The organism is Bradyrhizobium sp. (genome assembly GCF_047605465.1).
Classification (GTDB): domain Bacteria; phylum Pseudomonadota; class Alphaproteobacteria; order Rhizobiales; family Xanthobacteraceae; genus Bradyrhizobium.
The window spans coordinates 1-57671 of the sequence record NZ_JASGFS010000021.1 but is presented as its reverse complement, the minus strand read 5'-3'; the positions used below and the strand labels follow the sequence as shown (position 1 = coordinate 57671).

Here is a 57671-nt window from a genome sequence, read left to right as displayed (position 1 = left end):
GGTAGACGTCGGCCGCCGTCCGCGAGAACAGTGCCGTCTTCTCCGCTTCGCTCAGGGGCGCTGCGATGCGCTTGAAGGCGTTGAAGATCACCTGGTAGCTGCACTGGCCCTTGTCGGGCGGGAAATTGCTCTCGAACATCGCGCGCCTTGCGCCGAACGTCTCGATGCAGGTCTCGACATAGGGCCGCCAGGCCGCAGCGAGCTCCTCGGAAGATGGCGGCCTCTCGCGCAGATGGAAGTCGTAGCCGAGCAGGCACATCGCCAGCCCGCCGAGCTTCACCACCACGTTCTCGCATGTCGCGATCTCGCGTATGGACGCGCGCCATTGCGCGAACACTTCGTCGCTACGCCCGGCGAAGCGGCCGACCCCGGCCGGGCCGCCGCAATGGTCGAGCACGATCCGGGTGTGGGGAAAGGCGCGCGCGAGTTCGGTCAGCTCGCCGATCTGCGGGTGGAACAGCCAGGCATCGAAGCTCAGGCCGAGCGGCGCGAGACAGGCAAAGCCCTTGCGGAAGGCCGGGTCCTTCAGCAATCCCTTCGGCCGGTTCGCGTACATGCCCGCGACCTTGGGGTCTTCGTCCCAGGCCGAGGAATGCCGGATGCCGCGGAAGCGGCCGTTGCCGGCGGCGATCTCCGCCTCCAGCACCGGCTTCGCCGCGTCGCCGAGCAGCAGATTGGCGTGGCTGACGATGCCGGCGCAGATCGCGGCATTGCCGTAGGCACCGCTCGCGCTCATCGCGGCGACGCCATTGGCGAACTCGACTTCGCCGACGGGCCGCAACGCCTCCGGCCCGTGCGCCCGGTACATCGAGCGGCAATCGACATAGACGGTGGCGATGACGTTGTGGCCGGTGGCGATGTCGGCGGCCATCTCCTCGATCAGATAACGCTGGCTGCGATTCCAGAGATGGTGGTGGGGATCGACGATCGGCCGGGCCGGATCGATGATCTCCTCATGATGAAGCGCGAGCCAGTCCTCGCGCGGATCGACAAACAGCCCGCTCGCATTGGCGGGCAATCCGCTGGCAGCCATCGGCGTTTCGCTCCCTGATGTGTCTTGTTCGGGGAGCCTAGCATCTCGTCGGCAACTGGCTAGCGCGCGCCGCGCAACCCACGCATTTCACCGCGGACGAACCGGCGCCATCGTCAATTCCTCTGGCGCGTGGCCCTGACCTCGACCGCACGCCGCCAATCGGTCGCGCGCGCCGGCTTGCTCTCGCCGAGCCAGTGAAAGGAATCCGCGGTGATTTCCGTAAAGCTCCAGCGTGTCAGTTCGCCGGAATCCGTTGTGCCTTCCTGCACGATGTCGGCCCCATGGGCGCGTCCGATCTGCTGGCGGAACACGCCGCGGCCGGGATCGAACCATGAAATCCGCCACGCGGACATGGCGGGATCGTAGACCCGCAGCGTCGTGCCGTACCAGTTGCCGGTGATCGGAAAAGCGGGGCGGCCTTCGGCGCGCGGGATGATCCAGACGTCCTGCACGGCGCGGCCTTCCAGCACCCAGCCGAAATGGATCTCGCCGCGCGTATAGTGCCTCGCTCCATCCGGTGCGTAAGCGGTGATCTCGGCGTCCCAATCGCCGACGAATCGGCCGTAGAGCTGCAGCGCCGCCGCGTGCTCGGGGTTGGGACCATCCGCGTGCAGCAGCCTCGCAAATTCACTCATGCCGATCTCCTGGTTGCCGGACAGATCAGCACGAACGAACGGATGCTCGCTTGGAGAAAATTGCGCCTCAGACGCCGTCGAGAATGATCACCGTCGGCGTCGCCGGCAGCGCATCGCGCGACATCCGGAGCGAGCGCTCGGTGCGCCGGTCGATCTCGAACTGCTGGCCGATGCGTCGCATGAATTCGTCGAGCGGGGTGGCGAAGCGGTGCATCGGCAGCACCACGGACGCGCGCAGCCGCTTGGTGATCTCGGAGATGCCGTCGAGCGACATCGTGTAGGTGCCGTCGATCGGCACCATCACGATGTCGAGCCGCCCGATCTGGGCGAAATGGCTGTCGTCGAGCTTGTGGTGGAGGTGGCCGAGATGGCCGATGCAGAGGCCGGCGACCTCGAAGATGAAGATCGAGTTGCCGTCGCGGATCATGTCGGCGCCGGCATCGTCGCCGTAATAGCGGCGGATGTCGGTGGTGACGTTGCGGATGAAGGTGTCGCCGATGCGCTCGGAGACCAGCGCCGGCTTGCCGTCCTCGCCCCAGCCGTGCAGCACATGGGGAATGCGCTTGTCGGGAGCCAGTGTGTAATGGGTGCTGTGGGCCCGGTTCATGGTGACGACGTCGGGCAGCCGGCCGACCTGATAGGCGCCGCTATAGTCGGTGGCGATGCGCACGCCGCCGGGCGTGTCGATGAAATAGGTGGAGTGGCCGGCATAGGTGATCTCGACCTCGGCCGCGCCGGCGGCCTGCCGGAACGCAACCGGCATCGCGCGGGGGGGCGCGTTCGCCATCGCCAGGCATTCGCTGCGCTGGGGCTGCTGGGCGAGGGCAGGCGAAAGGCACGCGCCGAACAGGGCCAGAGCCGCCGAAACAAGTCGCCACATGAATCCGTCCCCGATGACGTCGGGGAAGTCTAACGTGCAATGCAGCGCATCGCCAACAGATCGCGATCAACAGCGCGTCAGTGTCGCACCCGTCACGCCCTGCGCGGGCTGAACTTCCAGGTGATGGCGACGAGGCCCGCGGTGATCAGCCCGCTGACGAGGCCGGCGATGGGCAAGGCGAGCAGCAGCGCTGCGCTGGCGGCCCAGCCGATCGATGAAAACGCTTCGGCAAAGGTCGCGAGCCGCGAGGAGGTCTGGCGGCGGCGGAACTGGCTGCGCCGGGCTTGGACCCGGAACCAGAGCTGGATCGCGGTGGCGCAGGCCGCGCTGGTGAGGACGGCGCCTGCCGTGATCGCGGCTTGATAGGCCGAGGCGAATGTCAGCACCGCGACCAGCGGTCCGAAGATGACGGCGATTGCGATCAGCACCACCTCGATCTTGGCGCGGATGACGCTGGAAGGCGAGAGCGGCGCGGTCGCGACCATGTCGGGCGCGTCCTCGCCCGAGATCGTCAGCCAGGCGAGGCCGCCCGCGAGCTGTCCTGCCGCCATCACGACCACCGGCGTGATCAGCGTCAGCGCCGCCGAGCTGTCGGCGAAGCTGCGCCAGAGCAGCAGCGCCGGCGGCACCAGATAGAGCAGCTGCATCAGGGTCTGTGAGATCAGCCAGGGGTCGCGCCAGAGCAGCATGAATTCCTTGCGCCGCAGCGCCTGCTGGCGCGATCCGCCACGGAAGGGACGTTCCTTCGCAATCCGCCGTCCCGTCTTGCCATGGGCGGCGGCATCGATCGCAGTGTCGGCGAAACGGTTGGAGAAGATCGCCATGACGCTTCCGAGCAGCACAAGCCCGCCGGCGAGCAGCAGCAACAGGGCTTCGCTGTCGCCCATGGTCGCCCGCGCAGGCCACCACCAGATGCTGTCGATGCCGGGCGCGTAGGCGGCCGCCGCATCGGAGGTCAGGATGGTGAAGCGGGACAGCGTGCCATAGGAGATGATCGCGGCGACCTGAAGCGCGATCACGAAGCCCGCGCCGATGATCGCGGCCAGGATCTGGGCCACGAAGCGCGTCCGCGCGGGCCCGATCAGCCGGAACAGGAGGATGGTCACCGCGATCGCGATCGCCGCGGCGGACAGGCCCATCGCGATCACCACGCCGAAGGCCGCGAGCCACCGCGCGCCGCCGCCGATCACCAGCACGTCGACGAAGGGCGTCGAGAACAGCAGCGCCATCACCGTGACGGTGAGCGCGATCGAGGCGATGCGGACCGAGAACAGATTGGCCAGCGTCGCGGGCGAGGACATGATCAGGTCGAGATCGGCGCGGGCGTAGAACACCCGCGTCACCGATTCGATCGCCTGCGACAGCATCAGCGTCCAGGCCAGCAGTATCGTCGCCGAGATCACGATCAGCGAGGATTTGTCGAGCGGAAGCTGCAGGTCCGCGAAGCGGCCGATCACGGCCCAGGCCGGCAGATGCAGGAGCGCGGCGAAGAAGGTGAGGCCGATGACGGCGGCGCGCGTGCGCTTGCGCCGTCCGCCCGTGATCATGGCGAACCATTCGCGCCAGGCGAGCCTCAGCTCGTGACGGGCAAACCAGGAGAGCGCCGTCGCGCTGCTCATGCGGCGGCCTGCAGCGTCACCAGCGCGATGAAGAGATCCTCGAGGCTGGTGTCGGCATGGCCGTTCTGCTGGCGCAGCTCGGCGAGCGTGCCTTCGGCGACGAGGCGGCCCGATGCGATCACGCCGATCCGATCGGCCATGCGCTCGGCGACCTCGAGGATATGCGTGGTCATGATGATGGTGCAGCCGGCCTGAACGCGCTCGCTCAGGAGGCCCTTCACATGCCGGGCGGAAACGGCATCGAGTCCCGTCAGCGGCTCGTCGAGGATGATGAGGCGGGGATCGTGCACCAGCGCGCCGGCGAGCGCCACTTTCTGCCGCATGCCCTTGGAGAAGCCCTCGCAGCGTTCGTGCCGGTGCGGCCCGAGCCCGAGCGAGCTCAGGAGATCCTGCGCGACCGGCTCCGAGACCGAGGGTGCGATGCCCCACAGTCCGGCGACGAATTCGAGATATTCGAGCGGCGTGAGCTTGTCATAGATCATCGGCTCGTCGGACACCCACGCCATCACCTGCTTGGCGGCGATGGGGTTCTGCAGCGCATCGATGCCGAAGATCGAGACCGCGCCGGCATCGGGCCGCAACAGGCCGGCGACCATGCGCAAGGTGGTGGTCTTGCCGGCGCCGTTGGGGCCGACCAGGGCGTAGAATTCGCCGGCGTGAATCGTGAGATCGAGGCTGTCGACCGCCGGGCGGTCGAAATGCTTCGTTAACCCTCGGACTTCGAGCGCCGACTTGTCCGGCTTCATGACGGCCACACCATCCGGTTTCACATGCGCGCGACCATGACCCGAAGATGTTTCGGCACCGTGAATCGCGTTGCCGCAAATGCGGTCACCTCAGAGATGATGGCGCCGCGGCCGTCCGTGAAGGGGGACCTAGGTTCCCCCGCTGGAAATACCTGAATTCACCGGCGCCAGCTCGTCCTCGCGGCATCGCCAGCCGTCGGCGGCTTTCACGAAAGCGAAGGTGCGCTGGATGCGGAGCCGGCGCGTGACGTTGAACGCCTCGCGGGCGTTGGGCTTGGCCTCGGCGACCGGCTGCGAGCGGCCGAGCTGCAGGTTCCAGCAGGCGCCCGTGCAGGTCGAGGCGACTTTGCTGCAGGCGGTGAAGGGCGCCAGCACGACCATCTCGATCTCGCCGGTGACCTGTGCATCGTGCTCGCCGACCTGGCTGTCGATCGCCGAGACGCGGTTGATGCGGATGAAATTGCCGCAGGAATTGGCCGCGTGAATCCGCGCGGCGCAGAAATCGACGGCGTCGGTGTCGGGGGACCTGGCCGCGACCTGGCGGCCGAACACCTTCTTCGGATCACCCTTGGCGGCGGCGATCTCCGCGGTCCGGCGTTTCAGGTAGTCGGACAGACAATCCTCCGCGGGCGAGAGCTCCTGGAGCGGCACGTTCTCCTTGCCGACCAGATTGCATTTCCGGTCGCGCTCCCGCGTCCAGCGGCCGTATTCGGCGAAGGCAAAGCGCGCCGCGGTCTGGTCCAGCTTGTTGATGAGGCCGAGGACCTCGGCGTTCAGCTCGGTCTCGGCGAGCGCCAGCGAAGGGTCTGCGCAGATCAGCGCGCCGGCCGCGGTGTTGGCCGCGAGACAGTCGAAATCCGGATCGCGCAGCATCGCGGCGCGCTCCTCGGTGACCTTGAGGAGGCAGGCCTTGATCCGGTCGGCATCGTCGTAGCGGACCGCGGCCTGGCCGATGATGCCGCAGCCGAGGCTGCGTTGCCGGATCCAGATCGCGTTCTCCTCGATCGCAGGCAGGCGATCGGGCAGGCGGGCGAGCCGGGCCTCGATCGCGGAGCTCAGCTTTTCCGCGGCAGCGGCGAGCTCGGCGTCACCGCAGAACATCTGATTGGCGGGATCGCGGTTCTGCTGGCAATTGTTCTTGGCGAACAGCGGCAGCTTGTCGGCGATGGAGCGGTCGGAACTGCCGGATTGCGCGAAACCCGGCGTCGCCGGCAATGCAAGCAGCGCCAGCACAGTCAGCACGATGAATCGCATTCCGCTCGTCCCCCAGCATGGTGGGGGCCATGCTAGCGTCCCGGATCGCGGCGCGAAATGGGTTTGTGGCGGAATGATTCGGCGAAACGCCGGGAGATGGTCAGCGCGCCTCGGCGTTGGCGGTGATCAGCGACACCTGCCGGCCGGCCGATCCCGATGCCTGCACGGGCTCGTCGACATATCGCATCACGGCGGACGGATAGAGTACGAACAGCGGCTGGTAGGTCCGCGCATCCTCGTCTTCGACCATCGCCATGCGGCGGTTGTCGAGCATCAGCCAATGGCCGTCGAGACGGGCGGCAACGACGGCATGGTCTGCGCCGGCACGGATGTCGCGGACCACGACGACACGAAGGTCGTCGGCCGCGACGCCCGCGAGGCGAAGCGCGGCGAGCTTGGCGATGGCATAGTCCTCGCAGTCGCCGGCGCCGCGCTGGAAGGTCGCGAGCGGCGTACTCCAGACGTCGTCGGCGCCGTCATTCGCGGCCCTGATGGCGAGGTTGATGGCGCGATTGGTTTCGCCCAGCCGCGCGCGGCCGTCGCGGGTGCGGGCCTGGTCCACGATGGCGAGCAGCTTCAGGGCGGCGGGCGAAGCGCAATTGTCGCGGTCGCCGTCGCACAGCGCGAGCTGCACCATGTCGCCGTCGAGCTTGTCCTTCAGCGCGAACCATTTCTGGTGCAGGTTGCCGGTGGAGATGGCGAAGGCGAAAACGCCGAACGGCTCGGCCGATTTCCGCACCAACGCTGCCGAGCCTGGCGACAGCAGCGTGCCGGCCCGAAGATCGGCGGCCGATCCGAGCAGCATCGATCCGCACAGAACAAGGACTGTCCACCAGGCACGCCTGTGAGCAGCGGTCTCCATCTGACATCCCCTTCCGGCTTCGCCAGATCGCCTTGATCTGCGCGCGCCGGGCTTTGTTGCTTTCGTGGAGATGGTGCGAGACGGGCGGTTTGGGTCTGCTTAACGCGCCGGGCTGGGGCTGCCAAAACCGCCGAACAGGCTGAAACGGCGCTCGCTTGGGTCCTTAAAATTTTAGGAATGGCGTGGCCGGAGAGCCACGCACGCCGTGAAATCGAACGATTTGCAGGCGGAAGTTGTGGAGGTTCCGAATCCGTCCCTATGGCTAACGACCCGCTTTTTCACGGGTTCTGTTAGTTGGGTCACAGATTTTGTCCCTTTTTTGCCCCAGGATGCGGTGGGGCACTGCGATAGGAAGGTGACCTGAATATCCGCCGCTGAATTTATACAGCGGATTACAATGGATAGTCTGAAATGGGCGCAGTTGATCGTAGCTATACTTGCAAACGTTCGAAAGATTACTTCGATTTGTCTGCCCGCGAGAGGCCCCGCCTCTGGACCCATAGCCTCGTCACGCGAAATCACACAAGCAATAGACTGTTTCGCTAAGGACTTGGTAATGGTATGCAAGCTTAGGCGCTCGATACTTATTTAAATATTAACCCTTTTACGGTGCCCGGTTGAATTACGCTGGCAAATTTGACGCCGCGATTTCCTTGGATGGCGAGAGTTCCCGCTCGCCCGCCTATGTCCATGTGGATTCCTTTTCCGCCAAGTCCCACGGACACGTGCCGGCCGGCGCGTTCGTGGTTCCCGATCCCAACCTGATCTTTCACGGCGAGTTCAAGCGCGCCGGCGTCGATCTCGTGCTGTCGCACGATGATCGCGAGTTCGTGGTTCACGACTATTTCAAGGGCGAGAAGCGGGCGGCGCTCGCATCGCCCGATGGCGCGCATCTCACCGGCGACATCGTCAACGCGCTCACGGGTCACGTCCAGTACGCGCAGGCTGCGCCCGGCGCCGCCGCCGCGCAGGTCATCGGTCACGTCACCAAGCTCTCGGGCAGCGCGACCGCGGTCCGCAACGGCGTCTCGATCGTCCTGAACAACGGCGACAATGTCGAGAAGGGCGACGCCGTCTCGACCGGCGCGGACTCCACGCTCGGCATCACCTTCATCGACGGCACGGTGTTCGGCCTGTCGTCGAACGCGCGGATGGTGCTGAACGAGATGGTGTACGACCCCAACGGGTCGAGCAATTCCTCGCTGCTCAGCCTGGTCGCGGGCACCATCACCTTCGTCGCCGGCGAGACCGCCAAGCACGGCGACATGAAGATCGACACGCCCGTCGCCACCATGGGCATCCGCGGCACGGCGGTGCTGACCCAGATCAACTTCGTCATTCCCTCCGGCGGCGGCGATCCGCAGCCGCAGGCCAATTTCCAGGTGCTGGTCGAGCCCGACGGCACCACCGGCTCCTACATCCTGTTCGACAAGACGACGCTGCTGCCGATCGCGACGGTCAATCAGGCCGGCCAGATGATCCAGATCAGCGGCGGCAACGTCTCGGTCACCAATGCGTTGCTGTCGCCGGACGTGCAGAAGCTGATCACCGACGTGTTCACGCTGAAGTTCACGGACACCAACACCAACACCAAGCTGACCACGAACTTCACCGACACGATCACGCAGACCAGCGACGGAATCCTGATCAAGACCCAGAGCGGGGCCACCGCGACCGCGGTGTTCACCAACCTCGTTCAGCCGGGTTCGCAGAACGCCAACCAGCTTCCCGGGGCCGCGAACCGGTTTCCGGGCGCGCCCCAGTCTCGAAGCCTCGATCTCAATGGCAATGTGAAGACGGCGTTCGCGCTGACCGAGCTCACGGGCCATACCGGCGATACCAGTGATTACGATACGATCTCGGGCCGGATCACCTTCGTTGACCAGAACTTGGGCGACCGGCCGACGGCGTCCGTGAATCTCGCCGATGCGCCGAACTACGTCTACAAGAACGCCAGCCAGCAGGACGTCACCAGCTCACTCAACGCTCTTCAGAAGCAGGACATCGCGGCGGCGCAGATCAAGATCACCGTCGTCCCCGACGCCAGCAACGCCAACAACGGCTCGGCGGTCTGGACCTACTCCGTCCTGGACCACACCTTCGACTTCCTCGCCGAGGGCGAAACTCTGACGCTGACCTACGTGATCCGCGTCGACAACAATTTCGCGGTCAGCCCCGAGACGGCCTTCATCCCGATCACGATCACGATCACGGGCACGAACGACAAGCCGGTCATCACCACCAGCGTTCCGACCATCATCTTCTCCGGCGGCACCAGCGTGCCGGGTGGTCCGCTCACCAGCGAGGTGCCGACCTCGGGCAAGCTGACCTTCACCGATGTCGATCTCACCGACACGCACACGGTCTCGGTGAAGCTCACCAGCGCGAGCCTTCCGGACGGCACCGTGCCGCCGGGCCCGCTCGCGGTGTTCCAGAATGCGATGTCCGTCGCGATCGCGAGCGGTGCGGACAGCACCGGGAGCGGCACCGGCACCATCAACTGGTCGCTGGCCGATCTGCCCGTCTATCTCGCCGACTTCATCCCGAAGGGCGAAGTGCTGACGCTCATCTACACGGTGACGGTCAAGGACTCGCAGGGCGCGACCGCGCAGCAGACCATCACCGTCACGATCACGGGCACCGATGCTCCGGCGGTGGTGTGGATCGCGACCAACGCGACCGGCGCTCCGGCCGGCGGCTTCTGGAAGGACGCGGCGAACTGGGAAACCGGCACCGTTCCGACCATCAGTGACGACGTCATCGTCATCACCGACCAGCTGCACGGGCTGACGCCGTCCTATCCGGTGACGATCGATGCGCCGGCCTACGCCAATTCGGTGACGATGAACGATTTCGGCGGCCCTCCGCCGGAAGTGATCAACAAGAGTTCGCTGACGATCGCCGGGGCGCTCAACATGAGCGCGGACTCGATTTTCACGAACACGACGCTCGGCACGATCTCGATCGGCGGCAAGGCCGAGATCCTCGACACGAGCGTGCTGACCAACGCCGGCTATCTGACGCTCGCGGGCGGCGGCGATTTCGCCAGCGGGGCCAAGATCACCAATTCCGGCACGATCGAGCTGTCCGGCGGCACGCTGACGACGGCTGCCGTGATTCACAATACCGGCGGTACGCTGAAGGCCGATACCGGCACGCTGCTGATCGTCAATGCCGCGACGGTCGATGGCGGCACGGTCACCATCGCGGGTACGCTGGAGCTCGATGGCACCAGCCTCGTCGAGAACGGCACGCTGACCAATTCGGGTACGGTCAACGTCAAGGGAGCGGTGGAGTTCGCCAACGAGACCATCACCAACGCGGCCACCGGTACGATCGAGATTTTCACCGACGGCGCGCTGACGCTCGACAACGGCTCCTCGGTCGCCAACACCGGCAATCTCATCGTCGATGCCGGTGCGGCGCTGAACCTCGACGACGCCACGATCAGCGGCGGCACCATCAAGGGCGGCGGCACGATCGACGTGACCGGTGCCAGCAAGATCGACGGCGGTGCCACGCTCAGCGTTGCCGCGGTCACGGTGGATGCCGAACTGACACTGGACGGCATCACCGTGTCCGGCAGCGTCATCACCGACAATTCCGGCATCGCGCTCGACAACACCGTCAAGCTGACGGGCGGCGCCAAGATCCAGGGCGCCTCGGCCACCGCCAAGGGCGCGATCACCAACAACGGCACGCTGGAGATCGCCGGCGCCGCGACGCTGCTCGACGACGTCCTCACCAACACCGGTCACACCGTCACGATCGACGACGGCCGGACGCTGACGCTGTCCGGCACCGAGATCACCGGCGGCACGATCAACAATTACAGCAGCACGCTGGGCGGCACGATCGACGTCACCGGCGACAGCACGATCGACGGCAATGCGACGCTGAACAAGGGCGCCGTCACGGTCGAAAACGGTGTCACGCTGACGCTCGATGATGCCACCGTGTCCGGCTCGGCGATCACCAATGGCGGAACCGTCACGGTCGATGCGAGCAGGAAGCTGACATTGGCCGGCGCCAGCCTGACCGGCGGCACGCTGAAAGTATCCGGCACGCTCGATTCCTCCGGCACCACCACCATTACCAATGCCAACATCCGGAACAGCTATTTGATCGAGGCGATCGGTGGCGTGCTGGCGCTGGTGGCGACCACCACCTCGACCGCCACCGTGACGAATGAAGGCACGCTCCAGGCCAACGGTGGCGAACTCGACATCAACGGTCAGGCCGTCACCAACACCGGCACACTGGCCGCGATCGGCGACGGCACGCTGAAGCTGATCTCGATGACGGTGGACAACACCGGCGGTACGGTTTCCGTCGACGCCGGCTCGACGCTGGACCTCGTCGGCGCGACCATCGACGGCGGCACCGTGACGATTGCCGGAACGCTGGAATCGACCGGCGTCAGCGCCATCAACAACGGCGACATCACCAACACCGGCACGATCACAGTCACCAGCGGCACGCTGACGATCGACCCGGCCGTGCTCCACACCCTGACCAATCACAAGCTGATCCAGGCCAGCGGCGGCGAACTCGACGTTACCGGCGACCTGATCGTCAACACCGCCGATCTCAAGGCCGTCAACGGCGGCACGCTGAAGCTCACGACCGTCGTCGTCAATAATGCCGGCGGGACGATCACGGTCGATGGCACGTCGAAACTCTATCTCGCGGGCGTCACGGTCAACGGCGGCAGCCTGAACAATTCGGGCAATCTGTACGGCGTCACCGGCTCCACGATCTCGGCTGCCGTCACCAACAGCGGCACCATCGAGGTGCAGGGCGGCACGCTGAACCTGTCCGGCGGCCTCAGCGGCACCGGCTCGCTGATCATCGACGACGGCGCGACCCTCGAACTCGCGGGAGCAACCGCTCAGACCATTACGTTCGCCGGTGGCATCGATACGCTCCAGCTCGACAAGGTCACCGGGCAGAGCTTCACGGGCACCATCGCGGGCCAGTCCTCGACGGGCGGCACGTTCACGATCACCGGCGCGGCCGACATCACGACGTCGAGCGGCGATGCGCTGGACTTCACGGCATCGGGCGGTACATCCGCCAAGCCCGCCGATATCATCCTCACGCCGACGGGAATGCTGACGGGAGCGGCCAACGGCATTGCCGTCACCCAGAACGGCACCGGCGATGTCTCGCTGACCGCGACCGGCAACGTCACGGGTCTCGCCGGTCATGGCATCTGGCTGCGCGACAGCGCCACCGGCTCCGGCGATCTCACCGTCGACAACGTCACCGGCAAGGCAACCGGCACCGGTGCGAATTCGGTTGGCGTGCTCGTCGAGAATCTCAACAGCGCCAACGACGGCGACATCTCGATCACCCAGCTCGGCGGTGCCGTGGGCGGCGCCTACGGCATCGATGCGAACACCCTCGGCGACGGCGACATCACCATCGATGCCGGCGGCGCCATCACGGGAAGCTCGATCTACGGCATCAGGGCGCGCAGCTACGGCACCGGCAGCGAAACGGTCACGACCGAGGCCGGCAGTGTCATCACGTCGGGCAGCTCCGGCATCGTCGCGGTCAATCGCGCGACCTCTCTCGACGCGTCTGATGGCAGCACCATCACCATCAATGCGTCCGGGACGATCAATTCCGGCAGCAGCCCGAACCAGAGCGGCAATGCGCCGGCGGGCATCGAGGTCGGCTACACCGGCTCCAAGAACGGCACCACGGCCAATACCGGTGTGACCGGCACGGTCGTCGTCAACAACCAGGCCGACATCACCGCGGCGGCGGGTTACGGCATCCACGCCTATAATTACGGGAACGGCGACGTCACGGTGAGCGACGGCGCCGCCACCACGATCGTCGCAGCCGAGGACGGCATCAGGGCGCAGGCGCTCAGCGGCGGGACCGGCGATGTCAGCGTGACGCTCGGCGCCAATGCGTCGGTGACGGGCACGAACGGCTACGGCATCATCGCCTACAGCATCGACAAGGGTGACGTCAGCGTCACCATGGCGAAGGGCGACAGCATCACCTCGGGCAGCTCCGGCATCGTTGCCGTCAATTACGCGACCGCGATCGCGGCCGATGTCGACAGCACGATTTCCGTCGAGGCCCACGGCACGATCCACTCGGGCACGACCCTCAACAATGACGGCACCACGCCGGGCGCGATCATCGTCGGCTACAAGCCCGGCGGCAACTCCTCCGCTTCGAGCGCCGTCAATGGCAACGTCACCGTCACGAGCGATGCGACGATCACCGCGGATGCGGGTTACGGCATCGATGCCTTCACCTGGGGCGTCGGCGACGTCACGATCACGACCGGTGAACTGTCGTCGATCACGGCTTCGGGGACGGCGATCGGCGCCTTCAACCACGGCGGTGGCGATGTCAGTGTCACCAACGAAGGCTCCGCGACCGGCGCGGTCGGCCTCGCCGCGTTCGCGACGGGCGCGGGCGATGTCACCATCGTCAACGACGGCGATCTCACCGGCACCAGCCTCAACGGCATCGTCGTCAGCCAGAACGGCACGGGCGCGACCGGCTCCACGCACATCACCAACACCGGATCGGTCGTCGGCGCCGACGGCCACGCCGCGATCCTCATCCTGGAGAACGCGACCGGCACCGCAACCGTCGACAATTCCGGGACCGTCGGGCTTGCTGATCCCGCGACCGTGACCTCGACGACCTATGCCATCTTCGAGCTCGGTGGCGCCATCACGATCAACAACAGCGGCGACATCAACGGCAATATCGCGGTCGGCACCGCCACTTTCAACAACGAGGCCGACGGCACCTGGACCGTGGCCGGCACCAGCGTGTTCGGCAACCTGTCCACGATCGTCAACGACGGCGTCATCGATCTGCTCGACGGCGCCTCGGTGCTCGGGACCGGGCTGGGCATCGACAACGCCAATGCGATCAATTCCTGGGGCACCGCCTCGATCTCGGGCACCATCGTCAATACCGGTGCGATCGAGGTCCATAGCGGGACCCTCACGCTGTTCGGTTCGCTGTCGGGCTCGGGCTCGGTCACGATCGATTCCGGTGCGACGCTGGAGGTCGACGCCACGGTGTCGCAGACGATCACCTTCGGCAGCGGCGGAGGCGCCGAACTCCAGATCGACACGTCGAGCTTCGGCGGGTCGATCGCGGGCTTCGCCGCGACCGACAAGATCGATCTGTCGACCATCAAGTATGACGGCGGCACCACGGCGACGTATGACGCGGCGACCGGCAACCTCGTCGTGAGCGACGCCTACGGCCACAGCATCACGCTCAAGCTCATCGGCGACTACAGCAACGCGCATTTCGCCGGCAGCAGCGACGGCCATGGCGGCACGCTCATCACCTACAACGCGGTGGACGACGCGCCGGCCTTCGTCGCGGCCGAGGCCTCGCCGAGCGTCAACTTCTCGGAGCTTGCGGCCACGACCGGCTCCTCCACGCTCGACCCCGCGTCGGGCGGGACCGGCACCATCCATTTCACCGACATCGACCTGACCGACCGGCCGACGGCGAGTATCACCGCCCAGACCGTGACCTGGCTCGACACCGATCAGACCACCCATCTGACGCTGACGCCGGACGAGACCGCCGCGCTCGAGCATGCCCTGACGCTGCAGCAGGCGGGCAACACGAACAACGGCGCGATCGGCTGGACCTACTCGATCGCCGACGGTTCGCTGGACTTCCTCGGCCAAGGCCAGACCGCAAAGGTCGTGTCCACGATCACGCTCAATGACGGCCATGGCGGGACCGACACGGCCCAGGTGACCGTGACGATCGCGGGCGCGAACGACGCGCCGGTGATCAGCGCCAAGAGTGGCGACAGTACCGGTGCCAACCTGACCGAGACGAATGCGGGGCTGACCGCGACGGGCTCCTTGACCGTGTCTGACGCCGATGCCACCGACCACGTCACGGTGGCGCTCGACCATGTCTCCGTCTATCTCGACGGCGTGCTGCAGACCGACGGCGTCGACGGTCTGACCAATGCGCAACTGCTGAACTATCTGGCCGTGCAGTCGGGCGACATCTTGAACGGCACCGCCACGCACGCCCAGTTCACCTGGAATTTCAATTCAGGCAGCCAGGCGTTCGATTTCCTCGCCCTCGGCGAGACGCTGTCGCTGCAATACACCATCGTTCCCAGCGACGGCCACACGCCGACCGGCACCGGCAATGGCACCGTGACCATCAACATCGCCGGCACCAACGACGCGCCGACGCTCGACGATGCGACGCTGGCTTCGGTCGCCAGCAATCAGAGCGATCCGAGCGGCAGCAAGATCAGCACGCTCTTCGCCAACGGCTTCCACGACGTCGATGACGGCGCGAGCCTGAAGGCCATCGTGGTGACGTCCGATGCGGCGACGGCCGCGCAGGGCGTCTGGCAATACGAGGTCGGCGGCCAGTGGGTCGACATCGCATCGGTCAGCGATACGCATGGACTCGTGCTGAGCCCCGATACGCTGATTCGGTTCGTCGCGGCCGACGGCTATACCGGTACGCCCGGTTCGCTCGGCGTCCATGCCCTCGACAACACCTATACCGGCGCGGTGACGGCGACCACGCCGGTCACGATCGATCTCACCAGCACGGGCACCGGCGGAACGACCCCGGTCTCGGCCGATACCGCCACGATCAGCACGGACGTCACCGCGCCCGTCGGCGGACCGGTCATCAGCACCGCGAGCGTCCACCTCCTGCACGACAGCCAGACCCACACCGACGCGATCTTCGGTCTTCATCTCTTCGACACCGATTCCGGCGCGTCGACGGACAGCTTTACGGTGACGGCGACGACCGCGCATGCGTCGGAAACCAGTGCGGCGCTGGCCCTGACGTCGGGTTCGCTGGACGATGTCGAGGCGGCGCTGGAGAGCGGCGTCACCTACCATCCCGGCCAGACGCCGCCGGCCACCGACCAGATCACGCTGACCGTGAAGGACACCACCACCGGCCTCTACGACACCGTGAATTTCATCTTCAGCGATACCGGAGGCACCGGCCTCACCTTGCAGGGTACGGGCGGCAAGGACGTCATCTTCGCGACCCAAACGGGCGATACGCTGATCGGCGGCGGTGGCCAGGATCAGTTCGTGTTCGCACCGGGCACGTCGGGCGGCAATGCCCAGCACACCATCAACGATTTCGAGACCGGCCTCGACAAGATCGACCTGCGGCAGTTCTCGGATGTCAGCTCCCTGAACGATCTCGTCATCACCCAGGAAGCCGGCGGCACGCTGGTCACCTGGCAGCAGCACATCGGTCAGTCCGGCAACGGACCGGTCAGGGAGCACGAATCGCTGCTGCTGAAGAACGTGCTCGCCGCAAACCTCCACGCGAGCGATTTCATCTTCGGCAACCACCTCGCGTGATGTCGGCCGGGCCCGACGTCGCCGGGCCCGGATCTTGACCGCGGCAAAAAATCCTCCATCCAGCGCAGCCAGGGAATAGCCAATCGCGAGCGGACGTTCCATGATCGGAGCGCGGCGTGACGCAAGGCAGGAAGTTCGACCGGATGAGGCGTCTGAAGATCTTGCAGCGATGGTTCGCGCGGAAGTTCGGTTTCGCGCGGCTGATGTGCCTTGTGCTGCTGATCGGCTTTGCCGGGATTCGCCTGTGGGATCCGCCGCCGATCCAGGAATTGCGCCTGCGCACCTTCGACATGTTCCAGCTGATCGATCCGCGGCAGAAGGCGGCGCGGCCGGTGACCATCGTCGACATCGACGATAAGAGTCTCGCCAAGCTCGGCCAGTGGCCGTGGCCGCGCACACGCATCGCGGACATGATCATCAACCTCACCAACAATGGCGCGGTCGCGATCGGCTTCGACGTGGTGTTCTCGGAGGCCGACCGGCTCAATCCGGACCTCGTCGCGAGTCAGATGCGCTATCTCGACGACGCCACCCGCGCCAAGCTGCGCGAATTGCCGACCAACGACCAGATCCTCTCGGAAGCGATCAAGCGCTCGCGCGTGGTGCTGGGCGAGACCGGCCAGCGCGCGATCTCGGCCGAGATCGACAAGTCGCTTCCCTTCACGGGTGTCGCCACGATCGGCGAGGAGGGCGCGGAGGACTTCCTGTTCGAATTCCCCGGCCTGCTGCGCAACGTGCCCGAGATCGAGAAGGTGGCGGCCGGCCGCGGCCTGTTCACGATCAGGACCGAGCGTGACGGTCTGATTCGCCGCGTGCCGATGATCATGCGCGCGCAGGGCAACATCATGCCCTCGCTCAGCCTCGAGATCCTGCGGGTGGTGACGGGCACGCCGACATTGCTGGTCCGCACCGACAAGACCGGCGTACGGGCGGTGCGCCTCAAGGGCGTCGAGATCCCGACCGACAAGAACGGCCAGGTCTGGGTGCACTATGCCCGCCAGGATCCCTCGATCTACGTCTCGGCCGCCGACGTTCTCGACAACACGGTTTCGCCGAGCAAGATCGCGGGCAAGCTGGTGCTGATCGGCACCTCCGCGGTGGGGCTGAACGACATCAAGACCACGCCGGTGTCCTCGACCATGCCCGGTGTCGAGATCCATGCCCAGGTGCTGGAGAGCGTGCTGAGCGGCGCGGTCATCTCGCTGCCGAACTACGCGCTCGGCATCGAACTGATCGCGGCGCTGGTGATCGGCCTGCTCGTCATCATCTTCACGCCGAATCTGGGGCCGGTGCGGCTGGTGCTCGCGGGTGCGATGTTCGCCGCGATCCTGATCGGCGTGTCCTGGTTCTTCTATTCGCAGTACCGCTACCTCATCGACTTCACCTATCCGCTGCTGTCGACCACCGCGATCTACCTGACGCTGATCTTCGCCAGCTTCGTGCGCGAGCAGCGGCAGCGGGTGCAGATCCGCGGCATGTTCGCGCAATACATGTCGCCGGTGCTGGTCGAGCAGCTCGCGCTCGCGCCGGAGAAGCTCGTGCTCGGCGGCGAGGAGCGCGAGATGACGATCATGTTCTCCGACGTGCGCGGCTTCACCACCATCTCGGAGACCTACAAGCACGATCCGCAGGGCCTGACCGCGCTGATGAACCGTTTCCTGACGCCGCTGACCAACGTGATCATCGAGCAGAAGGGCTACATCGACAAATACATGGGCGACGCCATCATGGCGTTCTGGAATGCGCCGCTGGACGACGCCGAGCACGAGATCAACGCCTGCGAGGCCGCGATCCGGATGCTCGAGCAGATCGACGTGGTCAACAAGGAGCGCGAGCAGGAGGCGGCCGAGGGCGGCCATGTCTACATTCCCCTCAATGTCGGCATCGGCCTCAACACCGGCGCCGGCGTGGTCGGCAACATGGGATCCGACCGCAAGTTCAACTATTCGGTGCTGGGCGACAGCGTGAACCTGGCCTCGCGGCTGGAAGGACAGTCGAAGGAATACGGCTTTCCTGTCATCGTGGGCTCGCGCACCGCGCTCGCCGCCAAGGACAGGTTCGCGATCCTCGAACTCGACTTCATCATGGTGAAGGGCAAGACCGAGCCCGAGGTGATCTACGCCGTCGCCGGCCGCCAGGACGTGATGCATTCGGGCGCCTTCCAGCGCCTGCGCAACATCACCATCGAGATGCTCGGCTGCTACCGCAGCCGCGACTGGCAGGGCGCATTGGACGCGATCGAGCGCGGCCGCAAGAGCGAGGACGCCGACGCCCTCGACAAGCTGTTCAAGCTCTACGAGGCCCGGATCAAGAATTTCCAGATCGATCCCCCGCCGGAAGGCTGGACCGGAGCCTACGCGCTGCTGACGAAGTAGCCGGCGGCTACGTGTGCTCGTGTCACGGTCCGTGTCAACGACGGTGCCGCATGCGCCGCTGTCCCGCGTCTCCTCAATGACGGGTATCGTTTGCAACGCCGTTGCCACAACAACGGTGTCGTCCCGGCGCATGCCGGGACCTATACCGGCAGGGAGAAGTTGCAGCGCGCGTCCGCCAATCACGAGTCTTCGCCAAACCGGATTCGGTGGTTATGGGTCCCGGCCTGCGCCGGGACGACGGCGGAGAGCTTGGCACGCGTGTGTGCGTCGCAACGGTAGCGAGGGGCTTGGCGCGTACGTGCGCACGCAACGACGGCAGAGGTTTTGGCGCGCGGATGTGTCTCGCTATCCGTCAACGACGACGGAGATGCTGGCGCGCCCCCTCACTCCACCCCGATCGTCGTCAGATCCTGGAACCAGTGCTGGGCCTGGACGAACTGCTTGATCTTCGGTGACAGCGCGTGCGGGTTGGTGTCGTGCACGACCCAGACCAGCACGGCGTCGTCGACGATCAGCGCATGCGCCTGTGCCATCAGGTCGTCTTGCCTCGCGGTATCGAAGGTCTGCTTGGCTTCGTTGATCAGTGCGTCGACCTTCGGGTTCTTGTAGCCGCCCCAGTTGACGCCGACCGGCGCGATCTGGTCGGAGGCGAAGAAGCGGATGATGGCGTAGAGCGGGTCCGAGGTGACATAGGCGATGTTGTTGGCGGTGATGCCGGCATTCATCTCGTCGGCCGCGCCCTTGCGCCAATGCGTATACAGTGTCTCCAGCTCGACCACCTTGAAGTCGACGTCGACGCCGATCTCCTTGAAGCTCTGCTGCAGGAATTCGTTCATCGGCAGCGACAGCATCTGCCCGGTGCCGCCCTGCGCGATGATGAAGGTGGCCTTCAGCGGCTTGTCCTTCGAGTAGCCGGCTTCCGCGACCAGCTTCTTTGCCGCGGCGGGATCGTATTTGATGTCGAAGGCGGGCTTGCCGAACCACGGGCTCGACGGATCGACCTGGCCCTTGGCGGGCTTGGCAAGGCCGTTCATCAGGCCGACCACCGCATCGCGGTCGATCGCGAGGTTCAGCGCCTTGCGCAGGCGGATGTCGGTCCAGGGCGAGCCCGGCAGCACGCTCAGATGATAATTCCAGACATGCGGCGTGATGTTGTCGACGATCTTCATGCCGGCCGCCTTGAGCTGCGGCACGGCGTCGGGCGCGGGCGTCTCGATCAGATCGACCTGGCCCGCGAGCAGCGCGTTGGTGCGCGTCAACGCTTCCGGCATCGGCACCAGCACGATCTTGTCGACCTTCGGAATGCGCTTCGGATTCCAGTAGTCCGGATTCTTCGTGAGCTCGGCCAGCTCGCGCGGCACCAGCTTCGTCAGCTTGAACGGACCGGTGCCGGAAGGCTGGCTCGCGAACTTGTCCCAATCCCTGCCGAGCTTCTCGTATTGCGCGGGGCTGGAGACCAGGAACCACAGCATCTGATAGGGAAAGAAGGAATCGACCGTCTTGGTGGTGATCTCCACGGTGAATTCGTCGATCTTGGCGTAGCTCGCGACGGACGGCAGGCGGGTCTTCACCTGCGCGCTCTGCCGCTTGTCGAATTGCGGTGCCTTGTCGTTGAGCACCTTGTCGAGATTCCAGATCACCGCGTCGGCGTCGAACGTGCTGCCGTCGTGAAACGTCACGCCCTTGCGCAGGCTGAAGCGCCATTTGGTCTTGTCGTTGTCGTCGACCTTCCATTCGGTGGCGAGCCCCGGCACCAGCTTGCCCGGCCGGTCGGCGACGTCCATCTCCCAGGCGACCAGCGGGTCGTAGATCGTGTAGGCGGTGAACTGATAGGCCCCGGCGCCGCGATCGGGCTGGCCGGTCGTCAGCGGAATATCCGCCATCGATATGCCGTACCGCACCATTGTCTCCGCGTGCGCCGAGATCGCGGAATACGCCAGCGCAAGTGCAGCAAAACAAGCCGATAGTCGAATGCGCATCGCCCGAAGCTCCCAGGAAGAGACCGGGAGCAAACTTGCAAGCTTGATGCCAGAATAGGCAGCGCGACACTTTTGCTCGCGGGCGGTCACAGGACTTGTCGTCGAAGACGCAATTTGCAGAATAAGTTTTCACACTGGCACAGCCATTGCATACGATTGCATCAAAATTAATCAACGAAGGCCGGAGAAGGATTGAGGTGATGCTGATCAAGACCAACACGACCCGCGCGGCGCTGATCGCGCTGCTGGCGCTCGGTGCGGCGGCCGCATGGCCGCGCGTGGCGAATGCCGAAACCGTGCTGCGCATCGGCATGACCGCGGCCGATATTCCGCGCACGCTTGGTCAGCCCGACCAGGGCTTCGAGGGCAACCGCTTCACCGGCGTCACCATGTATGATGCGCTGACCGGATGGGACCTGTCGTCCGCCGAGAAAGCGAGCGTGGTGATCCCGGGCCTCGCGACCGAATGGAAGGTCGACGACGCCGACAAGACGAAATGGGTGTTCAAGCTGCGTCCCGGCGTCACCTTCCACGATGGCTCGCCGTTCAATGCCGATGCGGTGGTGTGGAACGTCGAGAAGGTCCTGAAGCAGGACGCGCCGCAGTTCGACGCCAGCCAGGTCGGCGTCACCGCCTCGCGCATGCCGACGCTGGTCTCCGCGAAGAAGATCGACGACATGACGGTGGAGCTCACCACCAAGGAGCCCGACAGCTTCCTGCCCATCAACCTCACCAATCTGTTCATGGCGAGCCCGGCGAAGTGGCAGTCGTTCTACGACAAGGCGGAAGGCGCGGACGCCAAGGCGAAGGCGCAGGCGGCATGGACCGCGTTCGCCAAGGACGCGTCCGGCACCGGCCCGTGGAAGATGTCGAGCTTCACCCCGCGCGAGCGGCTCGAACTCGTCAAGAACGCGAGCTATTGGGACAAGGCGCGCGTGCCCAAGGTCGACAAGATGGTGCTGCTGCCGATGCCGGAAGCGAACGCGCGCACCGCAGCGCTGCTGTCCGGACAGGTCGACTGGGTCGAGGCGCCGGCGCCCGACGCGCTGCCCGAGCTCAAGCAGCGCGGGTTCAAGCTCTATGCCAACGAGCAGCCGCATGTCTGGCCGTGGCAGTTCTCGCGCATCGAGGGGTCGCCCTGGAACGACATCCGCGTGCGCAAGGCGGCGAATCTCTGCATCGATCGCGAGGGCCTCAGGGACGGCCTGCTCGCGGGGCTGATGGTGCCCGCGACCGGCACGTTCGAGCCCGGACATCCCTGGCGCGGCAATCCGTCGTTCCAGATCAAGTACGACAAGCCGGCCGCGCAGAAGCTGATGCAGGAGGCGGGCTTCGGTCCCGGCAAGAAGCTGACGGTGAAGATCCAGACCTCGGCGTCAGGCTCGGGCCAGATGCTGCCGCTGCCGATGAACGAATATCTGCAGCAGGCACTCGCGGAATGCTATTTCGATGTGCAGCTCGACGTCATCGAGTGGAATACGCTGTTCACCAACTGGCGCCGCGGCGCCAAGGATCCCAGCGCCAACGGCTCGAACGCGACCAACGTCACCTATGCGGCGATGGACCCGTTCTTCGCGCTGGTGCGCTTCCTGCAATCGGGCATGGCGCCGCCGGTCTCGAACAATTGGGGCTTCATCAACAATCCCAAGTTCGACGAGCTGGTGAAGAAGGCGCGGCAGACCTTCGAGCCCGCCGCGCGTGACGCCGCGCTCGCCGAACTGCATGCGGCCTCCGTCGACGACGCGGCCTTCCTCTACGTCGCCCACGACGTCGGCCCGCGCGCCATGAGCCCGAAGGTCACCGGCGTCATCCAGCCGAAGAGCTGGTTCATCGACTTCTCGCCGATCTCGATCACGCCGTAATCCAGCGGCGCGCCGCTGCACCCTCTCCCCTCGCGGGAGAGGGTGGCTTCGCGAAGCGAAGCCGGGTGAGGGGTCTCTCTCCGCGAATGCGGACCTCTCGTCCGATGCAATTGCATCCGCGGACAGAGACCCCTCATCCGCCACCTTCTCCCACAAGGGAGAAGGAAGAAGAGAGACAACGTGCTCGCCTATATCGCCAGACGCATCGTCTATGTCGTCCCGATCGTCATCAGCGTCGCGCTGGTGTGCTTCCTGCTCGTTCACATCACGCCGGGCGATCCGCTGGTGGCGGTGCTGCCGGCAGACGCGTCGCAGGAGCTCGCGGCACAGCTTCGCGCCGCCTACGGCTTCGACCGGCCGCTGCCGGTGCAGTTCGGCCTGTGGCTGCTGCGCGCGCTGCATGGCGATCTCGGAAATTCCATCGCGACCGGACGTCCCGTGCTCGCGGAGGTCATGCGTGCGGTGGGCAACACCGTGACGCTGGCGATCGCCGCCGCGATCATCGGCTTCACCATGGGCATTCTGCTCGGCCTGATCGCCGGCTATTTCCGCGAGACCTGGATCGACAAGCTAGCGACCTCCTTCGCGATCGCCGGCGTGTCCGTGCCGCACTACTGGCTCGGCATGCTGCTCGTCATCATATTCTCGGTCGAGCTGAACTGGCTGCCTGCGGTCGGCGCCGGTCCCGGCGGCTCCAGCGCCTGGGCGTGGGATTGGGCGCATCTGAGATATCTCGTGCTGCCGGCGATCACGACGTCGGTGATTCCGATGGGTATCGTCACCCGCACCGTGCGCGCGCTGACCGGCGATATCCTGAGCCAGGATTTCGTCGAGGCCCTGCGCGCGAAAGGCCTGCGCGAGACCGGCGTGTTCCGCCACGTCGTCAGGAACGCCGCGCCCACTGCGCTCGCGGTGATGGGCCTGCAGCTCGGATACATGCTCGGCGGCTCGATCCTGATCGAGACCGTGTTCTCCTGGCCGGGCTCGGGCTTCCTGCTCAATTCGGCGATCTTCCAGCGCGACCTGCCGCTGCTGCAGGGCACGATCCTGGTGCTGGCGCTGTTCTTCGTCTTCCTCAACCTGCTGGTCGACATCGCGCAGGCCGCGATCGACCCGCGCATCAAGCGGGGCTAGCGGGATGAGCCCAGCTGTTGCCAGGCAGATCGTGTGCTTTCTCCCCCGCCGGCGGGGGAGGGGCGGGGAGAGGGTGTCTCCAAAAGCGAGAACCCCCAGGAGCAGAGAGGCCTCACCCGTCGCTTTGCGCCGACCTCTCCCGCGAGCGGGCGAGGTGCACCGCCGGCGTGGCTTGCATCGATTGCAACAAAATCCATGGGAGGCCTGCCGATGAGCGAGCTTCCCTTGTCCGTCCCCACCGACGCCGCGCTGCAGGCCGCGCCCGCGGCCAGGGCGCGCGGCTACTGGGCGACCGTCGGGCGCCGCATCATGCGCGACAAGGTCAGCATGGTCTGCGCGCTGGTGCTGGTCTTGATCTTGCTCTCGGCGATCCTCGCGCCCTGGCTCGGCCTGGAAGATCCCTACAAGGGCTCGATGATCCGCCGCCTGCGCCACATCGGCACCCCAGGCTATCCGCTCGGCACCGACGAGCTCGGCCGCGACATGCTGGCGCGGCTGGTCTATGGCGGGCGGCTCTCGCTCGTCATCGGCATCCTGCCCGTGATCCTCGGCTTCTGCATCGGCACGTCGCTCGGCCTCGTCGCCGGCTATGTCGGCGGCCGGCTCAACACCGCCATCATGCGCACGGTCGACGTGTTCTACGCCTTCCCGTCCGTGCTGCTGGCGATCGCGATCTCCGGGGCGCTCGGCGCCGGCATCGTCAACTCCATCGTGTCGCTGACGGTCGTGTTCGTGCCGCAGATCACGCGCGTGGCGGAAAGCGTCACCACCGGCGTGCGCAACATGGACTTCGTCGAGGCCGCGCGCGCCTCGGGCGCGGGTGCCTTCACCATCATGCGCGTGCACATCCTCGGCAACGTGCTGGGCGCGATCTTCGTCTACGCCACCAGCCTGATCTCGGTCTCGATGATCCTCGCCGCCGGTCTCTCCTTCCTCGGCCTCGGCACCAAGCCGCCGGAGCCGGAATGGGGCCTGATGCTGAACACGCTGCGGACCGCGATCTACGTCAATCCCTGGGTCGCGGCGTTGCCCGGCGCCATGATCTTCGCGGTCTCGATCTGCTTCAACCTTCTCTCGGACGGCCTGCGCAGTGCCATGGACATCAGGAACTGAGATGGTGATGCACATGCTCGCAGGCGCGTCAGAGAAGATCGTCGAGGCCATATGCGACTGCTCTTCCCCGGTGGGGAGAGGTGGGAGGCCTCAGCCATGAGCGAGAGCGCTTCCGTCGAAATGCTGGAGCCCGTCGAAGACCGTGGCGGCGTCGCGCAGCCGCTGTTGCGGGTCAACGGCCTGACCAAGCATTTTCCCGTCCGTGGCGGCCCGTTCGCCGCCAAGCGCACCGTGCGGGCGGTGGACAATGTCTCCTTCTCCGTCGCCAAGGGCGAGACGGTCGGCATCGTCGGCGAGTCCGGCTGCGGCAAGTCCACGACCGCGCGGCTTCTGATGCACCTGATGCCGCGCGATACCGGCGACATCATCTACGACGGCATGACCGTCGGCCAGTCCCTGAGCCTCCGCGAATTGCGCCGCGGCATGCAGATGGTGTTCCAGGATTCCTACGCCTCGCTCAACCCGCGCCTCACGATCGAGGAATCGATCGCCTTCGGTCCCAAGGTGCATGGCATGGCCGACCGCACCGCACGTGCGCTCGCGCGGGAGCTGCTCGGCAAGGTGGGCCTGCGTCCCGAAAACTTCGCCAACCGCTATCCGCACGAGATTTCCGGCGGCCAGCGCCAGCGCGTCAACATCGCGCGGGCGCTGGCGCTGTCGCCGCGGCTGGTGATCCTCGACGAGGCCGTGTCCGCGCTCGACAAGTCGGTGGAAGCGCAGGTGCTCAACCTGCTCGCGGACCTCAAGCGGGAATTCGGCCTGACTTATCTCTTCATCAGCCACGACCTCAACGTCGTGCGCTACATCAGCGATCGCGTGCTGGTGATGTATCTCGGCGAGGTCGTCGAGCTCGGGCCGGTCGACCGGGTCTGGGACGCGCCTGCTCATCCCTATACGCGCGCGCTGCTGGCGGCGATGCCGTCCTCGGATCCGGACAGGCGCACCCAGACGCCGCCGATCACGGGGGATCCGCCCAATCCGATCGATCCGCCCCCCGGGTGCCGCTTCCACACCCGTTGCCCGTTTGCGGAGCCGCTCTGCGCAAATGCGACACCAAAGCTCACCGCGCTCGATAAGATGGGCCACGAGGCCGCGTGCTACATGGCAATTCCGGGTTCAGGCCATAGTCGCGCGCCCAGAGAGGACATCGCATGACGAGACCGACACCCAAGGAGATCAAACCCGTCGCGCAAATCGCCGGCGTCCCCGTCGACGACGAGATCGCGACGCGCATCTCCAACGCCATCGGCCCTGCCTTCGAGGGCTTCGCGGCCATCGCCGGCACCCTGCCGTTCGACCTCGAACCGGCGCTCTACGTGCTCGCGCAGACCCAGAAGGTGTCGAAATGAGCACCGAACCGGCCCTGATGACGCTCACCGAGGTCGCGCGTGCGATCGCGATGAAGCAGGTGTCTTCGCATGAGGTGACGCGCGCGTTGCTGCATCGCATCGCGCAGTGGCAGCCCCATCTCAACGCCTTCATGTCGATCGAGGCCGAGGCCGCGCTGAAGGCGGCCGACGCCGCCGACGCGGCGTTCGCCGGCGGCGAGGTTCGTCGTCCGCTGCACGGCGTGCCGCTCGCGCACAAGGACATGTATTACGATGCCGGCAAGGTCGCGACCTGCGGCTCCCTGATCCGCCGCGATTTCGTTCCGACCGTCACGTCCACCGCCCTGCAGCGGTTGAAGGACGCCGGCCAGGTTCGTCTCGGGACGCTGCATCTGGCCGAATTCGCCTATGGCCCGACCGGGCACAACGCCCATTACGGTCCGGTCCGCAATCCCTGGAACGTCGCGCACATCACCGGTGGTTCGTCCTCGGGCTCCGGCTCGGCCGTTGCCGCGCGGCTGACCTATGCCGCGCTGGGCTCGGATACCGGCGGCTCGATCCGCATGCCCGCGCATTTCTGCGGCGTCACCGGGTTGAAGACCACCGTGGGCCGCGTCAGCCGTGCCGGCGCGATGCCGTTGTCGCAATCGCTCGACACGGTCGGCCCGCTCGCCCGCACCGCCGAGGACTGCGCGCTGCTGCTGGCACTGATGGCCGGACACGATCCCGAGGATTCCACGACGAGCCACGCGCCGGTGTCCGACTACGTTGCGGCGACCAAAGGCTCGCTGAAGGGCCTCAAGATCGGTGTGCCCGCGTCCTTCTATGTCGACGATCTCGACAGCGAGGTCGCGCGCGTGCTGGACGAGACCATCGCGGTGCTCAAGCGCGAGGGCGCCGACATCGTCACGGTCGAACTGCCGGACCAGCGGCAATTGTCTTCGGCGAGCCAGATCGTGCTCGCGGCCGAGGCCGCCGCCTTCCACAAGCGCTGGATGATCGAGCGGCCGCAGGATTACGGCGCGCAGGTGCTGATGCGGCTCCAGAACGGCCTCGCCGTTCCCGCCATCACCTATCTGGAGGCGATGCGCTGGCGCGGACCGGCACTCGCCGCGCACAATGCCGCCACCGCCGGTGTCGATGCGGTGATCGCGCCGGCCTCGCCGGTGCCGGCACCGACGATCGAGGAAAGCGACGTCGGGGGCGGACCGAATGCGCCGGCGCTGTTGCAGCGGCTGACGCTGTTCACTCGCCCGGTGAACTATCTCGGCCTGCCGTCGCTGACAGTGCCGTCCGGCTTCACCAAGGGCGGCCTGCCGATCGGCATGCAACTGTTCGGCCGATCCTTCGATGAAGCGACATTGCTCACCATCGGCGCCGCATTCCAGCGCGTGACCGATTATCACGACCGGGTGCCGAAGCTGCCGTCATGACAAAACTCGTCGATATCTCAGGCCTCAACATCCGCTTCACCGGCGAGCGCACGGTCTATGCCGTGAACGATCTCAATCTCTCGCTCGGCGATGGCGAGGTGCTGGGCCTGCTCGGCGAGTCCGGCTCGGGCAAGAGCGTGACGCTGCGTGCGCTGATGCGGCTGCTGCCGAGGAAGCGCACGCAGATTTCGGGCACGGTCAACGTCATGGGCCGCGACGTGCTCGCCATGACCGACGAACAACTGTCGTCGTTCCGCGGCCAGACCGTTTCGATGATCTTCCAGGAGCCCGCGCTCGCGCTCGATCCGGTCTACACCATCGGTGCGCAGATCGCCGAGAGCGTGGTGCGTCACGAGGGCAAGAGCCACGCGGAGGGCAGGGCACGCGCGCTCGACATGCTCGAGGTCGTCCGCATTCCCTCGGCCAGGCGGCGGCTGGATGCCTATCCGCACGAGATGTCCGGCGGCATGCGCCAGCGCGCGATGATCGCGCTCGCGCTCGCCTGCCGGCCGAAGATCCTGCTCGCGGACGAGCCGACCACCGCGCTCGATGCCACCGTGCAGATCCAGATCCTGCTGCTGCTGCGTGAATTGCAGCGCGAGTTCGGCATGTCCGTCATCTTCGTCACCCACGACATCGGCGTCGCCATCGAGATCTGCGATCGCGTGGCCGTGATGTATGCCGGCCAGATCGTGGAGCAGGGGGCCTTGCGCGATATCGTCCGCTCGCCGGTACACCCGTATGCGAAGGGCCTGCTCGCCTCCACCATCCATGGCGCAAAGCGCGGGGCTCGCCTCGAGACCATCCCCGGTACGCCGCCGTCGCTGGCGGAACGGCCCCACAACTGCTCCTTCGCCCCCCGCTGCGCGGTGGCCCAGCCGCGCTGCCTGGAGCAATTGCCGCCCAACGTGAACGTCGGGTCCGGCCGCGCGGCCAGGTGCGTGCTGGCGGAGCCGGCGGCGGCGTCCGTCTGATCCATCGATTCGGCCCGCGCGAGCGGTGCTCCCTGGCGCTGCCCTCGCGTTGCAGGCCATCGCATATGACGGGCCGAGCAGCGCCGAACCTGTTTGGCCCGCATGATTCGAGACGCCCGCCAGGCGGGCTCCTCACCATGAGGATCGGCTATTTCGCCGCACTCATCCTGAGAGGCCGCCGCAGGCGGCCGTCTCGAAGACGGCCACAAGTGCTTGCCGCCACGAACTCTCCGACAGTCCATAGCCACGAGGCAGCTCCCGGACCCTCACCCTGAGGAGCGCGACACGCGCGTCTCGAAGGGTTAAGGCCCTGCCGGTGGCCTCGCCCTTCGAGACGCGCGCTTCAAGCGCGCTCCTCAGGGTGAGGGTCTGCCTTGGGGAGGGGGAGGCATTCCCGTCCTCGGATGAGATTGCCGGTTTGACCCCGCCGATGCGAGTCGAGCCGACTCCCCACCCCCGCTGCGCTCCTTCCCCCTTGCGAGGGCGAGGGGGCGCGCCGGGCGAGATCCGAATTCGTGGCCGTCGCTCTCTCCTGAGCGTTCGGAGTGCGGCAGCAAGCCGCCCCGCGCCGGAATGCGCGCTCCCGAAAGATTCCCCTGCGACATCACTGGATTGTCACAGTTCACCGGCCATCGGCCTTCGGACCCGTTCCTACTGTGCATGGGGTTGTTTTCGACATTTTTGTCCGGGCAGGCGCAACCCCCGGGCGGGGAACAGCATTCACACCCCATTCATCACGGTTCCCGTTCCATTGGGCATTCACGCGAGAGGGACGTCACTTATGTACATTTCCAACGAAGGCTTGCTCGTCATCCTGTTCGTCGGCCTGATCGCCGGCTGGCTGGCCGGCAAGGTGGTGCGCGGAACCGGGTTCGGCATCATCGGCGACATCGTGGTCGGCATCGCGGGCGCGCTGGTGGCAAGCTTCCTGTCCGAAGCTCGGCATTCGCATCGGCACCGGCCTGGTGTCGGAAATCGTCTATTCCGCCATCGGCGCGGTGATCCTGCTGCTGGTGGTCCGGCTGGTCCGCGGCGGCGGCCGGATTTAGTCCCGCCCCGGTTCAATCCGAACAAAGGGCCTCTCCTCGGCTGGGGAGAGGCCCTTTGCCTGCAAGAAAAAGCCGCAAGGCTGTGGAATTCCGGACTTGCGCCCGGGACCGGCCTGGGTAGATGTGGCCTTCGGAGGCTTGGGGCCTTGGGGGTCCTGGATCAACTCGTCTGCGTCGGGGGAACGCGATGTTAATCCAGGTCGAGTACCCCTGAATGACCTTGGCGTCAGGGGTTTCTGAAACCAGGGGTTTCGTCCCTCATCGAAAGAGATCAGACTGATGGCAGCCCTTCCCGGCGTCCGCCGTTCAGAGCTCGGTGATGCGTTGCGCGCCTGTCGCGCGGCGTTCATCGGCGTGGGCCTGATGAGCTGCATGATCAACCTGCTCTATCTGACCGGGTCGATCTTCATGCTCGAGGTCTACGACCGGGTGCTGCCGAGCCGCAGCGTTCCGACGCTGGTCGGCCTGATCATCCTGGCGAGCTTCCTCTACATGGCCCAGGGCGTGCTGGACATGATCCGCAACCGCATCCTGGGACGGGTCGGCACCGCGCTCGACGAGGCCCTGAACAAGCGCGTGTTCGACACCATCGTGCGCCTGCCGCTGCTGGTCGGCAGCCGCAACGAGGGATTGCAGCCGCTCCGCGACCTCGACAACGTGCGCTCCTTCCTCGGCGGCATGGGACCGAGCGCGTTCTTCGACCTGCCGTGGCTGCCGTTCTACCTCGCCATCTGTTTCGCCTTCCACGTCATGATCGGCGTCACCGCGCTGGTCGGCGCCATCATCCTCGTGGGGCTGACGCTCGTCACCGAATTCATGTCCCGCCAGCCGGCCCGCGAGGCGATGGGCCTTGCCGCCCAGCGCAACGATCTCGCCGCCGCCAGCCGTCGCAACGCCGAAGTCATGGTGTCGATGGGAATGGCGGGCCGGATGAACCAGCGCTGGAGCGAGGCCAACGAAAAATATCTCCTCGGCAATCAGCGCGCCAGCGACGTCGCCGGCGGCCTTGGCGCCGTTGCCAAGGTGCTGCGCATGATGCTGCAATCGGCCGTGCTCGCGGTCGGTGCCTATCTCGTCATCCACCAGGAAGCGACCGCCGGCATCATCATCGCCGGATCGATCCTGTCCGCCCGTGCGCTCGCGCCGGTCGATCTCGCCATCGCGCACTGGAAATCCTTCGTCGCCGCGCGCCAGAGCTGGCATCGCCTCACCCGGCTGCTCGAACAGATGCCGGCTCAGGCCATGCCGACGCAGTTGCAGCCGCCCACGAGCCGCCTCTCGGTCGAAGGCATCGCCATGGTGCCGCCGGGCGATCAGCGCCTCATCGTGCAGGACGTGACATTCGCGCTCACCGCGGGCAACGGCCTCGGCGTGATCGGGCCGAGCGGATCCGGCAAGTCGTCGCTGATCCGCGCCCTCGTCGGCGTCTGGCAGCCGGTGCGCGGCAAGGTGCGCCTCGACGGCGCGGCGCTCGACCAATGGTCGTCCGACATGCTCGGACGTTATATCGGCTATCTGCCGCAGGACGTCGAGCTGTTCGGCGGCACCATCGCGCAGAACATCAGCCGGTTCGATCCCGAGGCGACGTCCGACGGCATCATCTCCGCGGCCAAGGAAGCCGGCGTGCACGAGATGATCATCAAGATGCGCGAGGGCTACAACACCCAGGTCGGCGAGCAGGGCGCGGCCCTCTCGGCGGGGCAGGCGCAGCGCGTGGCGCTGGCGCGCGCGCTCTACGGCAATCCGTTCCTGATCGTGCTCGACGAGCCCAATTCCAACCTCGACACCGAAGGCGACGAGGCGCTGACCCGCGCGATCCGCGCCGCGCGGGAGCGTGGAGCCATCGTCATCGTGGTCGCCCACCGGCCGATCGGCGTCGAGGCGGTCGACCAGGTCCTCGTGCTGCGCGATGGCCGCATGCAGGCTTTCGGACCGAAGGAGCAGGTGCTCGCCCAGGTGCTCCAGCCGCGCGTCGCGCCGCCCGCACCGATCAAGATCGTCAGTGAAGGCGGAGTGGCCAAACCATGAGCACGATGGCGATCGGCGGCACGAAGCCGGCCGGCAAGCAGACGGTGCAGCAATCGATCCGGTTTCACCTGATCCTGGGGCTTGGGATCATGCTGGTCCTGGTCGTCGGGCTCGGCGGCTGGGCATCGACGGTGCTGATCTCGGGGGCGCTGATCGCGCCGGGCCAGATCGTGGTCGAATCCAACGTCAAGAAGGTGCAGCATCCGACCGGCGGCGTGGTCGGCGAGCTGCGCGCCCGCGACGGCGACGTGGTCAAGGCGGGCGACATCGTGGTGCGGCTCGACGACACCATCACCAAGGCCAACCTCGCCATCGTCACCAAGAATCTCGACGCGGCGCAGGCGCGCGCCGCGCGCTTGCAGGCCGAGCAGCGCGGCCTCGACAGGATCGATTTCCCGCAGGCCCTGCTCGAGCGCATCGCCGATCCCGACGTCAAGACGCTGATCGCGAGCGAAAGCAAGCTGTTCGACGTCCGCGTCAACGGCCGCGCCGGCCAGAAGGCGCAGCTCCGCGAGCGCATTCAGCAGCTCAACGAGGAGATCGAGGGTCTCGCCGCGCAGGAGAAGGCCAAGGACAAGGAAATCAGCCTGGTGCAGCAGGAGCTCACCGGCGTGCGCGATCTCTATGACAAGCACCTCGTGCAGATCTCGCGCCTGACCACGCTCGAACGCGACAGCGCCCGCCTCAACGGCGAACGCGCGCAATACATCGCCTCGCGCGCGCAGGCCAAGGGCAAGATCACCGAGACCGAGCTTCAGATCATCCAGGTCGACAAGGACATGGTGAGCGAGGTCTCCAAGGACCTGCGCGAGACCAACGACAAGATCGGCGAGCTGATCGAACGCAAGGTCACGGCCGAGGACCAGCTCCGCCGCGTCGACATCCGCGCGCCGCAGGACGGCATGGTGCTGCAATCGACCGTGCACACGGTCGGCGGTGTCGTCACCGCCGGCGACACGCTCATGCTGATCGTGCCGCAGGCCGACGACCTCCAGGTCGAGGCCAAGGTGAATCCGGTCGACATCGACAAGCTGCAGGTCGGCCAGAAGACGCTGCTGCGCCTTTCGGCCTTCAACCAGCGCACCACGCCGGAGCTCAACGGCGTCGTCAGCCGCGTCTCGCCCGATGTCACCACCGACCAGCGCACCGGGCAGAGCTATTACACGATCCGCGTCTCGATGCCGCCGGAAGAGGTTGCCCGTCTCGGCGACAGCAAGCTGATCCCCGGCATGCCGGTCGAAGCCTTCGTTCAGACCGGCGATCGCACCATGCTGTCCTACCTCATGAAGCCGCTGCACGATCAGCTGATGCGGGCCTTCCGGGAGAAGTGACGCGCGACCGCGCGTCATCCCGTTTCGTCATTGCGGCGCCGCGCTTGCAATGACGGCTCGGCTGCCGGTTGCTATAGTGCGATTGCAAACAGCGAGTTGGCGCCGACAATGCAATCCATTCAATCCCCGCCGTCCATCGCCGCGCAATCCTTCACCGACGCGGCAGCGGCGGTTGCCCGCCTCGAAGAGATCTACGAACGCAACACGGAATTCCTCCGCGACCGCTTCGAGGCCTACGTCAAGGGCGAGCCGATCACGACGCGGGCGCGGGCCTATTATCCGTTCGTCCGCATCACCACGGCGACGCATGCTCGGCTGGATTCGCGCCTGTCCTACGGCTTCGTGGCCGGGCCCGGCGTGCACGAGACCAGCGTGACGCGGCCGGATCTGTTCCGGGCTTACCTCACCGAGCAGATCGGGCTCCTGATCCAGAACCATGGCGTGCCGGTCGAGGTCGGCGAATCCGCCGAGCCGATCCCGATCCATTTCGCTTATCGCCGCGACATCAACATCGAGGCCGCGATCACCACCAGCGAGAATTCGCCGGTCACGCGATCGCTGCGCGACGTGTTCGACGTGCCCGATCTCGCCACCATGGACGATGCAATCGCCGACGGGACGTTCGAGCTGGCGCCCGGGGCGCCGGAGCCGCTGGCGCTGTTTCGCGCCGCCCGCGTCGATTACTCGCTGCGCCGGCTCTACCACTACACCGGCACGGACCCGGAGCATTTCCAGAACTTCGTGATCTTCACGAACTACCAATTCTATGTCGATGCATTCGCGCAGCTCTGCCAGCAGCGCCTGCAATCCGGCGAAGACGGTCTCGAGGCCTTCGTCTCGCCCGGCAACGTCATCACGCGCAATGCCGGTCTCGGCGGCGGCACGGCCGGCGTCCCGCCGGTGCGCGCCCCGCAGATGCCGGCCTTCCATCTGGTCGCGCCCGGCTATCGCGGCATCACCCTGATCAACATCGGCCCGTCGAATGCACGCAATGTCACCGATCACGTCGCGGTGCTGCGTCCGCACGCCTGGCTCATGCTCGGCCATTGCGCGGGCCTGCGGAATACGCAACGGCTCGGCGACTACGTGCTCGCTCACGGCTATGTCCGTGAGGACCACGCGCTCGATCGCGAACTCCCGTTGTGGGTGCCGATCCCGGCGCTGGCCGAGATGCAGGTCGCGCTGGAGGAGGCGGTCGGCGACGTCACGGGGCTCGAAGGTTTCGAGCTCAAGCGCCTGATGCGTACGGGAACGGTCGCGAGCGTGGACAACCGTAACTGGGAAATTTCCGGACCCGACGTGATCCGCCGCCTGTCGCAATCCCGCGCCGTTGCGCTCGACATGGAATCGGCGGCGATCGCCGCCAACGGCTACCGTTTCCGTGTCCCTTACGGCACCTTGCTGTGCGTCTCCGACAAGCCGCTGCACGGCGAGATCAAGCTTGCGGGCATGGCAAGCGAATTCTATCGCCGCCGCGTCGGCCAGCATCTGGAGATCGGCCTGAAGGCCCTGGAGCGCCTCAAGCAGCAGGAATCGGAGCGGCTGCATTCGCGCAAGCTCCGTAGTTTCGCCGAAGTCGCCTTCCAATAAGGCGACGCCCCGGGCCTCTTTGCTGCTGACAATCGCGGCGATTTTCAGCATTGTCTGGGGAAGGCCCACCGGACTTTTCGTTGATGCCGCTCACGCGCGACAAGATCATCGGGCATGACCTCGAAAGGCTGGCCTTTCGATTCACCATGATGTGCGACGGCGAACCCGTGCAGTGCCAGATCAGCGACGCCGCGATGGACGAGCTGGCGGGCATGCAGGGCACCGAGAGCAGCGCGCGACAGGCGCAGTTCATGTCGCTGCGCGAGACCATCGAACGGGTCGCGTCGGACCTCTACGACGAGGCGCCGCGCTTCAAGGGCTATGTGGTGCGAATCTTCATGCGGCATTTGAAGAGGTAGGCAACGCGCCAATAGCGGAGCCGCGCCTCACCCTCCGATGTCGGTGCCCGGCTCGACCGGGCGATCCGGCATTTTAGAGGCGGTTGTGATCGCATCGATGGGCCACGGCGTACCGGATGCCCCACCCTCGCGAGGCATGACGGTTATTGTCCCGCCACGCCATCCCGTCTCACTTGAGCGTCTGAATGTCCGGTGCGGATCACTGCTCCAGCTTTTTCAGCAACAGCTTCAGCGCCGTTGCCGCGAACACCTGCATGTTGGCGAAGCGGTCGTTGCTTCCCGTCTCCAGCGTCATCACCTCGGCCGCGGGGCCCGTCACGGCCATGCAGCTATGGCCGGCCGCATCGCCGTAGCGGTTGCCGGTGGGGCCGGCCGCGCCGGTTTCGGACAGGCCCCAGTCGCAGTTGAAGCGGCTGTGCATCTGCTCGGCGAGGAGTTTCGCGTAAGGCTCCGACGAGGATCGGAAGCCTTTCATTCCCTCGTCCGAAATATCCATCAGCGCGCGCCTCGCATCGCGGGTGTAGACCACCGCGCCGCCGAGGAAATAGGCCGAGGCGCCGGGCACCGCGAGCAGGCTGGCCGAGATCAGGCCGCCGGTCGAAGATTCCGCGACCGCGATGGTCTGTTTGCGCGCGATCAGTCTGGCCGCGACCTGTTCCGCAATCCCGACGAGTTCTCTCATCCCTCGAACCTCCCATTCCCTCGCAACCGAGCTGCGCCTTCCTAGCATATGACAGCGGCCTTGGCCGAGTTGCGGGCGACGGGCAGGCCTGCTTGAATGGCGGACGCAAGACGGCGCGGCCGCAAGGCCGCGCAAAAGAAGACGTGACGAGGAAACGTGAAGGAGACGTCATGGCGTCCCTGATCGCCGGCGGGGTGGATTGCGACGTGCATCCGGCCGTGCCGCATCTGACCAGCCTGCTGCCCTATCTCAACGACTACTGGCGCGACCAGGTAACGACGCGCGGCATGGTCGACCTCGTCTCGCAGTCCTATCCGAAGAACTCGCCGATCGTGTCGCGTCCGGACTGGCGCCCCGAAACGGGCAAGCCCGGCGAGGGCCTGCAGGACATGCAGCGCCACGTGCTCGACCCATTCCAGCTCAAGCACGCCATCTGCAATCCGCTCTACGGCGTGCAGATGGTGTTCTCGGAGGACATGCAAGCCGCCTTCTGCCACGCGCTGAACGACTGGCTCGCGAAGGAATGGCTCGATCGCGATCCGCGTCTGCGCGGCTCGATCGTGATCCCCACCCAGAGCATCGAGAAAGCCGTCGCCGAGATCGAGCGCTGCGCGCAGGATCAGCGCTTCGTGCAGGTGCTGATGCTGGTCATGGGCGATACGCCGCTCGGCAAACGCGCGCTTTGGCCGATCTATGAAACCGCGGAACGGCTCGGCCTGCCGATCGGCGTCCATGCCGGTTCCGCCTATCACAATCCGCCGACGGCCGTGGGATGGGGTTCCTATCACATCGAGGATTATGTCGGGCAGGCGCAGGCGTTCCAGACCCAGCTCACCAGCCTGATCGTCGAAGGCGTGTTCGCCAAATACCCCCGCCTGAAAATGGTGATGCTGGAATCCGGCGTCTCCTGGCTGTCGCCCTATCTCTGGCGGCTGCACAAGTTCTGGCGCGGGGTGCGGATGGAGACTCCCTGGGTCGATCGCGCGCCACTGGAGATTGTGCGAAGCAACATCCGCTTTTCGTTACAGCCTTTTGACGCGCCGCCGGAGCCTCAGACATTAATTCGCCTGTTTGATCATATGCAGTCCGACGAATTGGTCCTATTCTCCACGGACTATCCGCACTGGCAGTTCGACGGTCTGGACGCGCTGCCCGAAGGTCTGTCCCCCGATCTCGTGCGCAAGATCATGATCGATAATCCGCATGCAACCTATCCCCGCCTGACTTAGCCCGCTGCCAAAGGAGGCAAGGCGATGAATATCCAGTTCCGCGAGAACTCCGAAGCCGCTTCCGCCCTGACCGCCACGAACGCGACCAAGATCGCGATCGCGGACTGCGACATCCACCCGGCACGCGCGACGCGCACCGAGCTCTATCCCTATCTCGCCAAGCGCTGGCAGCATCATCTCGAAGTCTATGGCGTGCATGCCTATCAGGGCATGATGGAAGGCCCGCCCTATCCGAAGGCGCAGCCCAACGCCTCGCGCCGCGATGCCTATCCGCCGGAAGGCGGGCCGCAGGGGTCTTCGCTGTCCTTCATGCAGAAGCAGCTTCTCGATCCCAACAACGTCCAGCTCGGCGTGCTCAACCCGCTCAATACCGGGCAGGGCATTCGCAATCACGAGCTCTCGGCGGCGCTCTGCTCCGCGATCAACGACTGGCAGATCGACAAGTGGACGAGCAAGGACAAGCGGCTGAAAGCCTCGATCGTCGTCGGCAACGAGGACGGATTGTCGGCCGCCGCCGAAATCCGCGAGCGGGCCGGCGACAAGAACTTCGTGCAGGTGCTTCTGCTCAGCCGTAACGTCGAGCCGCTCGGCCAGCGCCGCTATTGGCCGATCTATCAGGCGGCGGAGGAGGCCGGTCTTCCCGTCGGCGTGCATGCTTTCGGCTTCGGCGGCAATCCGATCACGCCGTCGGGCTGGCCGAGCTATTACATCGAGGAGATGGTCGGTCACTCGCAGTGCCAGCAATCTGCGCTCGCGAGCCTCGTGCTGGAAGGCGTGTTCGAGCGATTCCCGAAGCTCAAGATGGTGATGATCGAGGCCGGCTTCGGCTGGGCGCCGTCGCTGGCGTGGCGGCTCGACAAGGCCTGGCAGCGGCTGCGCAGCGAGGTGCCGCACGTCAAGCGGCCGCCGTCCGAATACATCCGCGAGCAGGTGTGGTGGACGACGCAGCCGATGGAAGATCCGGAGCGGCGCGAGGATCTGTTCGACGTCATCAAGTGGATCGGCTGGGACCGGCTACTGTTCGCCACCGACTATCCGCATTGGGACTACGACGAGCCGTCGCGCGTCTTGCCGGCGGGCGTCAGCGAGGAGAACCGCGAGGCGTTCTATCTCGGCAATGCGCGCAAGCTGTATGGAATCGGTTGATGGCGCGTCATGTGATTGCCGCGGTGGACGAGCTTCCGCCGGGGACACGAAAATTTCTGGAGGTCGACGGCCGGCCGATCGCGGTCTTCAACATCAAGGGCGAATATTTCGGCTTGATGAACCGCTGTCCACATCAGGGCGCGGCGCTGTGTGAGGGTCCATTGATCGGGCTCGCGCAATCAACCAATCCCGGCGAGATCGAATACACGAAGCTCGGCGAGATCATTCGCTGCCCTTGGCACGGCTGGGAGTTCGACATTCGTACCGGCCAATCCTATTGCGATCCCCGCCGCTTTCGCGTGAAGGCCTATCCTGCGCATGTCGAGCCGGGCGCGAGCGTGGTGAAGGGGCCCTATGTGGCCGAGACGATTCCGGTCAGGGTCGAGAGCGACTACGTAGTCGTTGAGTTATAATTCGATCGTCGTTGCGGGTTCGATGTTGCCCCCGGCGTCGCTTGCCATCGGAGTCAAATCGGCGGCGATGCAACATTTCATGACATTTTGTAGCGATCGTTTTCGGAAGACACATCAAGTGTGTACGAGAGCCCGCAGACTCCGGGTTTCATCGTGAATGCATCCGTTGCAGCTTGATTCGCTGAATGTGGCGGTCCGTCGCACCGCACACAGCCTGCGGCCATTTACCGTCTTTCCGCCTGTCCGCTGCGCCCTCTATGCACGCCATTGGGCAAACCTGCGATCGAATGGCGCGGGGGTGCAGGGCGCTGCGCTGAAGGCGAAGCCCGCAAATCTGGGCAACCGCTGATGGCGCAGTGCGAGGATCGGGATGGAGGGTGATCATTGGCCTCGCGGTTTGTGCGGTAACGCTGGTGCGGGGCTCGCGCGCCTGCGCAAGCGCGCGTCCGAATTCTTCGAACGTCTGTCGGTCGCGGAACTCGCGCACGAGGCGCACAGGCATCTGTGGGTCTCGGACTGGATGAGGCTTTCAGACGAATACCGCATGGCCGCCGAGGCCGCTCGCGACGATGGCTTCGTTCAGGTCGCGCACGAAGCGCGCCTCTGTTCGCTGACATCGTTTGAGGTTGCGCGAAATCTGACGTGTCGGGCAGATCGTGCGGACGTCGATCTCGCTGATGACGTCGGTTCCAGCCAGAGCAGATTCGAGGCTGATCTCGACGACACGATCGAGCACGTGCAACTCGATTGCGATGATCAAGAGCCGCTCAGTGGATTCTTTCTGCCGGCATCCCGTCGTGACTCTGCGGCGCCCGCGATCATCTGCATCGGCGACGGGGAGATCACTCGGGGTTCCATGATGACGAGGCTGTTGCCGGCCTCGCTCGGCCGAAACATGTCACTGCTGTTCCTCGACGCCGGCGATTCGCGGGCTCGCCGCGTGTTCAAGCAGGAGCACATCCTTCAATGCTGGATGGACCATTTGCTGGCGCGCACCGATGTCGACCCACAGCGGATCGCAGTCTACGGCGAAGGAGCCGGCGCCGGCTGCGCCTCCCGCGTTGCCCTCTCCGATCGCAGGGTCGCGGCCGCGGTGTGTGACGGCGATCTCGTGACATCGGTCAGGCGTCGAGCATCGGTTCGCTGGATGACCGGCATTGAGCAGGCCTGCCATGATGCAACGGAGACGCTGCCGCCGCCGCGTCGAATATCGTGTCCGCTCCTCATCGTCGTCGGAGAGCGATCGATGGTTCGTGAGGAGGAAGCGCTCGAGCTGCAGGCCGGCTATCGGCAGGCTGGAGCGGATTGTTCGGTCGTCGTGCCGAACCGTATCCCGTCCCCTCTGGGGGAGGTGGAGAATTTCATCGCCGTCGACGACTTCATTTTCGAATGGTTCGGCGCGAAGCTCGGATCCGCGCCTCAGCCCGATCCGCTTACCCGCCTCTGAAGCACGATCGGATCGGGTGGCGCGTCATCGCGCTTCGGCTCATCGTTCGGATGTCGGGCTCTCGCGAAACCGGCCGCGCGGGCTTCAGCGGGTCACGTCGATGGCCAGCAATCTCGCCGCCAGCCGGGAATTCTTGGCAATCGTCGCAAGCGCGGCGTTCAGATCGGCCAATGTCTTCTCGTCGAGTTCGTTGAACATGGTCGAGTTCAGGGCGAGCTTCTTCTTGGACAGTTTGTCGATTTCCGTTTTCGCCTTTGCCGTGAGCGACATCAGGACGAAACGGGCATCGTCCGCTCCCGGCCGTCGCGACAGGAAGCCGCCCTTCTCGAGGGTCTTGGTCTGATTGGTCACAAAGGCCGGATGGACGCGCAACTTGTTGGCAATGTCGATGCCTGCGACGCCTTGCCCCTGGTCCAGCTCCGTGATGGCCATCAGGATCAGCCACTGTGGTTCGGTGATGCCCAGCAGTTCGGCCCAGCTGGTGTGGATGTCCTCGAGTTGAGAATGGATCTCGATCACGTTCCAGATGAAGTCCGTAATTGCTCTGTCGAGTTTCTTCTCGATCATGTTGGGTCCCGGTTTCGCTCAGAAGTAGCCGACCAGGTCTTTGTACCGGGATATTCGGAGGGCGTCTCGACTATCCACAATGCGCATGGCTGATGGACATCGCAGCAGGGAAACGGTTCTCGCCAATAGTGCTTGCAAAAAACAATTAATTAAATTACGTCTTTTGGCACTCAGGATTTGTTGCTCTTGACCGCGTCAATTGACAGCAATGTGAGACCTCCAAGAAAGCCCTCGGGATGCCCCCTGAGGGCTTTTTCTTTTGTTTCAGTGGTTTTCCGGCCGCCAAAGACCCCTGTTGCCCGCGCGCAACATCTCGGCCCGAACTTAAGATTCACTAAATCAATAAATTGAGACGATTGTTTTTATAAATTATAGGTGAAGCCACGACGGAGGGGGCACCTCACTGTCGTTTCGGTCCGGACCTTCAGTGCGGACCTGAATTGAACGGAAATTGAAGAGGGCAAAGCGGCCTCCGTCGAGGAGCCGGGCCCCCGGAACGGACTTGGAGGTTATCCTTATGACGTTGACGAAGTCGCTCTTTCTCGGCACGGCCGCCAGCTTGATGGCTGTCTCCGGCGCGTTCGCAGCCGATCTTCCCGTGAAGGCCAAGGCGGTCGAATACGTGAAGATCTGCTCGCTCTACGGCGCCGGCTTCTACTACATCCCGGGCACCGACACCTGCATCAAGCTGGGTGGCTATCTGCGTGCTGAAGTCGCGCTCGGCTCCAACAGCGTGTACGGCGCTGCCAACGGCGCTCCCGCTGGTGCGCACAACCGCCTCAGCAACTACTACACGATGCGCGCTCGTCAGGATCTCAACATCGACACGCGCACCGCCACCGAGTACGGCGTTGTTCGTACCTTCTTCGATGCCACGTTCTCCTGGACCACCGGCGGCTACGTCGGCAACGGCTCCGCGACGGGCGGCACCCAGTACACCGGCGGTTACGGCCTGAACACCTCGGGCGCGACTCCGGCGCTGGTCGGCGCTAGCGGCGTCAACCCGACCGACGGCGGCACCTCGGGCGGTTCGCTCGGCGTGTACTACGCCTTCATCCAGTTCGCTGGCTTCACCATGGGTAAGGCCGTGTCGCAGTTCGACGCGCCCTGGACCAACTATCCCGGCAACAACTTCGACGGCCTCGTCGGCGGCAGCGGCACGGTCACTGGTGTCAACCAGTTCACCTACACCGCTGACTTCGGTCAGGGCGTCACGGCTTCGTTCTCGGCTGAAGACGTGTCTGCTTACTACCAGGCGGGCAACCTCAACCTGAGCGGCGCTGCTGGTCTCACCGGCATCACCGGTGCTGCTTACGGTTCCAACGCCATCGGCGGCACTCGTTCGCCGAACCTCGTTGGTACGGTGCGTGTCGACCAGGCTTGGGGTCTGTTCCAGGCGTCGGTTGCGGCGCATGACAACCACGTTGCCTACTACGGCTCGACCGAGACGACCGGCCACCCCGACGACAAGTGGGGCTGGGCTGTTCAGCTCGCTCTGTCGATCAAGAACATCCCGACCGGCGCTGGCGACACGATCAACGTGTCGGGCGTCTACACGGATGGCGCGACCCGCTACAACTTCCAGAACCTGGCTGGCAGCTCCTACTCGATGTTCGGCAGCTCGGGCACGGCCTACCAGAGCGTTGGCTTCGCTTTCGCTCCGGACACCGTGTTCACGACCGGCTCGTCGCAGGAAACCGTCAAGACCTGGGGCTTCCGTGGTGCCTACACCCACAACTGGGATCAGAACTGGAACACCTCGCTGTACGGTGCCTACGCTCAGGCTCAGTTCGGCTCGCAGGCCAAGACGGCCCTGTGCGGTGCTAACGGCGCTGGCGGTACCTTCGGTGGTCTGGCAGGCGTCACGTCCTGTAACCCGGACTTCGCCGTCGGCCAGATCGGCCTGATCACCCGCTGGACTCCGGTCAAGAACCTGACCTTCTCGGGCGACCTGAACTGGACCCACCTCGACCAGAAGTATGCCGGAACCGTTGGTTATGCTGGTGCTGCCACGACCGGCAAGCCGGCCGCTCTGTACGAGCTGAAGGACCAGGACAGCATCACCCTGCTGCTCCGCGCCCAGCGCAACTGGTAAGCTCTATCGAAGCATCTAAAACGAACACCCGGCGGGAAACCGCCGGGTGTTTTTTGCCTTGCAAGGTGAGCGCCGAGCCGGTTCGCGTCGTGCCACCGCCATTGGTGCCCGCCGGCGGCGTCTCGATCTAACCCGCGGCCGGGTTGCTTGCGCTTGTCTTCAGGAGCGTCCGCCGACCGGCTCCGCCACCGAATCATATGTCGGCACCGCCTTGCCGCCGCCGCGATACACCACAGACGCCGCGATGATGCCGAGCAGTGCGGCGAACATCAGCCAGAAGCCGGGCGAGGCCTTGTCGCCGGTCGTCTCGATTAGCCAGGTCGAGGCGAACGGGGTGAAGGTGCCGAACAGCGCGGCCGCCAACGCGAACGCCAGCGAGAAGCAGGTGGTGCGGACATGGGCCGGCACGATCTCGACCAGCGCGCCGAGCATGGTGCCGCTGTAGACGCCGAAATAGAACGAGAACATCATCTCGACCGCCAGCAGCTTGCCGAAGGTCGGGGCCGCCACCAGCCAGTGCAGCGCCGGATAGGCCGTCACCAGCGCCAGGGACGCGATGGTCAGCAGCACCGGTTTCCGGCCGATGCGGTCGGACAGGGCGCCGCCGACCGGATTCCAGATGAAATTGGTGACGGCGACGAGCAGCGTCACGAGCAGGGCGTCCTGCGTCGACAGCTTCAGCACGGTCTTGCCGAAGGTCGGCGTGTAGACTGTGACGAAATAGAACGTCGTCGTGGTCAGGATCGCGATCATCATGCCGAGGATGACGATGCGCCAGTTGGCCAGCGCGGAGGCGAACACTTCGCCGGCGGTCGGGTGCTTCTTCATGGCGAGGAAGGCCGGTGTCTCCTCCAGCGTCCGCCGCAGCAGGAAGATCAGGGGAATGATCAGGCAGCCGACGAAGAACGGAATGCGCCAGCCCCAGGCCGCGACGGTGTCGGCCGGCATGATCTCGGATAGGATGTAGCCGAGGATCGAGGCCACGAAGATCGCGACCTGCTGGCTCGACGACTGGAACGAGGTGTAGAAGCCGCGATTGCCGGGCGTGGAGATTTCAGCGAGATACACCGAGACGCCGCCGAGCTCGACGCCGGCGGAGAAGCCCTGCAGCAGGCGGCCGATCAGCACGATGATCGGTGCCGCGATGCCGATGGTGGCGTAGCTCGGGCAGAACGCGATCACCACGGTGCCGAACGCCATGATGCCGAGGGTGACGATCAGGCCCTGGCGGCGGCCGATACGGTCGATATAGGCGCCGAGCACGATCGCGCCGACGGGCCGCATCAGGGCGCCGAGCCAGAACACGCCGAAGGTGTTGAGCAGCGATGCCGTTTCGTTGCTGGAAGGGAAGAACGCCTTGCCGATGGCGGCGGCATAGAAGCCGAACAGGAAGAAGTCGAACTGCTCGAGGAAATTGCCCGAAGTGGCGCGCAGGATCGCGCCGACGCGCGACTTGATTTCGGGCGGATTGGTTGATGTTGCGGATCCAGCCATGACGTTACTCCCCTTCGGACGTGGCCGGACCGGAATTCATTTCACGGCAAGGCGACAGATTGTTGCTGTGACAATCTGACTCATCCCTCTCGCGTGGGGAACGGAGAGTCAACCGATTTCAATGCGGAAGCCGATGATTTTTCAGGCTTTATTCTGCGTTGCAGCGATCACCCATTGCCGAAAGGCAGCGAGCTTCGGCGCTTCGCGGCGGCCGTCCGGCGACACCAGATAGAAGCCGGCATCGGCCGGCAGCGCGATCTTGAAGGGGACCACGAGACGGCCCTTGGCGATGTCGTCCTGGACGTAGGAGGTGCGCCCCATCGCGACGCCGATGCCGTCGATCGCGGCCTGGATGGTCATGAAGATCATGTCGAAGGTGATGCCCGGCTGCTTGGCGATGTCGGCGGGAAGGCCCGCCGCCGTGAGCCAGAGCCGCCAGTCGTCGCTGTTGGCGTTCGAGGTGTGGAGCAGCGGATAGCCCTGGAGATCCTCGGGCCGCTGCAGCGGCTTGTCGCCGCGCAGCAGCGACGGGCTGCAGACCGGGAACAGTTCGTCCGCCATCAGCCAGTCGGCGCGCAGGCCCGGCCACTGGCCGCGTCCGTAGCGAATCGCGGCGTCGACGTCGTCGCGCTGGAAGTCGACGAGGCTGGTCGAGGTGGTGATGCGGACGTCGATGCCGGGGTGGGCATCCTGAAAATCGGTCAGCCGGGGCAGCAGCCATTTCGCGGCCAGCGAGGCGAGGGTGGATATGGTCAGGACCTTGTCGTCGTCCCTGCGCAACAGGCGGTCGGTGGCGAGCCTCAGATCGTTGAACGCGGCGCGCACGCCGGGCAGGTAATCCCGTGCCTCGGGGGTCAGTGCCAGCGCGCGATTCTGCCGGACGAACAGGCGGATGCCGAGCTCCTCCTCGAGCCTGCGGATCTGATGGCTGATCGCGGTCTGGGTCACGTTCAGCTCGGCCGCCGCCAGCGTGAAGCTGAGATGGCGCGCCGCGGCCTCGAAGGCCCGCAATCCGTTCAGGGAGGGCAATCTGGCAGTCATCTGGCAGCAGGATGCATGAGCTTATTTCATGCGAAAGGGTACAAATTGTCGTTTGTCGAAATGCAGGCAGAGGAAGATATTCCATTCAAATTTAGCTCGAGGAGCTGAAAATGTCTACTTGCACAACCGATACGATGACAAATCATCATGCATCCGGGCTGATCTACCAGATCGGCGAGACCATCCATGTGTGGCACGAGCGCTACCGGACCCGGCGCGAGCTGGCGCACTGGACGGCCCGCGACCTGCACGATGTCGGCCTGTCCTGGAGCGACATCGCGTTCGAGGCAGAGAAACCCTTCTGGCGGGCCTGATCGGCTGCCAGGCCGGCGCCGCCTGATCAGGGGCGCCGGCGGTCCCCCTTTTTCCAAGGCACGTGTCATGAGCGCCCTTCGCCTGGAAGACCTGAAGCAATATTCGGATACGCTGCGCACCCGGCGGGGCGAGCCGGTCAAGCTCCGCTTCGTCGAGCCGCGCGACACTGAAGAGCTTCAGCACTATTTCCGATCGCTTTCGACCCGCTCCCGCTACAATCGCTTCTTCGGCGCGATCAGCGAATTGCCGACGGGCCTGCTGCACGATTTCCTCCGGGTCGGCGAACACGAGCGGTTCACGGTCGTCGCGACCATGACGGTCGATGGCTTCGAGACCATCGTCGCCGAAGCGCGCTACGCCTTCCATGAGGACCGCGCGGCATTCGAATTCGGTCTTTCGGTCGACGATCGCTGGCAGGGCCACGGCATCGGCAGCGCGCTGCTCAGGAATCTGGAATGCCGCGCGGCCGCGCTCGGTGCCGAGCGCATGTTCGGCGACACGCTGCGTTCCAACCAGACCATGATCTCGCTCGCGCGCAAATCCGGTTTCGTCTTCGCGAGCCATCCGGACGACTGGAAGCTGGTTCATTTCGACAAGGATGTTGCCGTCGCGCCGAAGGACATTCCTTGCGCGAGCTGGCGTCTCGCCGCGCTTTCCCGTCAGGCCAACAGCCCCTCAGCCTTGGCCTGACACCACTGCGAACCCGGCCCTGGTCGACCAGGGCCGGGTCTTTTTGCGTTCACCCAGCGACTTGTCGAGCCGGGGGTGGAGCGGACTACTTCCCTGTGTAGACCGGCTTGCGCTTGTCGATGAAGGCCTGCACGGCTTCCTTGTGATCGGCGGTCGTGGTCAGCCGGATCAGCCGCTCGGCCTCGTGGTCGCGGGCGGTCGCGAAGTCGAACAGCAGGGCCTCGTCGAGATTGTCCTTCATGTAACGCAGCGCCATGCGCGGGCCCTCTGCAAGCGACTTCGCCAGCGCGAACGCCTCGGACTGCAGCTTGTCGTCAGGCACGACGCGATTGACGAGACCGATCGCTTCGCAGCGCGCGGCGTCCACACGATCGCCGGTGAACAGGAGCTCGCGGGCCCGGGCCGTGCCGACCAGCCTCGTCAGCAGCCATGCGATGCCGTAATCGCCGCTCAGCGCGATGCGCGCATAGCCGGTGGCGACGAAAGCCGATTGCGCGGCGATGCGGATGTCGCAGGCCATGGCCAGTGCAAGTCCGGCGCCGACCGCCGGGCCGGGCAGGGCGGCGATGGTCGGCTTTCGAACCGACACCAGCGCACCGGTGAGCAGTCGTTGCCGCTCCTGCAGATCGGCCACCCTGTCCTCGATCGACATTTCCAGCTTCTTCGGATCGCGATGCGCGCCCATGCCTTTGACATTGCCGCCGGCGCAGAATGCCTGGCCCGCGCCGGTGATCAGCAGTGCGCCGACATTGGGGTCCTCGCCGCAGGTCCGGATCATCGTTCGCAGTGCCGGGGTCAGCGTGTCCGACAGCGAGTTGCGCGCCTCCGGCCGGTTCAGCGTGATCACCGCGACGCGATCACGAATGATGCAGAGGAGTTCGTTGGTGCCGGTATCGATGGTCGTTTCGGTGGTCATCTTTCCTCCCTGGCCGTGGTTGCGAGCGGAGCGAAGCAATTCCGGTTCTCTGTTCCTCATCCTGAGGAGCGCGGAACGCGCGTCTCGAAGGATGAAGATCCGGCTATTGGCCTCGCCCTTCGAGATGCGCGCCTGCGGGCGCGCTCCTCAGGGTGAGGATCTGGCATTCTAAATTGCTTCGCTCCGCCCGCAACGACACCTGTTATGACTTTGCCTCAAAACATCGTCTCAAAACTTCTCTACCCAGGGCCGCAGCTCGAGCTCCCAGCTCCAGGCGCTGCGCGGCTGCTGCAACACGTTCCAGTAGCTCTCGGCGATCGCGTCGGGATCGAGCATGGAATCCGGTTTGTCCGGGGCTTCCGTGCGCGCCGCGCTGCGGATGCCGCCGTCGATGACGAAATGCGCGACATGGATTCCCTGCGGCGACAATTCGCGCGCCATGCTCTGCGCGAGCCCGCGCAGCGCGAACTTGCCCATCGCGAAAGGCGCGGACTGCGCGTAGCCCTTCACGCTGGCGGAGGCTCCGGTGAACAGGATCGCGCCGTGCTTGTTCGGCAGCATGCGTCTTGCCGCCTGTTGCGCCACTAGGAAACCACCATAGGCGCTGACCGCGATGGCCTGCGCGACATCGGCAGGAACCAGATCGACGAACGGCCCGCGGCTCCGGCCGCTGGCATTGTAGACGACGAGGTCGGGCGCGCCGAGCTCGCGCTCGACGAGGCCGAACAGACGCTCCACCTCCTCCGGCTCGGTGGCGTTGCAGGCAAACGCCTTCGCGCCGGTCGCGGTGCAGAGCGCGCCGAGCTTCTCGACCTTCCGGGCGGCGAGCGCGACGCGAATGCCTTGAGCGGCGAACAGCCGTGCCAGCGAGGCGCTCAAGCCCTCACCGGCTCCGACGATGAGCGCGATCTTGTACTTCGGGTGGTCCATCTGTGGTCCCTCGAGGATCAGGAGCCGTTCATCTATGCACGGGCCGCGCGAACAACCAGCCGACGTTCGGAATCTGCGGATCACAATTCCGCAGAGCGGACGGCTCCCTGACGGCGTCATGCCTCCCTGACAATTTGCCGCTTTATCCGCTCCGACCTCTGGAGCATGATCCACGTCATCCCACGCGGCAAGCGGGAAAGCGGCCGTATGAGAATGCCGCGGGACGGAAACGAAGAGGTCGTCATGCATCAGCCCATCACGTCACAACAGGCAGGTGCGTTGGAAAAGCACTCCGGCCTGCTCGCGCCCGATACCAGCGGAATGAATTTCTACAGCGCCGATCCCGCGCTGACGGATCTGCTGCGCATCCATCTCCCGGACGCGCTGTTCCGTCACATCGAGCCGCATCTCGAACGATTGGGCGGACTTGCCGGCGGATATCTCGACGAATGCGCGCGGCTCGCCGACCGGCACACGCCCGTGCTGCACCAGCGCGACAAGTTCGGCCGTGACATGCAGTGGATCGAATACCACCCGGCCTATCGGGAGCTGGAGAAGGCCGCGTTCGGCGAGTTCGGCATCCACGCGCTTTCGCTGCGCAAGGGCATCATGGGTTGGCCGGACAAATATCCGGTCGTCGCAAAGCACGCCTTCACCTTCCTGTTCAACCAGACCGAATTCGGCATGGGCTGCCCGATCAACGTCACCGACGGCTGCGGCAAGCTGCTGGCGAATTTCGGCAGCGAGGCGCTGAAGGCGAAGTATCTCGACGGGCTGACGCAGACCGACATGAGCAGGCTGACGCAAGGCGGCCAGTTCATGACCGAAAAGGAAGGCGGCTCCGACGTCGGCACGCTCACCACGCGCGCGGTGCAGGTGGGCGATCATTGGCGCCTATACGGCGAGAAATGGTTCTGCTCGAATGCGGACGCGAAGGTCGTGATGCTGCTGGCGCGCCCCGAAGGTGCCGGTCCCGGCACACGCGGCGTCGGTCTGTTCCTGATGCCGCGCTTCCTCGACGACGGCTCGCAGAACCACTACCGGATCGTGCGGCTGAAGGACAAGCTCGGCACGCGTTCGATGGCGTCCGGGGAGATCAAGCTCGAAGGCGCGATCGCCTATGCCGTAGGCAAGCTCGACCGCGGCTTCGTGCAGATGGCCGAGATGGTGAACTCGTCGCGGCTCTCGAACGGCGTCAAATCCACCGCCCTGATGCGCCGGGCCTATCATGACGCGATGACGGTGGCGAAGAACCGTGTCGTGTTCGGCAATCGCATCATCGACCTGCCGCTCGGCCGGCGCCAGATGCTGAAGATCATGCTGCCGGTCGAACAGGCGCTGTCGATGAGTTTCCTCACCGCGGACGCGCTCGATCGCGCCGAAGCCGGCAGCCAGGATGCCGCGGCGCTGCTGCGCATCCTGACGCCGACCTTGAAATTCCGTGCGACGCGCGATGCCCGGAAGGTCTGCGGCGACGCGCTCGAGATGCGCGGCGGCATCGGCTATATCGAGGAATTCGCCACCGCGCGCCTGTTGCGTGACGCACACCTCGGCTCGATCTGGGAAGGCACCGGCAACATCGTCGCGATCGATGCGCTCAAGCGGGCGGTCGGCCGCCACGGCGCCGAATCCGCGCTGGCGGCCGATCTGCATGCGCGGCTCGGCGACAGCGCCTCGGTGCCGCAGGCCTGGCGCGATCATCTGCGTGGTCTCGTCGATCGCGCCGTCGGTTTCGCGCGCGAGGTCGCGGGCAAGGCAGACAACGAGGCCGATGCGCGCCGTGCCACGAGCCTGCTCTATCACGTGGCGAGCGCGGTCGCGCTGGCCTGGGAGGCGCATCGCATTCACGCGATGCGCGGCGATGCGCGCCGGCTGTTGCTGTCACGGCTGGTGATCGATCATCGCGTGTCGCCGCATGATCCATTCCGGCTGACAGAAAATCCCGCACAGCAGAAAATCGCGGCGCTGCTGCTCGGCGATCGCGCGGCCGGCATGAGCGAGGTTGGCGAACTGGTTCTGGCGGCGTAGGCTCTGCCGGCTCTCCCCGCGGGAGCGACGACGAACCGCGCCAACGAAACAACAACAAAGAGGAAACACCGATGAAGGCCGCCGTCCTCCATGAAGTCAACAAACCCCTGGTGATCGAGGATGTCAGCCTGCCGAAGCCGGGGCCGCGCGAAGTCCTGATCCGAACCTCGGTAGCCGGCCTCTGCCACTCCGACCTGCACTTCATGGAAGGTCTTTATCCGCATCCGCTGCCCGCCGTGCTCGGACACGAATCCGCCGGCGTGGTCGAGCAGGTCGGCTCCGACGTCACGTATGTGAAGCCGGGCGATCATGTCGTCACCTGTCTCTCCGTGTTCTGCGGCACCTGCGACAACTGCACCACGGGCCGCACCGTACTCTGCACCGACACGACGGTGAAGATGCTGCCCGGCGCCTCGAACCGGATGCAATGGTCGAAGCCCGAAAAGCTGCACCAGTTCCTCAATCTCTCGTCCTTCGCCGAGCAGATGCTGGTGCACGAGAATGCGATCGTGAAGATCCGCAAGGAGATGCCGCTCGATCTCGCCGCGTTGATCGGCTGCGGCGTCATCACCGGCTATGGCGCCGTCGTGAACACCGCCAAGGTGACGGCGGGCGAGACTGTGGCCGTGATCGGCTGCGGCGGCGTCGGCATGGCCGCGATCAACGGTGCGCAGATCGCAGGCGCCGGGCGCGTCATTGCCATCGACACCAATCCGGCAAAGCTCCAGCTCGCGACCAAGCTGGGCGCGACAGACATCATCAATCCCGCCGACGGCGACGTCGTGAAGCAGGTGCGCGACCTCACCAATGGCGGGGTGCATCATTCGTTCGAGGTGCTCGGCCGCAAGGAGACGGCGGAGCAGGCGTTCGGCATGCTCGCCTCGGGCGGCACCGCCACCATCGTCGGCATGATCCCGTTCGGCCAGAAGATCGAGCTGCACGGCTTCGACTTCCTGCGCGAGCGCAAGATCCAGGGCTCCTCGATGGGCTCCAACCATTTCCGTGTCGACATGCCGCGCCTTGTCGATTTCTACCTGCGCGGCCGGCTGCATCTGGAGGATTGGATCTCGGCCAAGCTGAAGCTGTCGGAGATCAACGAAGGCTTCGCCAACATGAAGGCCGGCAAGACGCTGCGCAGCGTGATCGTGTTCGACAGCTGATCGATCGGCGTTTGCCGGGCTCACTCCAAAACAAGTGTCATCGCCCGGCTTGACCGGGCGATCCGGGTTTCCAAGACGGTTCTCGCCGAATAGAGGGGCTGCTGCGTATTGGATGCCCGCCTTCGCGGGGCACGACAGCGGCGAGCGTGGACGCAGTCCGTAGCCCGGATGGAGCGCAGCGCAATCGTGGACGCGGTTCTCGGGACCGTCCCCGGATTCAGCTTCGCCTCATCCACGCTACCGGGATCGTTTCACCGCGACACGTGCGCCGACAGCGCCAGCCACTTGCCGTCCGTCTTCGCCCAGCAATCGGTGTAGCGGCCGGTCGCCTGCTGGCCGTCGGCGGTGGTGTAGCTGGTGGCGGCGTGGATGATCGCGAAGTCGCCCATGATCCGGATGCGTACGTCGTGCGCCTGCAGATTGCGGATCGCGATCGGCCGCGCCGTCTGCTCCAGGAAAGCGGCACGGTCGACCAGGGTCTTGGCGGGATTGGAGCAGTAGAACTCTCCCGCCAGGATCTCGTCGAAACGCCTGACGTCGCAATTCTGCACCGAGGCGACATAGTCGCGGTTGAGTGCGGTGAGCTGTTCCAGGTCCTGGCCCATGGTGTGTCCTCTCCCATGTTGTCCCTCATGGTGAGGAGGCGCGGAAGCGCCTCCGGGACGATGCTTCGGATCGCCTGGAGAACCATGAAGGCCATGATCTCTCATCCTTCGAGACGCGCGCTTTGCGCGCTCCCCAGGATGAGGCTTCAATCGTCGAACATTTTCGGCGGCACGAATCCGCCGAATTCGCGCTCGATCAACTCGGCAAGCTTGAGCGGTGTGCGGTCCTCCAGCCACGGGCCGACGATCTGGACGCCGATCGGAAGTCCGTCCGGCGCGAAGCCGGTCGGGATCGCGGTGGAGGGCAGGCCGGGCAGCGTGGCGATGCCGGGCCAGGCGAGTTGGTCCGGATAGGCGTACTCCTTGCCGTCGATCTTGATGCGGCGCTTTTCCTGGTCTTCGGAATGGTCGTGCGGATAGGCCGGCGTCGGCATGATCGGGCAGATCACCGCGTCGTAAGTCTTGAACAGCTCGCGCCATTGCGCCCGCAGCCGCGTGCGCCCGGCGTTCGCCGCCACCCAATCGCGATGGCTCAGTGCGACGCCACGCAGTCTCTCCGCAGCAAGGCTGTTGTCGCTCTCGGGCAGCGCAGCCGCGGCCGCCTTGGCCCCGGCATAGACATCGGGCGCAAAGCTCGCGGCGAGAAACGATATCAGCATCCGCATGTAGAGCCGCGATGAGGCCGCGAAATCCGGCAGCAGCGGACTGCTCCGTTCGATCCTGACGCCGGCCTTGGCGAGGTTGTCGGCGAGTGTGTTGATGGTTCCGCGCACGGCCGTATCGGTCGGCAACAGCGGATCGGTGTCGATCACCAGCACGCGGAAATCCCTGAACGCGCTATGGCGCGCCGCGGGAAGTTCGAGCTTGTAGGCGATGCCTGCCTCGATCGGATCGGGGCCGGCCATGACGTCGAGCAGCAGCGAGAGATCGGCCGCGCTGCGCGCCATCGGTCCGATCACCGAAAGGTCGCGCTCGAACGGCAGAGGCGGTGCCGGCGGTGCCACGTGCCCGCGCATGGCGAGGAGGTTGAAGGTCGGCTTGTGAGCATAGATTCCGCAATGGAAGGCCGGCACGCGCAGTGAGCCGCCGATGTCCGAGCCGATCGACAGCGGCCCATAGCCCGCGGCAAGCGCCGCAGAAGAGCCGCCGGACGAGCCGCCCGGCGTGCGGCCGAGATCGTAGGGGTTGTTGGTGGTGCCGTAGACGTCGTTGTAGCTCTGCCAGTCGGCGAGCGCGAGCGGCACGTTGGTCTTGCCGAGCACGACGGTGCCGGCGTCCTTGACCCGTGTGACCGGCAGTGAGTCTTCCTTGGCAACGAAGTCTTTCTGCGCGGGAATGCCCCAGGTGGTCGGCAGGCCGGCGACGTTGTAGGATTCCTTCACCGTCATCGGCAGGCCGAGCAGCGGCTTGCGCTCGCCACGCGCCAATGCGGCGTCCGCCTCGCGCGCCGCGCCGAGCGCACGGTCGAAGTCCCTGACGCAGATTGCGTTGATCTTGGCGTCGTGCCGCTCGATGCGATCGATCGCATCCCGCGTGAGCTCGACCGCGGACACTTTCCTTGCGGTCAACGCGGCGGACAGTTCGACCGCGCTCTTGAAACTCCATTCCGATTTGGCCACACGCATCTCCTGCTTCCTTTGCCCGCGGATGATGCGCAGTTTGCGCCAAGGCCGCAACCGCCGTTTGATCGCGGTTGCCATGCCGGCGCGTCGTTGATGGGCGCGGGCCGAACGAAGCTCCTTGTCGCTACGCCGCTCCGATCAATATGCCCACCGCAAGCACGATGGCGCCGCCGAGCACGATCTGGAATACGGCCTGGAGAAAGGGTGTGTCCATGTAGCGCGAACGGATGAAGGCGATCGCCCACAATTCGAAGAACACGACGATTCCAGCGATCGCGGTCGCGATCCAGAACGCGTTGGCCCAGGTGTCGGGCACGAGATAGGGCGCGGTGTGACCGAGGCCGCCCAGCGTCGTCATCGCCCCACAGGTGAGACCGCGCAGCCATGGCGAACCGCGCCCGCTCAGTGAGCCGTCGTCGGACAGCGCTTCCGCAAAGCCCATGCTGATGCCCGCTCCGATCGAGGCGGCCAGGCCGACTAGGAAGGTCTGCCAGTTCTGGTGGGTGGCGAAGGCGGCCGCGAACAGCGGCGCCAGCGTCGAGACCGATCCATCCATCAGGCCGGCGAGGCCCGGCTGCACATATTGCAGCACGAACATGCGCCGCCGCGTGCGGTCCTCTTCGGCGCGCACGTCCGGTTTCAGGATCTCGTCGGTGAGCGCGACCGCGCGGTTCTCGTGGTGCTTCTCTTCCTCGGCGAGATCACCGAGCAGCCGGCGCACGCCGACATCCTCGGCCTGCTCGGCAGCCCGGGCGTAGAACCGCTCGGCCTCGAGCTCCATGGTCTCGACCTCTTTCCGGATCGTGTCGAGCGGCAGGTTCTTGGTCAGCCAGATCGGACGCCGCCGGAGGAAGCCCTTGACGTCCTCGCGGCGGATCGGCGGCAGATGCGGGCCGAAACGCTCCTCGTAGAGCTCGAGCAGCCGGTGGCGGTGGCCGCGCTCCTCCTCGGCCATCTCCTCGAAGATCTTGGCGGTGTCCGGGTAGCGGCCCCTGAGATCCTCGGCGAAGGCCATGTAGATGCGGCTGTCCTCCTCCTCGGAGGAGATCGCGACCGCAAGCACCTCGCGCTCGGTCAGATCGGCAAAACTCTTCACGGCGGCCCCGACTCATTAGTTTAGAATTATTCTAAACTATATAGGAGGCCAGGGTTCCCGGGTCAATTCAGCCGGTGTGGGCCTTGGTGAGAAAATCGAGCAGCAACCGGCTCACTTCGGCCGGCTGCTCCTGCTGCACCCAATGTCCGGCGCCATCGATCAGATGGCAGCCGAGCATCTTGGTGCATGCGGTCGTCCGCATCGCCTCGACGACGCCCGGTCGCTGGTAGGTGCCCCAGTCCTGCTTGCCGGCCAAGAAGCAAGAGGGCACGTCGATGGTGCGGCCGGCGAACAGTTGCAACTCATTGTCGAAAGCACCCGAGGTGCCGCAGCGATACCATTGCAGTCCGCCCTGGAATCCGGTGCGGCCGTATTCGGCGCTGTAATACGCAAGCTCGCTGTCCGGCAGCCAGCGATTGGCGGCGATGACGGCGGATGAGGGCATTTCCATGGCAACCGTCTCGGCCATCGTCTCGCCGGCATCCATTACGTAGTAGGTCGGCAGCTTCGCCAACTCGCCCGCTGACCATGATTTGAGCGGATAGGGCTTGTTGTCCGTCCAGTCCGCGCTCTTGTGATGGTAGTAGGCGCGCAGGAAATCATGCACGCCCTGCGGCGCGTGCTGCATGTCGGCATTCGCGGGACGTGTCGAGTAATACCATTGATAATGCTTGCGCGGGCGGGCGAGCGCCGCGAGTTCGCGATGCACGGGGTCCTCGCGGGGGGACTTCGGCGCTGTGTCGGCGGTGTCGAACGGCAGCGGCGGCGGCCCGCCGAACGGCGCGCTCATCATCACCACGGTGCGGAACACGTCGGGCCGTATCAATGCGCACCACGCCGCGACCGGGCTGCCGAAATCGTGCCCGACCAGATCGACCTGCTTGTAACCGAACGCCGACACCAGCCCGAGCGCGTCGCGGACCAGGTTGAACAGCCGGAACGGCGCGAGATCTCCGTCGTAGTCGGCGCTCCAGCCCGTGGTCCGGCCATAGCCGCGCTGGTCCGGCGCGATCACGTGATAGCCGGCGGCGGCGAGTGCCGGCATCACCTTGCGCCAGGAGAAGGCGAGCTCGGGGAAGCCGTGCAGCAGTAGGATGCAGCGCCGGCCCCGGGTTTCGAACCCGGCCTCCAGCACGTGCATGCGCAGGCCGTTGATGCCGTCGACGTAACGCGAGCGGATGCCGGCGGGGAGGGGGATATCGGGAAGATCGGCCATATTCGTTTCCTCGTGATGACCGGCGAAAGCGCGTGTCTTTCCGACAGCCCGGTCATTCCTGTTCTTGCTCGCCGCCGGATTGTAGGAGCGTGGATGCCCGGGACAAGCCCGGCCGCGATTGAACCCGTTTCCGGGCCGCCGCGACAATGGTGAGAACCTGACGTCACGGAGTCCTTCGCCATGTGCGGCTCCCAAGCTTCCGCGCATATTCTGTCGCTTGTCCGGATCGCGCTGCGGAGTTCGGTCTTCGGCGCGACGATCAGCCTTGTCCTCGCCATGCCGGCCTCCGCCGCCGTCGACTGCGTGCTCGGCAGCAAAGCCGATCCGGCCGAGCTGATCTCGGCGTGCAACACCATCATCGACCAGCCGGCCAATCCCAATTCCAACCGCGCCGCGGCCCTCGTGGCGCGCGCCGATGCCAATGCGCGAACATCCGGCGGCCTGTCGCAGGCGCTCCGCGACATCGACCGTGCCATCGCGCTGGACGGCAGATATGCGAAGGCCTATCGCCTGCGCGGCGACCTCCTGCGCGAAGCCGGCGGCGATCTCAACCGTGCCGCTGCGGATCTGAGCAAGGCCATCGAGCTCGATCCGCAGGATGCCGAGGCCTTCGCGCTGCGTGGCGTCGTCTACACCAATCAGCGTCGGCTCGACCGCGCGATCGCCGATTACGACCAGGCGATCAAGCTGAAGCCCGATGACGCCCAGGCCTGGTCCGATCGCGGCGTGACCTTCTATCTCGGCGGCGACAATGAAAAGGCGATCCGGGACTTCGACGAGGCGCTGCGGCTCGATCCGGACCGGCCGCGCACCTACACCAATCGCGGCGCGGCCTACAAGAAGCTCGGCCAGCTCGACAAATCGGTCGCCGACGACAGCGAGGCGATCAGGCGCGACCCGAAAGTGCCGGAATATTACGACAATCGCGGCCTCTCGCTGTCTGCGATGGGCGAGTACGACAGGGCGATTGCGGATTATGACCAGGCGCTGCGGCTGGCGCCGCGGCCGAACTTCCTGACCAACCGCGGCGATTCCCACCAGCTCAAGGGCGAACTCGGAGCCGCGCTGAGCGACTACGACGCCGCGCTGAAGCTCGATCCGAATTTCGCGCAGGCCTACAACAACCGCGCCGTGCTCTACAAGAAGATGGGCGAGCGCAGGAAGGCGCTGACCGACTACGAGACCGCGCTGCGGCTCGACCCCGGCAACGACAATGCCGCCGCGGGCCGCCGCACCATGCTCGCGGAGATCGCGAAGTTCGGCGGGGAGCCGTTGCCTCCGCTGAATGCGGTCTCCGGCAACGGTCCGTCGTTCGATTGCGCGACCGCGACGCGCGAGGTGGAGAAGGTGATCTGCGCCGATCCGCAGCTGGGCGTGCTCGACCGCCAGATCGCCGAGACCTACGAACGCGTGCTCAAATCCGCGAACAAGCGCTCGGCCAGCGATCTGCGCAAGACCCAGCGCGATTTCCTCGCCACCCGCAATGCCAGTTTCGGCCGGCCCGGCTACGATCTGCGGAAAGTCATGCAGGATCGGCTGCAGCGGCTGAACGCAATGGCGAGCTGAGCGGCGCGGGGTATCCGCGTGCTTCCTTCCGCCTGCGGGGCGGCCAGCGCTCCATGCGCACCAGCGGCACGGTGGCTGCGGCGTGCCTTTCTCCAAAAGGCGCATCCTTTTCAGCTTGAACCGCGGCCCGTTCCCGGGAAAATAGTCTCAAACAACGCCGGCACTTGATCCCTGTCATGGCGGAACGCCTGTTCCGCCCTCAGGTCGAGGAACAGGCGACGAGAGGGAATGGAGCGCGGCCATGAACGTCCAGGGAAATGTCCAGGGAAAGAGCAGCTATCACGAGATCCACGCGCGCTCGCTTGCCGATCCCGAGGGCTTTTGGGCCGAGGCGGCCAGGGAGATCGACTGGATCGAGCCGCCGAAAAAAGTGTTCGATGCCGCGCAGGGCGTCTACGGCCGCTGGTTCACCGGTGGCGTCGTCAACACCTGCTACAACGCGCTCGATCGCCATG

The 57671-nt window shown here is 65.5% G+C and carries 42 protein-coding genes and 1 pseudogene (1 of these 43 running past the window's edge); 25 read left to right on the top strand and 18 right to left on the bottom strand.

The genetic code is table 11. The annotated features are described in order from the left end of the window. The 7 genes from QM712_RS17935 to QM712_RS17905 all read right to left on the bottom strand — a co-directional run. On the bottom strand, nt 1–1033 hold the 5' portion of the coding sequence (locus tag QM712_RS17935; RefSeq protein WP_415024453.1) for an amidohydrolase family protein. Its footprint begins 20 nt before the window's first position; 1033 of the gene's 1053 nt are visible here — the first part of the coding sequence; the start codon lies at nt 1031–1033; the stop codon falls past the left edge of the window. Between the two features lie 113 nt (nt 1034–1146). Beyond that, complete coding sequence (locus tag QM712_RS17930) at nt 1147–1668, bottom strand: hypothetical protein (RefSeq protein WP_415024452.1); 522 nt, start codon at nt 1666–1668, stop codon at nt 1147–1149. Nucleotides 1669–1735: 67 nt separating this feature from the next. Continuing rightward, nucleotides 1736–2548 carry an MBL fold metallo-hydrolase gene (locus QM712_RS17925; protein WP_415024451.1) on the bottom strand — a complete coding sequence of 271 codons (813 nt, stop codon included), beginning with the start codon at nt 2546–2548 and terminating at the stop codon, nt 1736–1738. A 92-nt stretch (nt 2549–2640) separates the two neighbouring features. Beyond that, nucleotides 2641–4167, bottom strand: a complete 1527-nt coding sequence (locus QM712_RS17920) for a permease (RefSeq protein WP_415024450.1) — start codon at nt 4165–4167, stop codon at nt 2641–2643. Continuing rightward, complete coding sequence (locus tag QM712_RS17915; RefSeq protein WP_415024449.1) at nt 4164–4913, bottom strand: ABC transporter ATP-binding protein; 750 nt, start codon at nt 4911–4913, stop codon at nt 4164–4166. The genes QM712_RS17920 and QM712_RS17915 overlap by 4 nt, the downstream gene beginning before the upstream one ends. Nucleotides 4914–5042: 129 nt before the next feature. Then, nucleotides 5043–6167 (bottom strand): lysozyme inhibitor LprI family protein, encoded by a 1125-nt coding sequence (locus QM712_RS17910; protein ID WP_415024448.1) that lies wholly within the window; start codon nt 6165–6167, stop codon nt 5043–5045. A 100-nt stretch (nt 6168–6267) separates the two neighbouring features. Then, nucleotides 6268–7029, bottom strand: coding sequence for a transglutaminase-like cysteine peptidase (locus tag QM712_RS17905; protein ID WP_415024447.1), 762 nt, complete (start codon nt 7027–7029; stop codon nt 6268–6270). Nucleotides 7030–7682: 653 nt separating this feature from the next. Here QM712_RS17905 and QM712_RS17900 point away from each other — a divergent pair. Both QM712_RS17900 and QM712_RS17895 read left to right on the top strand, forming a co-directional pair. Next, the gene (locus tag QM712_RS17900; RefSeq protein ID WP_415024446.1) at nt 7683–16403 is read left to right on the top strand and encodes a VCBS domain-containing protein; all 8721 of its coding nucleotides are present in this window, start codon (nt 7683–7685) and stop codon (nt 16401–16403) included. Between the two features lie 143 nt (nt 16404–16546). After that, entirely contained in the window at nt 16547–18778 is a 2232-nt protein-coding gene (locus QM712_RS17895) for a CHASE2 domain-containing protein (protein ID WP_415024497.1), read from the top strand. A gap of 383 nt (nt 18779–19161) precedes the next feature. Here the strand turns inward: QM712_RS17895 and QM712_RS17890 are convergent, their stop codons facing one another. Then, nucleotides 19162–20757 (bottom strand): ABC transporter substrate-binding protein, encoded by a 1596-nt coding sequence (locus QM712_RS17890; RefSeq protein ID WP_415024445.1) that lies wholly within the window; start codon nt 20755–20757, stop codon nt 19162–19164. 200 nt (nt 20758–20957) lie between these two features. On the opposite strand from QM712_RS17890, the gene QM712_RS17885 reads away from it, so the two are divergent. The 12 genes and pseudogenes from QM712_RS17885 to QM712_RS17830 all read left to right on the top strand — a co-directional run bounded on the left by QM712_RS17885 (nt 20958) and on the right by QM712_RS17830 (nt 34958). Then, nucleotides 20958–22619, top strand: a complete 1662-nt coding sequence (locus QM712_RS17885) for an ABC transporter substrate-binding protein (RefSeq protein ID WP_415024444.1) — start codon at nt 20958–20960, stop codon at nt 22617–22619. A gap of 180 nt (nt 22620–22799) precedes the next feature. Further along, entirely contained in the window at nt 22800–23753 is a 954-nt protein-coding gene (locus QM712_RS17880; protein ID WP_415024443.1) for an ABC transporter permease, read from the top strand. A 210-nt stretch (nt 23754–23963) separates the two neighbouring features. Next, entirely contained in the window at nt 23964–24866 is a 903-nt protein-coding gene (locus QM712_RS17875; RefSeq protein WP_415024442.1) for an ABC transporter permease, read from the top strand. A 96-nt stretch (nt 24867–24962) separates the two neighbouring features. Continuing rightward, complete coding sequence (locus tag QM712_RS17870; RefSeq protein ID WP_415024441.1) at nt 24963–26021, top strand: ABC transporter ATP-binding protein; 1059 nt, start codon at nt 24963–24965, stop codon at nt 26019–26021. After that, complete coding sequence (locus QM712_RS17865) at nt 26018–26215, top strand: hypothetical protein (protein WP_415024440.1); 198 nt, start codon at nt 26018–26020, stop codon at nt 26213–26215. Before QM712_RS17870 ends, QM712_RS17865 begins: the two co-directional genes overlap by 4 nt. Beyond that, nucleotides 26212–27627 (top strand): amidase, encoded by a 1416-nt coding sequence (locus tag QM712_RS17860; protein WP_415024439.1) that lies wholly within the window; start codon nt 26212–26214, stop codon nt 27625–27627. Before QM712_RS17865 ends, QM712_RS17860 begins: the two co-directional genes overlap by 4 nt. Then, on the top strand, nt 27624–28601 hold the full coding sequence (locus QM712_RS17855; protein ID WP_415024438.1) for an ABC transporter ATP-binding protein: 978 nt from the start codon (nt 27624–27626) through the stop codon (nt 28599–28601). The genes QM712_RS17860 and QM712_RS17855 overlap by 4 nt, the downstream gene beginning before the upstream one ends. 781 nt (nt 28602–29382) lie before the next feature. Beyond that, nucleotides 29383–29650 (top strand): annotated as a pseudogene (locus tag QM712_RS17850) (GlsB/YeaQ/YmgE family stress response membrane protein). A 279-nt stretch (nt 29651–29929) separates the two neighbouring features. Next, on the top strand, nt 29930–31678 hold the full coding sequence (locus QM712_RS17845; RefSeq protein WP_415024437.1) for a type I secretion system permease/ATPase: 1749 nt from the start codon (nt 29930–29932) through the stop codon (nt 31676–31678). Next, nucleotides 31675–33009, top strand: a complete 1335-nt coding sequence (locus QM712_RS17840) for an HlyD family type I secretion periplasmic adaptor subunit (protein WP_415024436.1) — start codon at nt 31675–31677, stop codon at nt 33007–33009. The genes QM712_RS17845 and QM712_RS17840 overlap by 4 nt, the downstream gene beginning before the upstream one ends. 108 nt (nt 33010–33117) lie before the next feature. Next, on the top strand, nt 33118–34599 hold the full coding sequence (locus QM712_RS17835) for an AMP nucleosidase (protein ID WP_415024435.1): 1482 nt from the start codon (nt 33118–33120) through the stop codon (nt 34597–34599). Nucleotides 34600–34682: 83 nt separating this feature from the next. Further along, complete coding sequence (locus QM712_RS17830; protein ID WP_415024434.1) at nt 34683–34958, top strand: DUF1488 family protein; 276 nt, start codon at nt 34683–34685, stop codon at nt 34956–34958. A gap of 199 nt (nt 34959–35157) precedes the next feature. Here QM712_RS17830 and QM712_RS17825 read toward each other — a convergent pair whose 3' ends face one another. Next, a complete protein-coding gene (locus QM712_RS17825) occupies nt 35158–35640 on the bottom strand; it encodes a CinA family protein (RefSeq protein ID WP_415024433.1) in 483 nt (160 codons plus the stop codon). A gap of 170 nt (nt 35641–35810) precedes the next feature. Here QM712_RS17825 and QM712_RS17820 point away from each other — a divergent pair, with 170 nt between their 5' ends. The 4 genes from QM712_RS17820 to QM712_RS17805 all read left to right on the top strand — a co-directional run bounded on the left by QM712_RS17820 (nt 35811) and on the right by QM712_RS17805 (nt 39875). Next, on the top strand, nt 35811–36869 hold the full coding sequence (locus QM712_RS17820; protein ID WP_415024432.1) for an amidohydrolase family protein: 1059 nt from the start codon (nt 35811–35813) through the stop codon (nt 36867–36869). A gap of 24 nt (nt 36870–36893) precedes the next feature. Beyond that, entirely contained in the window at nt 36894–38015 is a 1122-nt protein-coding gene (locus QM712_RS17815) for an amidohydrolase family protein (RefSeq protein WP_415024431.1), read from the top strand. Continuing rightward, the gene (locus QM712_RS17810; RefSeq protein ID WP_415024430.1) at nt 38015–38428 is read left to right on the top strand and encodes a Rieske (2Fe-2S) protein; all 414 of its coding nucleotides are present in this window, start codon (nt 38015–38017) and stop codon (nt 38426–38428) included. The genes QM712_RS17815 and QM712_RS17810 overlap by 1 nt, the downstream gene beginning before the upstream one ends. Nucleotides 38429–38798: 370 nt before the next feature. Beyond that, the gene (locus QM712_RS17805; protein WP_415024429.1) at nt 38799–39875 is read left to right on the top strand and encodes an alpha/beta hydrolase; all 1077 of its coding nucleotides are present in this window, start codon (nt 38799–38801) and stop codon (nt 39873–39875) included. Nucleotides 39876–39959: 84 nt separating this feature from the next. Here QM712_RS17805 and QM712_RS17800 read toward each other — a convergent pair whose 3' ends face one another. Beyond that, nucleotides 39960–40442 carry a MarR family winged helix-turn-helix transcriptional regulator gene (locus tag QM712_RS17800; protein WP_415024428.1) on the bottom strand — a complete coding sequence of 161 codons (483 nt, stop codon included), beginning with the start codon at nt 40440–40442 and terminating at the stop codon, nt 39960–39962. 517 nt (nt 40443–40959) lie between these two features. On the opposite strand from QM712_RS17800, the gene QM712_RS17795 reads away from it, so the two are divergent. After that, complete coding sequence (locus QM712_RS17795; protein ID WP_415024496.1) at nt 40960–42537, top strand: porin; 1578 nt, start codon at nt 40960–40962, stop codon at nt 42535–42537. A 159-nt stretch (nt 42538–42696) separates the two neighbouring features. Here the strand turns inward: QM712_RS17795 and QM712_RS17790 are convergent, their stop codons facing one another. Continuing rightward, nucleotides 42697–44031, bottom strand: coding sequence for an MFS transporter (locus tag QM712_RS17790; RefSeq protein ID WP_415024427.1), 1335 nt, complete (start codon nt 44029–44031; stop codon nt 42697–42699). A gap of 141 nt (nt 44032–44172) precedes the next feature. Beyond that, nucleotides 44173–45072 carry a transcriptional regulator GcvA gene (locus QM712_RS17785; RefSeq protein WP_415024426.1) on the bottom strand — a complete coding sequence of 300 codons (900 nt, stop codon included), beginning with the start codon at nt 45070–45072 and terminating at the stop codon, nt 44173–44175. Between the two features lie 110 nt (nt 45073–45182). Between QM712_RS17785 and QM712_RS17780 the strand changes: the two genes are divergently transcribed. Together QM712_RS17780 and QM712_RS17775 are read left to right on the top strand one after the other, a co-directional pair. Beyond that, a complete protein-coding gene (locus QM712_RS17780) occupies nt 45183–45386 on the top strand; it encodes a DUF1127 domain-containing protein (protein WP_415024425.1) in 204 nt (67 codons plus the stop codon). A gap of 67 nt (nt 45387–45453) precedes the next feature. After that, the gene (locus QM712_RS17775) at nt 45454–46077 is read left to right on the top strand and encodes a GNAT family N-acetyltransferase (protein ID WP_415024424.1); all 624 of its coding nucleotides are present in this window, start codon (nt 45454–45456) and stop codon (nt 46075–46077) included. An 85-nt stretch (nt 46078–46162) separates the two neighbouring features. Here QM712_RS17775 and QM712_RS17770 read toward each other — a convergent pair whose 3' ends face one another. Next, nucleotides 46163–46993 (bottom strand): enoyl-CoA hydratase, encoded by an 831-nt coding sequence (locus tag QM712_RS17770; protein WP_415024423.1) that lies wholly within the window; start codon nt 46991–46993, stop codon nt 46163–46165. A 228-nt stretch (nt 46994–47221) separates the two neighbouring features. Then, nucleotides 47222–47923 carry an SDR family NAD(P)-dependent oxidoreductase gene (locus tag QM712_RS17765; protein ID WP_415024422.1) on the bottom strand — a complete coding sequence of 234 codons (702 nt, stop codon included), beginning with the start codon at nt 47921–47923 and terminating at the stop codon, nt 47222–47224. 243 nt (nt 47924–48166) lie between these two features. On the opposite strand from QM712_RS17765, the gene QM712_RS17760 reads away from it, so the two are divergent. Both QM712_RS17760 and QM712_RS17755 read left to right on the top strand, forming a co-directional pair. Then, the gene (locus QM712_RS17760; RefSeq protein WP_415024421.1) at nt 48167–49951 is read left to right on the top strand and encodes an acyl-CoA dehydrogenase family protein; all 1785 of its coding nucleotides are present in this window, start codon (nt 48167–48169) and stop codon (nt 49949–49951) included. Between the two features lie 71 nt (nt 49952–50022). Further along, nucleotides 50023–51111, top strand: coding sequence for a Zn-dependent alcohol dehydrogenase (locus QM712_RS17755; protein ID WP_415024420.1), 1089 nt, complete (start codon nt 50023–50025; stop codon nt 51109–51111). A gap of 251 nt (nt 51112–51362) precedes the next feature. Here QM712_RS17755 and QM712_RS17750 read toward each other — a convergent pair whose 3' ends face one another. The 4 genes from QM712_RS17750 to QM712_RS17735 form a co-directional block, all read right to left on the bottom strand. Beyond that, on the bottom strand, nt 51363–51716 hold the full coding sequence (locus QM712_RS17750) for a nuclear transport factor 2 family protein (RefSeq protein ID WP_415024419.1): 354 nt from the start codon (nt 51714–51716) through the stop codon (nt 51363–51365). Between the two features lie 146 nt (nt 51717–51862). Further along, complete coding sequence (locus tag QM712_RS17745; RefSeq protein WP_415024495.1) at nt 51863–53335, bottom strand: amidase; 1473 nt, start codon at nt 53333–53335, stop codon at nt 51863–51865. Between the two features lie 127 nt (nt 53336–53462). Further along, nucleotides 53463–54434: an iron exporter MbfA gene (gene mbfA, locus QM712_RS17740; RefSeq protein ID WP_415024418.1), complete on the bottom strand. Its 972-nt coding sequence runs from the start codon at nt 54432–54434 to the stop codon at nt 53463–53465. A gap of 67 nt (nt 54435–54501) precedes the next feature. After that, nucleotides 54502–55650: an alpha/beta fold hydrolase gene (locus QM712_RS17735; protein WP_415024417.1), complete on the bottom strand. Its 1149-nt coding sequence runs from the start codon at nt 55648–55650 to the stop codon at nt 54502–54504. Nucleotides 55651–55830: 180 nt separating this feature from the next. On the opposite strand from QM712_RS17735, the gene QM712_RS17730 reads away from it, so the two are divergent. Beyond that, nucleotides 55831–57216 carry a tetratricopeptide repeat protein gene (locus tag QM712_RS17730; RefSeq protein WP_415024416.1) on the top strand — a complete coding sequence of 462 codons (1386 nt, stop codon included), beginning with the start codon at nt 55831–55833 and terminating at the stop codon, nt 57214–57216. A gap of 241 nt (nt 57217–57457) precedes the next feature. Further along, on the top strand, nt 57458–57671 hold a 214-nt coding region (locus QM712_RS17725), incomplete at its 3' end, for an acetyl-coenzyme A synthetase N-terminal domain-containing protein (protein ID WP_415024415.1).

Coding starts and splice junctions, on each gene's coding strand:
- QM712_RS17875 (WP_415024442.1), top strand. CDS start 23,964: ATGAGCGAGCTTCCCTTGTCCGTCCCCACCGACGCCGCGCTGCAGGCC.
- QM712_RS17755 (WP_415024420.1), top strand. CDS start 50,023: ATGAAGGCCGCCGTCCTCCATGAAGTCAACAAACCCCTGGTGATCGAG.
- QM712_RS17885 (WP_415024444.1), top strand. CDS start 20,958: ATGCTGATCAAGACCAACACGACCCGCGCGGCGCTGATCGCGCTGCTG.
- QM712_RS17800 (WP_415024428.1), bottom strand. CDS start 40,442: ATGATCGAGAAGAAACTCGACAGAGCAATTACGGACTTCATCTGGAAC.
- QM712_RS17910 (WP_415024448.1), bottom strand. CDS start 6,167: ATGCGATTCATCGTGCTGACTGTGCTGGCGCTGCTTGCATTGCCGGCG.
- QM712_RS17915 (WP_415024449.1), bottom strand. CDS start 4,913: ATGAAGCCGGACAAGTCGGCGCTCGAAGTCCGAGGGTTAACGAAGCAT.
- QM712_RS17750 (WP_415024419.1), bottom strand. CDS start 51,716: ATGGGCCAGGACCTGGAACAGCTCACCGCACTCAACCGCGACTATGTC.
- QM712_RS17845 (WP_415024437.1), top strand. CDS start 29,930: ATGGCAGCCCTTCCCGGCGTCCGCCGTTCAGAGCTCGGTGATGCGTTG.
- QM712_RS17890 (WP_415024445.1), bottom strand. CDS start 20,757: ATGCGCATTCGACTATCGGCTTGTTTTGCTGCACTTGCGCTGGCGTAT.
- QM712_RS17830 (WP_415024434.1), top strand. CDS start 34,683: ATGCCGCTCACGCGCGACAAGATCATCGGGCATGACCTCGAAAGGCTG.
- QM712_RS17925 (WP_415024451.1), bottom strand. CDS start 2,548: ATGTGGCGACTTGTTTCGGCGGCTCTGGCCCTGTTCGGCGCGTGCCTT.
- QM712_RS17730 (WP_415024416.1), top strand. CDS start 55,831: ATGTGCGGCTCCCAAGCTTCCGCGCATATTCTGTCGCTTGTCCGGATC.
- QM712_RS17815 (WP_415024431.1), top strand. CDS start 36,894: ATGAATATCCAGTTCCGCGAGAACTCCGAAGCCGCTTCCGCCCTGACC.
- QM712_RS17780 (WP_415024425.1), top strand. CDS start 45,183: ATGTCTACTTGCACAACCGATACGATGACAAATCATCATGCATCCGGG.
- QM712_RS17930 (WP_415024452.1), bottom strand. CDS start 1,668: ATGAGTGAATTTGCGAGGCTGCTGCACGCGGATGGTCCCAACCCCGAG.
- QM712_RS17825 (WP_415024433.1), bottom strand. CDS start 35,640: ATGAGAGAACTCGTCGGGATTGCGGAACAGGTCGCGGCCAGACTGATC.
- QM712_RS17840 (WP_415024436.1), top strand. CDS start 31,675: ATGAGCACGATGGCGATCGGCGGCACGAAGCCGGCCGGCAAGCAGACG.
- QM712_RS17870 (WP_415024441.1), top strand. CDS start 24,963: ATGAGCGAGAGCGCTTCCGTCGAAATGCTGGAGCCCGTCGAAGACCGT.
- QM712_RS17835 (WP_415024435.1), top strand. CDS start 33,118: ATGCAATCCATTCAATCCCCGCCGTCCATCGCCGCGCAATCCTTCACC.
- QM712_RS17820 (WP_415024432.1), top strand. CDS start 35,811: ATGGCGTCCCTGATCGCCGGCGGGGTGGATTGCGACGTGCATCCGGCC.
- QM712_RS17855 (WP_415024438.1), top strand. CDS start 27,624: ATGACAAAACTCGTCGATATCTCAGGCCTCAACATCCGCTTCACCGGC.
- QM712_RS17785 (WP_415024426.1), bottom strand. CDS start 45,072: ATGACTGCCAGATTGCCCTCCCTGAACGGATTGCGGGCCTTCGAGGCC.
- QM712_RS17760 (WP_415024421.1), top strand. CDS start 48,167: ATGCATCAGCCCATCACGTCACAACAGGCAGGTGCGTTGGAAAAGCAC.
- QM712_RS17765 (WP_415024422.1), bottom strand. CDS start 47,923: ATGGACCACCCGAAGTACAAGATCGCGCTCATCGTCGGAGCCGGTGAG.
- QM712_RS17920 (WP_415024450.1), bottom strand. CDS start 4,167: ATGAGCAGCGCGACGGCGCTCTCCTGGTTTGCCCGTCACGAGCTGAGG.
- QM712_RS17775 (WP_415024424.1), top strand. CDS start 45,454: ATGAGCGCCCTTCGCCTGGAAGACCTGAAGCAATATTCGGATACGCTG.
- QM712_RS17770 (WP_415024423.1), bottom strand. CDS start 46,993: ATGACCACCGAAACGACCATCGATACCGGCACCAACGAACTCCTCTGC.
- QM712_RS17790 (WP_415024427.1), bottom strand. CDS start 44,031: ATGGCTGGATCCGCAACATCAACCAATCCGCCCGAAATCAAGTCGCGC.
- QM712_RS17865 (WP_415024440.1), top strand. CDS start 26,018: ATGACGAGACCGACACCCAAGGAGATCAAACCCGTCGCGCAAATCGCC.
- QM712_RS17795 (WP_415024496.1), top strand. CDS start 40,960: ATGACGTTGACGAAGTCGCTCTTTCTCGGCACGGCCGCCAGCTTGATG.
- QM712_RS17810 (WP_415024430.1), top strand. CDS start 38,015: ATGGCGCGTCATGTGATTGCCGCGGTGGACGAGCTTCCGCCGGGGACA.
- QM712_RS17905 (WP_415024447.1), bottom strand. CDS start 7,029: ATGGAGACCGCTGCTCACAGGCGTGCCTGGTGGACAGTCCTTGTTCTG.
- QM712_RS17860 (WP_415024439.1), top strand. CDS start 26,212: ATGAGCACCGAACCGGCCCTGATGACGCTCACCGAGGTCGCGCGTGCG.
- QM712_RS17735 (WP_415024417.1), bottom strand. CDS start 55,650: ATGGCCGATCTTCCCGATATCCCCCTCCCCGCCGGCATCCGCTCGCGT.
- QM712_RS17895 (WP_415024497.1), top strand. CDS start 16,547: ATGAGGCGTCTGAAGATCTTGCAGCGATGGTTCGCGCGGAAGTTCGGT.
- QM712_RS17805 (WP_415024429.1), top strand. CDS start 38,799: ATGGAGGGTGATCATTGGCCTCGCGGTTTGTGCGGTAACGCTGGTGCG.